This is a genomic window from Stenotrophomonas sp. STEN087, assembly GCF_056759115.1.
Window position 1 is genome coordinate 1 of sequence record NZ_JBRRCR010000004.1, and the last position, 57671, is coordinate 57671.

Annotated in this window: 47 protein-coding genes, 1 tRNA gene and 1 pseudogene (1 of these 49 running past the window's edge); 17 read left to right on the forward strand and 32 right to left on the reverse strand. The window is 68.1% G+C overall.

What is annotated here, in order from left to right; genetic code table 11:
• Window positions 1-298: 298 nt before the first annotated feature.
• Window positions 299-1198: a peptidylprolyl isomerase gene (locus ACVOK1_RS01855; protein ID WP_481560905.1), complete on the reverse strand. Its 900-nt coding sequence runs from the start codon at window positions 1196-1198 to the stop codon at window positions 299-301.
• Between the two features lie 120 nt (window positions 1199-1318).
• On the opposite strand from ACVOK1_RS01855, the gene ACVOK1_RS01860 reads away from it, so the two are divergent.
• The 3 genes from ACVOK1_RS01860 to ACVOK1_RS01870 all read left to right on the forward strand — a co-directional run bounded on the left by ACVOK1_RS01860 (window position 1319) and on the right by ACVOK1_RS01870 (window position 4234).
• Window positions 1319-2803: a HEAT repeat domain-containing protein gene (locus tag ACVOK1_RS01860; RefSeq protein ID WP_481560906.1), complete on the forward strand. Its 1485-nt coding sequence runs from the start codon at window positions 1319-1321 to the stop codon at window positions 2801-2803.
• A gap of 91 nt (window positions 2804-2894) precedes the next feature.
• Window positions 2895-3260: a PadR family transcriptional regulator gene (locus tag ACVOK1_RS01865; RefSeq protein ID WP_164271784.1), complete on the forward strand. Its 366-nt coding sequence runs from the start codon at window positions 2895-2897 to the stop codon at window positions 3258-3260.
• Entirely contained in the window at window positions 3257-4234 is a 978-nt protein-coding gene (locus ACVOK1_RS01870) for a sensor domain-containing protein (RefSeq protein ID WP_481560907.1), read from the forward strand. The genes ACVOK1_RS01865 and ACVOK1_RS01870 overlap by 4 nt, the downstream gene beginning before the upstream one ends.
• Window positions 4235-4359: 125 nt before the next feature.
• Here the strand turns inward: ACVOK1_RS01870 and ACVOK1_RS01875 are convergent, their stop codons facing one another.
• Window positions 4360-5667 (reverse strand): polyhydroxyalkanoate depolymerase, encoded by a 1308-nt coding sequence (locus ACVOK1_RS01875; protein ID WP_116864359.1) that lies wholly within the window; start codon window positions 5665-5667, stop codon window positions 4360-4362.
• Window positions 5668-5760: 93 nt separating this feature from the next.
• A complete protein-coding gene (locus tag ACVOK1_RS01880; RefSeq protein WP_200752161.1) occupies window positions 5761-6351 on the reverse strand; it encodes a class I SAM-dependent DNA methyltransferase in 591 nt (196 codons plus the stop codon).
• Between the two features lie 330 nt (window positions 6352-6681).
• On the opposite strand from ACVOK1_RS01880, the gene ACVOK1_RS01885 reads away from it, so the two are divergent.
• A complete protein-coding gene (locus ACVOK1_RS01885; protein WP_108764551.1) occupies window positions 6682-7137 on the forward strand; it encodes a CopD family protein in 456 nt (151 codons plus the stop codon).
• Window positions 7138-7243: 106 nt separating this feature from the next.
• Here ACVOK1_RS01885 and ACVOK1_RS01890 read toward each other — a convergent pair whose 3' ends face one another.
• The 24 genes from ACVOK1_RS01890 to ACVOK1_RS02005 all read right to left on the reverse strand — a co-directional run bounded on the left by ACVOK1_RS01890 (window position 7244) and on the right by ACVOK1_RS02005 (window position 34584).
• Entirely contained in the window at window positions 7244-8203 is a 960-nt protein-coding gene (locus ACVOK1_RS01890) for an acetyl-CoA carboxylase carboxyltransferase subunit alpha (protein ID WP_406232262.1), read from the reverse strand.
• A gap of 131 nt (window positions 8204-8334) precedes the next feature.
• Window positions 8335-11934: a DNA polymerase III subunit alpha gene (gene dnaE / locus ACVOK1_RS01895; RefSeq protein ID WP_481560908.1), complete on the reverse strand. Its 3600-nt coding sequence runs from the start codon at window positions 11932-11934 to the stop codon at window positions 8335-8337.
• Window positions 11935-12131: 197 nt separating this feature from the next.
• Window positions 12132-12803, reverse strand: coding sequence for a ribonuclease HII (locus tag ACVOK1_RS01900; RefSeq protein WP_481560909.1), 672 nt, complete (start codon window positions 12801-12803; stop codon window positions 12132-12134).
• Complete coding sequence (lpxB, locus tag ACVOK1_RS01905) at window positions 12800-14002, reverse strand: lipid-A-disaccharide synthase (protein ID WP_481560949.1); 1203 nt, start codon at window positions 14000-14002, stop codon at window positions 12800-12802. Before lpxB ends, ACVOK1_RS01900 begins: the two co-directional genes overlap by 4 nt.
• A gap of 53 nt (window positions 14003-14055) precedes the next feature.
• Window positions 14056-14847, reverse strand: coding sequence for an acyl-ACP--UDP-N-acetylglucosamine O-acyltransferase (gene lpxA / locus ACVOK1_RS01910; protein WP_108768298.1), 792 nt, complete (start codon window positions 14845-14847; stop codon window positions 14056-14058).
• 19 nt (window positions 14848-14866) lie between these two features.
• Window positions 14867-15322: a 3-hydroxyacyl-ACP dehydratase FabZ gene (fabZ, locus tag ACVOK1_RS01915; RefSeq protein ID WP_079221248.1), complete on the reverse strand. Its 456-nt coding sequence runs from the start codon at window positions 15320-15322 to the stop codon at window positions 14867-14869.
• Window positions 15319-16341: a UDP-3-O-(3-hydroxymyristoyl)glucosamine N-acyltransferase gene (gene lpxD, locus ACVOK1_RS01920; protein ID WP_108768299.1), complete on the reverse strand. Its 1023-nt coding sequence runs from the start codon at window positions 16339-16341 to the stop codon at window positions 15319-15321. Before lpxD ends, fabZ begins: the two co-directional genes overlap by 4 nt.
• Before the next feature lie 455 nt (window positions 16342-16796).
• Window positions 16797-19217 carry an outer membrane protein assembly factor BamA gene (gene bamA, locus ACVOK1_RS01925; RefSeq protein WP_406232255.1) on the reverse strand — a complete coding sequence of 807 codons (2421 nt, stop codon included), beginning with the start codon at window positions 19215-19217 and terminating at the stop codon, window positions 16797-16799.
• Between the two features lie 74 nt (window positions 19218-19291).
• Complete coding sequence (gene rseP / locus ACVOK1_RS01930; protein ID WP_481560910.1) at window positions 19292-20650, reverse strand: RIP metalloprotease RseP; 1359 nt, start codon at window positions 20648-20650, stop codon at window positions 19292-19294.
• Window positions 20651-20705: 55 nt separating this feature from the next.
• Window positions 20706-21896 (reverse strand): 1-deoxy-D-xylulose-5-phosphate reductoisomerase, encoded by a 1191-nt coding sequence (locus ACVOK1_RS01935; RefSeq protein WP_481560911.1) that lies wholly within the window; start codon window positions 21894-21896, stop codon window positions 20706-20708.
• A 2-nt stretch (window positions 21897-21898) separates the two neighbouring features.
• Window positions 21899-22735 carry a phosphatidate cytidylyltransferase gene (locus ACVOK1_RS01940; RefSeq protein WP_313053089.1) on the reverse strand — a complete coding sequence of 279 codons (837 nt, stop codon included), beginning with the start codon at window positions 22733-22735 and terminating at the stop codon, window positions 21899-21901.
• A complete protein-coding gene (gene uppS, locus ACVOK1_RS01945) occupies window positions 22732-23499 on the reverse strand; it encodes a polyprenyl diphosphate synthase (protein WP_481560912.1) in 768 nt (255 codons plus the stop codon). The genes ACVOK1_RS01940 and uppS overlap by 4 nt, the downstream gene beginning before the upstream one ends.
• Before the next feature lie 5 nt (window positions 23500-23504).
• Window positions 23505-24059 (reverse strand): ribosome recycling factor, encoded by a 555-nt coding sequence (frr, locus tag ACVOK1_RS01950; protein ID WP_108768305.1) that lies wholly within the window; start codon window positions 24057-24059, stop codon window positions 23505-23507.
• Window positions 24060-24156: 97 nt separating this feature from the next.
• A complete protein-coding gene (gene pyrH, locus ACVOK1_RS01955; RefSeq protein ID WP_481560913.1) occupies window positions 24157-24885 on the reverse strand; it encodes a UMP kinase in 729 nt (242 codons plus the stop codon).
• Window positions 24886-25004: 119 nt separating this feature from the next.
• The gene (locus ACVOK1_RS01960; protein ID WP_481560914.1) at window positions 25005-26543 is read right to left on the reverse strand and encodes a sensor domain-containing diguanylate cyclase; all 1539 of its coding nucleotides are present in this window, start codon (window positions 26541-26543) and stop codon (window positions 25005-25007) included.
• 290 nt (window positions 26544-26833) lie between these two features.
• Window positions 26834-27709 (reverse strand): translation elongation factor Ts, encoded by an 876-nt coding sequence (gene tsf / locus ACVOK1_RS01965; RefSeq protein ID WP_108768307.1) that lies wholly within the window; start codon window positions 27707-27709, stop codon window positions 26834-26836.
• Between the two features lie 126 nt (window positions 27710-27835).
• A complete protein-coding gene (rpsB, locus tag ACVOK1_RS01970; RefSeq protein WP_108768308.1) occupies window positions 27836-28642 on the reverse strand; it encodes a 30S ribosomal protein S2 in 807 nt (268 codons plus the stop codon).
• 219 nt (window positions 28643-28861) lie between these two features.
• Window positions 28862-29107 (reverse strand): hypothetical protein, encoded by a 246-nt coding sequence (locus tag ACVOK1_RS01975; protein WP_481560915.1) that lies wholly within the window; start codon window positions 29105-29107, stop codon window positions 28862-28864.
• Window positions 29073-29582 carry a fimbrial biogenesis chaperone gene (locus ACVOK1_RS01980; protein WP_481560916.1) on the reverse strand — a complete coding sequence of 170 codons (510 nt, stop codon included), beginning with the start codon at window positions 29580-29582 and terminating at the stop codon, window positions 29073-29075. Before ACVOK1_RS01980 ends, ACVOK1_RS01975 begins: the two co-directional genes overlap by 35 nt.
• Window positions 29582-29857 (reverse strand): hypothetical protein, encoded by a 276-nt coding sequence (locus ACVOK1_RS01985; RefSeq protein WP_481560917.1) that lies wholly within the window; start codon window positions 29855-29857, stop codon window positions 29582-29584. Before ACVOK1_RS01985 ends, ACVOK1_RS01980 begins: the two co-directional genes overlap by 1 nt.
• A 67-nt stretch (window positions 29858-29924) precedes the next feature.
• Entirely contained in the window at window positions 29925-30944 is a 1020-nt protein-coding gene (locus ACVOK1_RS01990) for a Csu type fimbrial protein (RefSeq protein ID WP_481560918.1), read from the reverse strand.
• Entirely contained in the window at window positions 30941-33283 is a 2343-nt protein-coding gene (locus tag ACVOK1_RS01995) for a fimbria/pilus outer membrane usher protein (protein WP_481560919.1), read from the reverse strand. The genes ACVOK1_RS01990 and ACVOK1_RS01995 overlap by 4 nt, the downstream gene beginning before the upstream one ends.
• 28 nt (window positions 33284-33311) lie before the next feature.
• Complete coding sequence (locus tag ACVOK1_RS02000) at window positions 33312-34046, reverse strand: fimbrial biogenesis chaperone (protein WP_481560920.1); 735 nt, start codon at window positions 34044-34046, stop codon at window positions 33312-33314.
• A gap of 10 nt (window positions 34047-34056) precedes the next feature.
• Window positions 34057-34584 carry a Csu type fimbrial protein gene (locus tag ACVOK1_RS02005; protein ID WP_313145963.1) on the reverse strand — a complete coding sequence of 176 codons (528 nt, stop codon included), beginning with the start codon at window positions 34582-34584 and terminating at the stop codon, window positions 34057-34059.
• 239 nt (window positions 34585-34823) lie between these two features.
• On the opposite strand from ACVOK1_RS02005, the gene map reads away from it, so the two are divergent.
• The 8 genes and pseudogenes from map to ACVOK1_RS02045 all read left to right on the forward strand — a co-directional run bounded on the left by map (window position 34824) and on the right by ACVOK1_RS02045 (window position 45480).
• Complete coding sequence (gene map / locus ACVOK1_RS02010) at window positions 34824-35600, forward strand: type I methionyl aminopeptidase (protein ID WP_108747792.1); 777 nt, start codon at window positions 34824-34826, stop codon at window positions 35598-35600.
• A 2-nt stretch (window positions 35601-35602) separates the two neighbouring features.
• Window positions 35603-38230 (forward strand): [protein-PII] uridylyltransferase, encoded by a 2628-nt coding sequence (locus ACVOK1_RS02015; protein WP_481560921.1) that lies wholly within the window; start codon window positions 35603-35605, stop codon window positions 38228-38230.
• Entirely contained in the window at window positions 38230-39306 is a 1077-nt protein-coding gene (gene dapD / locus ACVOK1_RS02020) for a 2,3,4,5-tetrahydropyridine-2,6-dicarboxylate N-succinyltransferase (protein WP_481560922.1), read from the forward strand. The genes ACVOK1_RS02015 and dapD overlap by 1 nt, the downstream gene beginning before the upstream one ends.
• A 2-nt stretch (window positions 39307-39308) precedes the next feature.
• Window positions 39309-40173: pseudogene (locus ACVOK1_RS02025) on the forward strand (hypothetical protein).
• A 31-nt stretch (window positions 40174-40204) separates the two neighbouring features.
• A complete protein-coding gene (locus ACVOK1_RS02030; protein ID WP_174213496.1) occupies window positions 40205-40576 on the forward strand; it encodes an arsenate reductase in 372 nt (123 codons plus the stop codon).
• On the forward strand, window positions 40573-41700 hold the full coding sequence (gene dapE, locus ACVOK1_RS02035; protein WP_481560923.1) for a succinyl-diaminopimelate desuccinylase: 1128 nt from the start codon (window positions 40573-40575) through the stop codon (window positions 41698-41700). Before ACVOK1_RS02030 ends, dapE begins: the two co-directional genes overlap by 4 nt.
• Before the next feature lie 446 nt (window positions 41701-42146).
• Window positions 42147-43838, forward strand: a complete 1692-nt coding sequence (asnB, locus tag ACVOK1_RS02040) for an asparagine synthase B (protein WP_108768318.1) — start codon at window positions 42147-42149, stop codon at window positions 43836-43838.
• Between the two features lie 253 nt (window positions 43839-44091).
• Window positions 44092-45480, forward strand: a complete 1389-nt coding sequence (locus ACVOK1_RS02045; RefSeq protein WP_481560924.1) for a cation:proton antiporter domain-containing protein — start codon at window positions 44092-44094, stop codon at window positions 45478-45480.
• A gap of 141 nt (window positions 45481-45621) precedes the next feature.
• Here ACVOK1_RS02045 and ACVOK1_RS02050 read toward each other — a convergent pair whose 3' ends face one another.
• The gene (locus ACVOK1_RS02050; RefSeq protein ID WP_481560925.1) at window positions 45622-47952 is read right to left on the reverse strand and encodes a penicillin acylase family protein; all 2331 of its coding nucleotides are present in this window, start codon (window positions 47950-47952) and stop codon (window positions 45622-45624) included.
• A gap of 124 nt (window positions 47953-48076) precedes the next feature.
• Between ACVOK1_RS02050 and bfr the strand changes: the two genes are divergently transcribed.
• A complete protein-coding gene (gene bfr / locus ACVOK1_RS02055) occupies window positions 48077-48565 on the forward strand; it encodes a bacterioferritin (protein WP_116863027.1) in 489 nt (162 codons plus the stop codon).
• Window positions 48566-48859: 294 nt separating this feature from the next.
• On the opposite strand, the gene parC is transcribed toward bfr, so the two are convergent.
• Window positions 48860-51103: a DNA topoisomerase IV subunit A gene (gene parC / locus ACVOK1_RS02060; RefSeq protein ID WP_481560926.1), complete on the reverse strand. Its 2244-nt coding sequence runs from the start codon at window positions 51101-51103 to the stop codon at window positions 48860-48862.
• Between the two features lie 59 nt (window positions 51104-51162).
• Window positions 51163-52071, reverse strand: a complete 909-nt coding sequence (locus tag ACVOK1_RS02065) for a helix-turn-helix domain-containing protein (protein WP_481560927.1) — start codon at window positions 52069-52071, stop codon at window positions 51163-51165.
• Between the two features lie 144 nt (window positions 52072-52215).
• Here ACVOK1_RS02065 and ACVOK1_RS02070 point away from each other — a divergent pair, with 144 nt between their 5' ends.
• From ACVOK1_RS02070 to emrB, 4 genes are read left to right on the forward strand one after another with little or no spacing between them, the layout of a single operon-like run.
• Window positions 52216-52659 (forward strand): MarR family winged helix-turn-helix transcriptional regulator, encoded by a 444-nt coding sequence (locus tag ACVOK1_RS02070; RefSeq protein WP_481560928.1) that lies wholly within the window; start codon window positions 52216-52218, stop codon window positions 52657-52659.
• Window positions 52656-54149 carry a multidrug efflux transporter outer membrane subunit EmrC gene (emrC, locus tag ACVOK1_RS02075; RefSeq protein WP_481560929.1) on the forward strand — a complete coding sequence of 498 codons (1494 nt, stop codon included), beginning with the start codon at window positions 52656-52658 and terminating at the stop codon, window positions 54147-54149. Before ACVOK1_RS02070 ends, emrC begins: the two co-directional genes overlap by 4 nt.
• An 11-nt stretch (window positions 54150-54160) precedes the next feature.
• Window positions 54161-55339: a multidrug efflux MFS transporter periplasmic adaptor subunit EmrA gene (gene emrA, locus ACVOK1_RS02080; RefSeq protein ID WP_108768325.1), complete on the forward strand. Its 1179-nt coding sequence runs from the start codon at window positions 54161-54163 to the stop codon at window positions 55337-55339.
• A gap of 7 nt (window positions 55340-55346) precedes the next feature.
• Window positions 55347-56933, forward strand: a complete 1587-nt coding sequence (gene emrB / locus ACVOK1_RS02085; protein ID WP_481560930.1) for a multidrug efflux MFS transporter permease subunit EmrB — start codon at window positions 55347-55349, stop codon at window positions 56931-56933.
• A gap of 246 nt (window positions 56934-57179) precedes the next feature.
• On the opposite strand, the gene ACVOK1_RS02090 is transcribed toward emrB, so the two are convergent.
• Together ACVOK1_RS02090 and ACVOK1_RS02095 are read right to left on the reverse strand one after the other, a co-directional pair.
• Window positions 57180-57266 (reverse strand) — tRNA-Leu (locus tag ACVOK1_RS02090).
• A 50-nt stretch (window positions 57267-57316) separates the two neighbouring features.
• Window positions 57317-57671, reverse strand: the final stretch of a protein-coding gene (locus tag ACVOK1_RS02095) for a LysR substrate-binding domain-containing protein (RefSeq protein ID WP_313054559.1). The gene runs 545 nt beyond the window's last position; 355 of the gene's 900 nt are visible here — the last part of the coding sequence; its start codon lies off the right edge, out of view — the gene reads right to left on this strand; the stop codon is at window positions 57317-57319.

A 57671-nucleotide genomic window follows, 5' to 3' on the forward strand; every position in this document is an offset into this window, starting at 1 on the left:
GGGGGCGGGGCCGGCCAGCCCTTTGCCGGGCCTGGGTTTTGGTTTCATTTTTTTTCCTCTTTAAAATAAATAAAAAAAATAAACCCGCCGCCGCCCGCGAGCCGGGGTGCGGCGCACGCCGGTCCCCTGCGCTCCTCGGTCCGTCGAGGGACGGCGCGGAACTCGCTGCGCTCAGACACCCGCGCCTCTTCGCCCTCGCCGGACCTGTGGTGCTCGGCTCGCTCCAAGGCGGACCCAAGATCAAGGGCCACAGCCGCGCGCCCTAGCATGGCGCGCACTCAGCGCAAAAGCCGAATCCTTACCGCACCGGCACCGGAATGTTGCACAGGTCGATATGCCCGGCCGGGCGCTTGTAGAAGTCATCCACGCGGTTGCGCCGCGCTTCCACCGTATCGGCGAAGGTCTTCGAATCGGTGCGCAGCACCTGGATCGGCGTGCGCTTTGCAGCCGGCACATCGCTGGCGCGGCGGATCGAGATGATCGGCGTGCGCAGTTTCGGGTCCTCGTAGAAGCCCATCGGCGCCGGCCCGCGCGGAATCGCGCTGAGCAGTTCCATGCCCTTGAGCACGCGGCCGACCACGGTGATGTTGCGGTCCAGCTGGCGCGGTGACTGCCCGGTCACCACGTACAGTTCGGCGCCGATGCTGCTGTCCTCCTCGTTGCTGCGGCCGGCACCAAGCATGCCGTAGCAGTGCGCCAGCCAGGCCTTCCCGGCCTGCGGGTCCTGGCCTACCGGGAAACCATCGACGAAGCCGGTCTGCGCGGCCCAGCCATCGCGGTCGGGCAGCACGTTCACCTTCAGGCCGGCGCTGGCGCGTTCGAACTCGGCCGGCAGCTTGCGCGCGGCGCTGCCGAACGGCCTGGCCTTGGCCGCGTCATCAGCGTCGGCATCGCCGAACTGCACCACGAAGTTGTCCTGCGAACGGTAGATGCTGGTGCCGTCCCAGAAGTGCTCATGGGCGAAGGTCTGGATGTTGGCGACATGGCGCGGGGCGAACTGCGGCGCCAGCTCGATGATCACCCGTCCGGCCGGCAGATCCATGTACAGCAGGCTGGCCGGGTCCGGGGTACGCCAGTCGCTGGCCGCCGACGCATCAAGGATCTGCTGCGGGCTGCGATAGGGCGTGGCCGCGCTGGCCAGGGCGGGCAGCAGGCAGGCGAGGGCAAGGGCGGTCAGGGCGAGACGACGGTGCGACATGGAATCCCCGGTTCGATGGTATTGGCCGATTCTGCGCCACCAGCGGTGGTCGCGCCATGGGGCATCTGGCCTTGCCGCTGCGCGTGCGGCACTCTGGCAGCTTCTGCAGGGAAGCATGCAATGGGCAAGGAACGTTCCGACACGCACGAGGCGACATTGCGCGCGATGATCGACCAGATCCTGAAGGGGGTCGTCGATGAGGGGGTGGATCGCCTTCATTGGTTGCAGACGCTGTCGCCACGAGGGTTGTTCGATCTTGATGAGCGTCGACGCAGCTGGTGGGCCCCCAACGACGATGGCCTGCTCGCCTGCCTGAAGGCCTGCGCCGCAGCGCCGGCTGATGTGCAGACGGCGGCACTGTTCCTTGCGGGCTCGGATGGCAATGGTCACACGCGCGAGGCCGCGTTGCAGCGGATGCGCTCGGTACCCAGCCATCTGACGTTGTCCTGCGCCTTGCTCCGCTGCAATGACTGGGTGGCCGAAGTGCGTGCGGTGGCGCAGGATGTCGTGATGTCCCTGCTCGGGCAGTGCGCGGTGCAGCACGTGCTCAAGGCTTGGCCGATCGCTGTCCGCTTGCGCGATGCGCAGCGCGTTGACCGGGCGTGGCTCGAGGGCACCCTGTTCGCAGGGTTGTCATCGCCCTCCAATCGCGCAGTGCTCGAAGGACTGCTGGGCCATCCCGACGCACGCACCCGGCGGGTGGCCCATGTCGTCGCCCTGCGCAGTCATCCGGACCGGGCAGCGTTGCGTGCGCACGCGATTCTGGACAGCGATCCACACGTCTCGCATCTGGCACTTGCCGATCTTCTGCAGCACGGTGAGCCCGCGGAGATCGAAACGCAGTGCGCGCTGGCATTGTCTGCGCCATCAAGCAGGGTGCGTAGCGCCGCGTTGCGTGCGCTGGCCGAGCGCGAGGTGGCCGACCTGGATGCATACATCGAAGCCGCGGCATTCGACCGTTCGCGTGGCGTGCGCCGGTTGGCGGCGTGGCTGCTCCAGCAGCGGCAGGCCACGCCGGCCATCGCATTGTGGCGCGACGAACTCACGCACCGGCGTCGCGGGCGATGGCGCGAAGCATTGGAAGCGCTGGCCGACCACGCCGAGGCGAAGGATGTGCCTGCACTGCGCACCCTGTTGCCGCAGGTGTCGCCGCGGCATCAGCGTTCCTGCCTGCGCGGTTGGGTGCGGGCCGAGGGCGGTGCCGGCCTGGCGTTGCTGCGCGAGGCGCTGGAGATGCGGGGACGGACGGTGAATGCGTTGCTGGCCAGCGCCACCGTGCTGTGGGCGGCGGAGCTCGACGCGCCGCGACTGCTCGCGTTCTGTCACGACGGTCCTTCGCCGGTGGCACAGGCGGGCCTGCTCGCGCAGCTGACGAAGCTGCCCTTGTGGCAGCACCTCGACCTGCTGCTGGATGCGGTGCCGCAGCGCGAGGATGAGCGTGCGTGGCACCTCCGGCTCGTGCAGGACTGGCTTCGGGTGAGCGGGCAGTACTCGCCACTGGGCGCCGCCCGGCGGCAGGCACTGGTCAGCCGGCTGGAGCAGCGCCGTCATGCCTTGCCCGAGGCGACCGCCACCCGGGTGCTGGCAGCCGTGCGGCAGGCCTGATCGCCCGCGCCGCAGGGCAGGGTGACTAACGACACATTCGCTATACCGGACTTCGCACTACTGTTGACTTCAACGTAGTGGAGGACCGGGCATGTCAGACGACGACGTCCACCTGAAGAAGTTCCAGAAGGAGCTCAGCGCCGGAACCGTGTCGCTGGCCCTGCTGGCGGTGCTGGCCCGGGCCGGGGAGCCGCTGTATGGCTACCTGATCGCCAAGGAGCTGGAGCGCGTGGGTGACGGCGTGCTGAGCGGCAAGCAGAGCGCGCTGTACCCGGTGCTGCGCAACCTGGAGGGCGCCGGCCTGCTGGAAAGCCACGTCGAGCCGTCCAGCAGTGGGCCGCCGCGGCGCTACTACCGCATCAATGAACGTGGCCACGAGGTGCTGGCGCAGTGGCGCCAGGCCTGGCAGGCCACCCGCGATTCCGTCGATTCCGTGTTGGAGGGGGTACCGCAATGAACGAGCAGAACCTGGCAGGCAGTGGCCTGCCCACCACGATCGCGCAGTACCTGGCGCAGCTGCGCGCGGCGCTGCAGGGTGCCGATCCGGCGATGGTGCAGGATGCCCTCTACGACGCCGAGGAGTACCTGCGCTCCGAACTGGCCGCGCAGCCGGGCCGCAGCGAGGCCGACGTCATCGCCGATGTGGCCGGCAGCTACGGCGCGCCGGAGGAAGTGGCCGAGATCTACCGCGAGACCGAGGTGACCGTGAACCGCGCGCTGCGTACGCCGCGTGCCGACACCAGCCCGGTGCTGCGCGCCGCCGCCGAGGCCAGTGGCGTGGCACCGGCCGCGCCGACCGCTGCGCCGGTGCAGCGGTCGCTGATGGCGCGCTTCTTCGGCGTGGTGCTGGACCCGCACACCTATGGCGCGCTGTTCTACATGCTGCTGTCGCTGGCCACGGGCACGTTCTTCTTCAGCTGGGTGGTGACCGGGCTGTCGCTGTCGCTGGGCCTGATGATCCTGATCATCGGCATACCGCTGACGGTGCTGTTCTTCGGCTCGGTGCGCGGGCTGGCGCTGCTGGAAGGGCGGCTGGTGGAAGCGCTGCTGGGCGAGCGCATGCCGCGTCGGCCGCAGTACACCGACCGCAGCCGCACCTGGCTGCAGCGCATCGGCGACATGTTCACCGATGGCCGCACCTGGCTGACGCTGCTGTACTTCCTGCTGATGCTGCCGCTGGGCATCGTCTACTTCACCATCGCGGTGACCCTGCTGGCGGTGTCGCTGGCCTTCATCTGGTCGCCGGTGGCGGCGCTGTTCGACTCGACCGCGCCGAGCATCTACATCGATGGCACCAACGTGCTGCCGCTGGCGTTCACGCCGGTGCTGGCGGTGGTGGGCGCGCTGCTGCTGCTGGTGACGATGCACCTGGCCCGTGGCATCGGCAAGCTGCATGGTCTGCTGGCCAAGAACCTGCTGGTGCGGTTGTAACCGCACAAGGGGCGGATCCCTGTTCGCAGAACAGGGCTCTGACCCCGGATCCCATCGCGCTGGGGTCTTCGCGCTGGGGTCAGAGCCCTTTCCGTTGGAAAGGGATCTGACCCCACGGCGGGGTCTTACCCCGCCTTGCGCCGCAACGGGGTGACGTTGCTCTTCTTCTTCGTGGCCTTGGCGGCCGGTGCCTCGGCATGGGCGGCGAAGAAATCGCGCACCTTCGGGTACACCACTTCGCGCCAGCGGCGGCCGCTGAAGATGCCGTAGTGGCCGGCGCCCTCGACGATGAAGTGCTCGCGGCGGTCGGCCGCGATGCCGGTGCACAGCGCCTGCGCCGCTTCGGTCTGGCCGAGGCCGGCGATGTCATCCAGCTCGCCTTCGATGCTCAGCAGGGCAGTATCGCGGATGGCCGACGGGTCGACCTTCTCGCCGTTGACCACCCACTCGCCACGCGGCAGCAGGAAGTCCTGGAACACCACCGAAATGGTATCCAGGTAGTACTTGGCCGGCATGTCGAGCACGGCGTTGTACTCGTCGTAGAAATTGCGGTGCGCGTCGGCGTCTTCCAGATCGCCCTTGACCAGGTCGGTGTAGAAATCCCAGTGCGAACTGAAGTGGCGGCTGGGGTTCATCGACAGGAAGCCGGCGTGCTGCAGGAAGCCCGGGTACACGCGACGGCCGGCGCCGGGGTAGCTGGCCGGCACGGTGTGGATGACGTTGTTCTCGAACCACGACAGCGGGTTCTGCGTGGCCAGGTTGTTCACTGCGGTGGGGCTGCAGCGCGCATCGATCGGGCCACCCATCATCACCAGCGTGCGCGGGGTCGGCTCGCCACGGCTGGCCATCAGCGAAACCGCAGCCAATACCGGCACGGTCGGCTGGCACACGCTCACCACGTGCAGGCGCTCGACGCCGAGGTGGCGGATGAACTCCTGGATGTAGGCGATGTAGTCGTCCAGGCCGAACTCACCTTCGCTGGCCGGCACCATGCGCGCGTCCACCCAGTCGGTGACGTACACGCGGTGGTCGCGCAGCAACGTGCGCACGGTATCGCGCAGCAGCGTGGCGTGGTGGCCCGACAGCGGCGCCACCACCAGCACGAACGGCTGGTTGAGCATGGTGTGCAGCTGGTCGGCTTCGTTGCTGTGGCGCTTGAAGCGCAGCAGCTTGCAGAACGGCTTGCTCACTTCCTCGTGCACGACGATCGGCACGCGCTCGCCTTCGACCTCGATTTCGTTGATGCCCCATTCGGGCTTCTCGTAATCCTTGCCGATGCGATGGAAGAGTTCATTGACCGCCGCCAGGCGATCAGCGCCCGGCATCTGCGACCACCAGTGGCCCTGGTTGGCGAAGAATCTGGCGTTGGCCTGGGCCTGGTGCACCCAGGGGGCGAGCAGGTTGCGGGTCAGTTCGTGTAGTTGATAGAGCATGACGACCGAATATGTATGGTCATATGTTGCCGCGCAGCATATCCCATCCGGGTGTCCCGGAGGTTAAGTCGGGTAAAAATAATGAATCCGGATTCACATCTTTTCCAGCGCGGCGGCCTCGTCGGCCAGGCCGGGGCCCAGCCACAGGTGTGAACCGATGGCCTGCAGGCCCTGGCGGCCCAGCTCGCGGCGGTACCAGCGCGCCGGCCGGGCCTGGAAGCCCTCGTGATCGCCGTCGAACTCATCTTCGGCGGCAAAGGTCTCCAGGAAGGCCACGCCGCCGGTCAGCTCGGCCACGCCGGCCAGGCCGGCCCGCAACTCGCGGTCGGGCACGTAGTGCATCACGTCCGAACACACCAGCAGGTCGACCGGGGCGCAGGGCCGCAGCCAGGCGAAATCGCCGAAGCTGGCCATGTGCAGGTTGCGGGTACGTCCGTAACGGCGCACAGCGTACTCGCTGCTGTCGAAGCCAAGGTATTGGACCTTCGGACGCAGCTTCAGCAGTGGCGCGCGCCAGGCGCCTTCGCCGCAGCCGATGTCGAGCACGCTGCGCACCGGTCGTTCCAGGTAGTACTCGGCGGTGGCCACGGCCAGGGCGACCTTGCGCGCCAGGCGGGCACTGCCGCCGATGTCGGCACGGCGGTACCAGCGTTGGAAATAGGCGGCGTCGTAGGTCTTGTCCATGGGGCAGGGCACGCTTGAGGGCGGAAACGGCGCCTATCGTAAGGCGTCGCGGCCACGGGTGCGTCGATTGGCCGCGGCATCCACCCATGGGGTGGCTCTACTGCGACCGGCGGGCGAACCGGCAGTAGAGCCACGCCATGCGTGGCTGCGATGGTGCGGTGGGCAGCCATCCATGGGATGGCTCTACTGCGACCGGCGGGCGAACCGGCAGTAGAGCCACGCCATGCGTGGCTGCGATGGTGCGTGCGTCGATTGGCCGCGGCATCCACCCATGGGGTGGCTCTACTGCGACAATGGGCGCCCATCCCCGCCAGCCGCTGGAGCGAGCGCATGCAGAGCTATTACTGGGTCAAGACCTTCCACATCGTGTTCGTGGTGGCCTGGATGGCAACGGTGTTCTACCTGCCGCGCATCCTGGTGAACCTGGCCGAAACCGCGGGCCAGCCGGCGGTGGGCGAGCGCCTGCAGCTGATGGGCCTGCGCCTGTACCGCTTCGGCCATTCGATGTTCGGCCTGGCCTTCGTGCTGGGCCTGGTGCTGTGGCTGGGCTACAAGGTCATCCCCGATTTCCCGACCATGGTCGCGCCCGGTGGCGCCGGCTGGCTGCACGCCAAGCTGGGCCTCGTGGTGCTGCTGCTGGTGTACTTCATCTGGACCGGGCGCCTGCTGAAGGGCGTGGCCAAGGGCCGCGCGCTGCCGTCCTCGCGCGCGCTGCGCTGGATCAACGAGATTCCGCTGCTGGCCTTCATCCCGATCGTCTGGCTGGTGCTGGCCAAGCCGTTCTGAGGCGTGGATGCCGTCAACGCGCAAAAGAAAAGACCCGGGCATCTGCCGGCTCTTTCGTTTGCGCGTTCACCTGCCTGTTGCCGGCCAGCGGCCGGCACTACCAGGCTTATGCGGCTTCGTAGGAGCCGTAGCTGCGCAGGCGGGTGTAGCGCTGTTCCAGCAGCTGTTCGGTGGACAGCTTGTCCAGCGCTTCCAGCTCGTTCAGCAGCACGGCCTTCAGGCGCTTGGCCATCTGGGTCGGGTTGCGGTGGGCACCACCGGTCGGCTCGCGCACGACCTTGTCGACCAGGCCCAGGCCCTTCAGGCGCGGGGCGGTCAGGCCCAGCTGTTCGGCGGCGTCCTTGGCCTTGCCGGCGTCCTTCCACAGGATCGAGGCGCAGCCTTCCGGGGTGATGGTCGAGTACACCGCGTATTCCAGCATCACGGTGCGGTCGCCCACGCCCAGCGCCAGCGCGCCACCGGAACCACCTTCACCGATGACGGTGCAGATGATCGGCACCTTCAGCTCGGCCATTTCCATCAGGTTGCGCGCGATCGCTTCGGACTGGCCGCGCGATTCGGCGTCGATGCCCGGCCAGGCGCCGGCGGTGTCGATCAGGGTCAGCACCGGCAGGCCGAAGCGTTCGGCCATCTTCATCAGGCGCAGGGCCTTGCGGTAGCCCTCCGGCTTGGGCATGCCGAAGTTGCGCTTGATCTTTTCCTTGGTGTCGCGGCCCTTCTGGTGGCCGATCACCATCACCGAGCGGCCGTTGATGCGGGCCAGGCCACCCATGATGGCCTTGTCGTCGGCGAAGGCGCGGTCACCGGCCAGTTCCTGGAATTCATCGAAGATGATGCGCAGGTAATCGGCGGTGTACGGACGCGACGGGTGACGGGCCAGCTGCAGCACCTGCCAGGAGGTCAGGTTGCGGAAGATCTGCGCGGTGCGCAGGCGCAGCTTGTCCTGCAGGGCGTGAACCTCGGCCTCGACATTGACCGCCGGTCCGGCACTGGCGTTGCGCAGTTCCTGGATCTTGGCTTCCAGGTCGGCGATGGGTTGCTCGAAGTCGAGGTAATTCGGATTCATCGGAAGCCGTCGTGTAAAGAAGAGGGGAATTCTAGCCGAATGCGCAGCAATGGCCCGTACGCCTTCGTCTGGAAGGCGACGGTACCCCAGCCGGGCAGGGGGCGCCAGTCAGCCTGGGGCGTGGGCCAGCCTCAGTTGGCCCACGGCGGGCTGTAGCGCACTTTCAGCGTGCGCACGGCCGGATCGGCGCGCAGCGCCTCCATCAGCTTGGAGTCGATGCGCACCGCGCTCTGCCCGGACACGTCGAGCATGCCGGCCACGCCGCCCTGCGGGCCCTTCAGCAGCAGGTCCAGGCGCAGCGGCGTACGCCCGGGGCGATGGCGGTCGAGCAGGGCATTGACGCGTTCCCAGACCGGGCGCTGCTGGCGCAGGTCCAGGCGCAGCGACAGGCGCGTGGCGTAGTTGGCGCAGACTTCATCGAAGTCCCAGCACTGGCGGATGCGCAGCGCGTAGCCGCCGTTGAACTCGTCCTCGCGCAGGCCGCCCTTGACCACCAGGATGCGGTCCTTGGTCATCAGGTGGCCGAACTCGGCCATGGCGTCGGAGAACGCGCTGCACTCGACGCGGCCGCGGCCGTCCTCGAGCTGGATGAAGATCTGGCTTTCGCCCTTGCGGCGCACGCCGACCACCTGGCCGGCCAGCACGGTCGGCACTTCCGGGCGCCAGCGCTTCTCGCCGCCGTTGCCACCGCCGCCACCGCTGTTGCTGGAACTCCAGATCTTTTCCACCGAGCCCAGGTCGTTGCCGACCAGGTCGCGCACATCGTCGCGCCAAGGGTCGAACGGATGGCCGCTGAGGTAGAAACCGAGCGTGTCGCGCTCGCCGTTCAGGCGCTGCAGCAGCGGCCATTCCTCGGCTTCGACCAGGTCCAGCTGGATGGTCACCGTGCTCGGATCGGGGCCGCCGAACAGCGAGTTCTGGCCCGAGGCACGCTCGCGCGCCATCTGGTCGGTGGCCTTGATCACTTCCGGCAGCTGCAGCATCAACGAGGCGCGGTTGTGGCCCAGTTCGTCCAGCGCGCCGCAGTTGATCATCGCTTCCAGCGTGCGCCGGTTGAGCTTGGCCGAACCGACGCGGGTGCAGAAGTCGAGCAGGTCCTTGTAGTCGCCGCCCTTCAGGCGCTCGTCTACCACGGCTTCGCAGGCACCCTGGCCGACGCCCTTGATCGCGCCCAGGCCGTACTGGATGGTGTCCGGCGTGACCGCTTCGAACATGAACGCAGAGTGGTTCACCTTCGGCGGCAGCACGGTCAGGCCGAGGTTGCGCACCTCGTCCAGGAAGCCGACCACCTTTTCGGTGTTGTCCAGGTCCGAGGACAGCGTGGCCGCCATGAACTCGGCCGGGTAATGGCGCTTGAGCCAGGCGGTCTGGTAGCTGACCAGCGCGTAGGCGGCGGCGTGCGACTTGTTGAAGCCGTAGCCGGCGAACTTCTCCATCAGGTCGAAGATCGCATCGGCCTTGGCTTCGTCGACGCCGTCCTTGGCCGCGCCCTCGCGGAAGATCTCGCGGTGCTTGGCCATTTCGGCCGGCACCTTCTTGCCCATCGCACGGCGCAGCAGGTCGGCGCCGCCCAGCGAGTAGCCGCCGACGATCTGCGCCATCTGCATCACCTGCTCCTGGTACACCATGATGCCGTAGGTGTCTTTCAGGATCGCTTCGGTGCGCGGATCGGGATAGATGATTTCTTCCTGGCCGTGCTTACGCGCGTTGAAGGAAGGAATCAGGTCCATCGGGCCGGGTCGGTACAGCGACACCAGCGCGATGAGGTCTTCGAAACGGTCGGGGCGCGCGTCCTTCAGCAGGCGGCGCATGCCCGAGGATTCGAACTGGAACACCGCGCCGGTGTTGCCGTTGGCGAAGATGTCCTTGTAGGTGGGCGCATCGTCCAGCGGGATCGCGGCGATATCCACCGGCGGGATGCCGGCGCGCTCGTGGCGCTTGTTGATCGCCTTCACCGCCCAGTCGATGATCGTCAGCGTGCGCAGGCCGAGGAAGTCGAACTTCACCAGGCCGACTTCTTCCACGTCGTTCTTGTCGAACTGGGTGACCGGGTTCTTGCCCAGGCCGTTCTCATCGTGTTCGGCGTACAGCGGGCAGAACTCGCTCAGCGGCTCGGGCCCGATCACCACGCCACCGGCGTGCTTGCCGGCGTTGCGGGTCAGGTCTTCCAGCTGCAGCGCCAGGTCGATCAGGTCGCGGACATCGTCCTCGCTCTCGTAGCGCTGGATCAGTTCGGCCGACGCCATTTCCGAGCTCGGGCCTTCCTTGCCCTTGCCCAGCGCATCCTTCAGGTGGATGCCGAGGATGTTCGGGATCAGCTTGGAAACGCCGTCCACCAGGCCGTACGGGAAGCCCAGTACGCGGCCGGAGTCGCGCACCACGGCCTTGGCCGCCATGGTGCCGTAGGTGATGATCTGGCTGACGCGTTCGCGGCCGTACTTGCGCGCGACGTAGTCGATCACCTCGTCGCGGCGGTCCATGCAGAAGTCGATGTCGAAGTCGGGCATCGACACGCGTTCCGGGTTCAGGAATCGCTCGAACAGCAGGTTGTACGGCAGCGGGTCCAGATCGGTGATCTTCAGCGCCCACGCCACCAGCGAACCGGCACCCGAACCACGGCCGGGGCCGATCGGGATGCCCTGGTTCTTGCCCCACTGGATGAAGTCGGCAACGATCAGGAAGTAACCCGGGAAGCCCATCTTGATGATGGTGTTGAGCTCGAACTCCAGGCGTTCGAAATACTCTTCGCGGGTCTTGCCCGGCGCCAGCGGATTCTTCTGCAGGCGCTCTTCCAGGCCGTCGCGCGACATCTTCTGGATCCAGGTGTCCAGGGTCTCGTCGTCGGGCACCGGGTAGTTGGGCAGGAAGTAGGTGCCCAGCCGCATCTCGATGTTGCAGCGCTCGGCCAGGGCCAGCGTGTTGTCGATCGCATCGGGGATGTCGGCGAACAGCTCGCACATCTCCTCGGCTGACTTCAGGTACTGCTGGTCGCTGTAGTCGCGCGGGCGCTTGGGGTCGTCCAGTACGCGGCCGGTGGAGATGCAGACGCGTGCTTCGTGGGCGCTGAAATCGGTCGGCGCCAGGAAGCGCACGTCGTTGCTGGCCACCACCGGCAGGCCGCGCTGGCCGGCGGCCATCAGCGCGAAGCGGTTGAAGGTTTCCTCGCCTTCGCGGCCGGTGCGGGTCAGTTCCAGGTGCAGGCCGTCGCCGAAGGCGCGCTGCCAGTCGGCCAGCTGCTGCTCGGCCAGATCGTGCTTGCCGTCCAGCGCCAGGCGGCCGGCCAGGCTGTCACGGCCGGCCAGGGCGAACAGGTTGGCATTGCCCGCCTTCAGCCAGTCCGGGTGGATGGCCACGCCGCCTTCGGGACGGTGGCCTTCCATCCAGGCGCGGGTCAGCAGCCGCGACAGGCTCAGGTAGCCCTCGCGGTCGCGGCACAGCAGGGTCATCCGCCACGGGTCCTGGCCGTCCTCGGTGATCATCACGTCGGCGCCGGCAATGGGCTTGATGCCCACGCCTTCGGCGGCCTTGTAGAACTTGACCAGGGCGAACAGGTTGTTCAGGTCGGTCACCGCCAGCGCGGGCATGCCGAGTTCGACCGAGCGCGACAGCAGGTTGGCCTGCTTGGCCTTTTTCGGGTCCGCCTGGTCCGGTTTGGCCGGCACGCGGATGGTCGAGTCCGCCAGCGAGAACTCGGTGTGGACGTGGAGATGTACGAAGCGGGAGTTGGACATGCCGGACCAGGTTGGAGCGCGCGGGCCCCGGGTGCTGACGGGGGAATCGTCGCCGGGGTCGGGAAGCGCTGGAGTGCCCGGTCAGGGTAGCGAGGGCAGGGGGTGGCGACAAGGCTTGACGGTACGGCGATTGCGCGATTGCCGCCGGTGCGTTCACGCGTTCACGGTAGCGCCGGGCCATGCCCGGCGGCCGTTGTTCAGGCAATCGCGATGTCGGCGGCCACAACCTGCGGCACGTCCAGGCATTCACGCACCGGGGTGAAGCTGCGGCGGTGCTCGTCACAGGGGCCATGCGCGCGCAGCGCGGCCAGGTGGGCCGGGGTGCCGTAGCCCTTGTGCTGGTCGAAGCCGTACTGCGGGTGCCGCACGTGCAGGTCCTGCATGTAGCGGTCGCGCGAGACCTTGGCCAGGATCGAGGCGGCCATGATCGCGCGGTCGATGCCATCGCCGCCGACCAGCGCCTGCGCCGGCAGCACCAGGCCCTTGGGCACGACGTTGCCATCGATGCGGGCGAAGCCGGCCACGTGGGCCACGGCCGCCACCACATCGCGCATGCCCTGCAGGGTGGCCTGGTAGATGTTCAGGCGGTCGATGGCGTTCACGTCCACCAGCACCACTTTCCAGGCCAGCGCCCGTTCGATGATGCGGTCGTGCAGCTGTTCGCGGCGCGCCGCGGTCAGCTGCTTGGAATCGTCCAGGCCGTTGATGCGCGGCCGCGCCGGGTCGAACACCACGGCGGCCACGGCCACCGGGCCGGCCAAGGGCCCGCGGCCGGCTTCGTCGACGCCGGCCACCAGGCGCTCCGGCTCGACCAGCGTCGCGCCATCGAACAGGGCCAGGCTGGCCGCAGCGGCAGCGCGACGGCTCATGCGGGTTCCTGGTTGCGCACCAGCAGCTCGCCCACCGCGTCGGCGGCACGGGCGGAAGCATTGCGGCGCAGGCGTTCGTGCAGGCGCTCGTAGGTGCCCTGCAGGTCGGCGGTGCGCTGCGGGTGGTCGAACCACTGCTGGATGGCCGCGGCCAGCTTGTCCGGCGTGCAGTCGTGCTGCATCAGTTCCGGGGCAAGATCCTGCGCGGCGAGGATGTTGGGCAGGGCGAAGCGGTCGACCTTGATCAGGCCCAACGCCTTCACCAGGCGATAGGTCAGTTCATTGACCCGGTAGCCGACCACCATCGGCCGCTTCACCAGCATCGCCTCCAGGGTGGCCGTGCCGGAAGCCAGCACCACCACGTCGGCGGCGATCATCGCCGTGCGGGCCTGGCCATCGAGCACATGCGAGTACGCCACCGGCAGCGCCGAGCGTGACAGCTGTTCCTCGATCAGGCGGCGGCAGGCGGCATTGGCCGCCGGCACCACCACGTGCAGGCCGGGGATGCGTTCGGAGACCTGCCAGGCCGCTTCGAAGAACGGTTCGCCCAGGCGCGAGATCTCGCCCAGGCGGCTGCCCGGCAGCACCGCCAGCACCTTGGCCGAAGCGGGCAGGCCGAGCGCGGCGCGGGCTGCGTCGCGGTCACCGTGCAGCGGAATGTCATCGGCCATCGGGTGGCCGACAAAACGCGCATCGATGCCGTGCTTTGCGTAGATGGGCGGTTCCATCGGGAACAGGCACAGCACCAGGTCGGCACTGCTGCCGATCTTCTCCGCGCGCTTCTCGCGCCAGGCCCAGACCGAGGGGCTGACGTAATGCACGGTGGGAATGCCGCGCTGCTTCAACCAGCGCTCGATGCCCAGGTTGAAATCCGGGGCGTCGATGCCGATGAACACATCCGGCTGCCACGCCAGCGCACGCTCGCGGAACGCCGAGCGCAGCTTGAGCAGGCGCGGCAGGTGGCGCAGCACTTCGGTCAGGCCCATCACCGCCAGCTCGCTGGCGTCGTGCCAGGTCTGGCAGCCGGCGGTGCGCATGGCATCGCCGCCGATGCCGGCGAATTCGGCATGCGGGAAGCGGGCCTTCAGCTCACGCACCAGGCCCGCACCGAGCAGGTCGCCGGATGCTTCGCCCGCCACCAGCGCGATCCGCAACGGGCGCTCGCTGAGCACCCGCTGCGCCGGCACGCTGCCGGCCATCGAGGCCAGCGGGATGACGGCAGCGCCGGCCGGCGCCTGGCCGGTCGTGCTGCTCATCGCAGCAGGTGCCTCTCGGTGTGCTCGATGAAGTCCAGCATGGAGCGGACGTCATCGCTGGCCTGTGCCTGCTCGGCCAGCTGCTGCTTGGCTTCGGCCAGCGGCAGGCCGGCCACGTACAGGGTGCGGTAGGCACGCTTGATGGCGGTGATGCGCTCGGCGTCGAAGCCGCGGCGCTTGAGGCCTTCGCTGTTGATGCCACGCGGGCGGCCCAGTGAATCGGTGCCGACCATGGTGAACGGCGGCACATCGCCGTTGGTCAGAGCGCCCATGCCGAGGAAGGCGTGGGCACCGATGCGGCAGAACTGGTGGGCACCGGCGAAGCCGCTGATGATCACGTAGTCGCCGACGGTGACATGCCCGGCCAGGGTGGTGTTGTTGGAGAACACGCAGAAGTTGCCGACGTGGCAGTCGTGGGCCACGTGCGTGTACGCCAGCATCCAGTTGTCGTCGCCGATGGTAGTGATGCCACCGCCGCCGCCGGTGCCGCGGTTGAGGGTGACGAACTCGCGGAACACGTTGCGGTCGCCGATCACCAGTTCGGTGCGTTCACCGGCGAACTTCTTGTCCTGCGGCTCGCCACCGACCGCGACGTGGCCGATGAAACGGTTGTCGCGGCCGATCCGGGTCGGGCCGTGGATGCTGCAGTGCGGACCGACCTCGGTGCCGGCGCCGATCTCGACGTCGGGACCGATGATCGTGAACGCGCCCACTCGGACGTCGTCGGCCAGTCGTGCTGACGGATCGATCACCGCGGTGGGATGGATCAGGGGAGCGCTATCGGTCATCTCGTTCCTCCGTACAGGGTCAATCGCGGGTGCCGGCGCACAGCACCTCGGCGCAGGCGACGACTTCACCGTCGACCTTGGCCACGCAGTCATACACGGCCATGTTGCGGATCACGCGCTTGATCTCGACGTGCATTTCCAGCACGTCGCCCGGCACCACCTGCTTGGTGAAGCGGGCCTTGTCGACCTTGACCATGTAGAACAGCTTGGACTGCGAATCGCGGCCCAGGGTGAGCTGGGTCAGCACGCCGCCGGCCTGGGCCATGGCTTCGATGATCAGCACGCCCGGCATGATCGGCTGGTTGGGGAAGTGGCCCTGGAAGAACGGCTCGTTGATGCTGACGTTCTTGGTGGCGACGATCTTGCGGGCTTCGTAGTCGATCGACAGCACTTTGTCGACCAGCAGGAACGGGTAGCGGTGCGGCAGCAGCGTCTGGATCTGTGCCATGTCCGGCAGGGTCTGGGGCTGGCTCATTCTTTCTCCTTGCTCACAGACAGGATGCGACGGGCCAGTGCATCAAGCTGCTTGAAGCGCGCGGCGTTCTTGCGCCACGTGCGGTTGTCGGTCAGGGGCGTTCCGGACGAGTATTCGCCCGGCTCGGTGATGGAGTTGCGGACCACCGACTTACCGGTGATCACGACCTTGTCGCAGATTTCCAGGTGGCCGACGACGCCCACGGCGCCGCCGAGCAGGCAGTAACGGCCGATCTTGGCGCTGCCGGCGATGCCGGTGCAGCCGGCGATGGCCGAGTGGGCGCCGATCTGCACGTTGTGCGCGATCTGCACCAGGTTGTCCAGGCGCACGTCTTCGGCCAGCACGGTGTCTTCCAGCGCACCGCGGTCGACGCAGGTATTGGCGCCGATCTCGCAGTCGTCGCCGATGCGCACGCCACCCAGCTGAGGCACCTTGATCCACTTGCCGGCGTCCATCGCCAGGCCGAAGCCATCGGCGCCGAGCACGGCACCGGGATGGATGCGCACGCGCTTGCCGAGCTTCACGCGGGTGACCAGGGTGACGCGGGCGATCAGTTCGCAGCCACTGTCGAGGGTGCAGTCTTCGCCGATGATGCTGCCGGCGCCGATGATGCAGTTCTCGCCGACCACGCTGCGCGCACCGATGGTGACGAACGGGCCGATGTGGGCGCTGGCGGCCACCTGGGCCTGCGGGTCGATGACCGCGCTGGGATGGATGCCCGGCTCACGGACCGGCGCGACGTCGAACAGCGCGGCGATCTTGGCGAAGGTGGTGTAGGGATCCTTGGCGACGAGCGCGGCGCCGGGGGCGGCCTCGGCGTCTTCGGCACGCAGGACCACCAGCGAGGCCTGGCTGTCGGCCAGCTGCGCGCGGTAGCGCGGGTTGGCAAGGAAGGTCAGCTGGCCGGCACCGGCATGGGCGAGGGTGGCCACGCCACGGATGGCGGTGGCGGGGTCGCCATGGACCTGCAGGCCGAACTGATCGGCGAGTTGCTGGGCGGTGTAGGTAGGAGTATTCACGGCGGGAGTTTAACGTGTGGAGCCAGTCCGGTCATGCGGGGGCTGAAGCGGCGCCTGCCTGATATCCCGGGGCGATGGCGCAGGGAGCTGCCCAGGACACGCCGTAAACCCATCCCTGGGGGCTCGATGGCGCCATCCATGGCGCCAACGGTCCTGGTCAGCCCCCTGCGCCATCACCAGATGGTTTCACGCGGCCGCGGGAAGAGGCGGCCAACATCCCTCCTGCAAAACGAAAACGCCGGGCAGAGCCCGGCGCTTCGTATCCCGTCTGGTGGAGAGCCCCCCTTCTGTTAAGGGGGGCGCGCCCCTGGGAATCGCAGGAGCGATTCCCAACGTTGCTATGCAACGGCCCGAAGGGCGCATGCCATGGATGGCATGCGTAACGGCGCGGGGGATAGGGAGCAGGATAGGCCCCGCGGTTTGCATCGCAAACCGTGGGAACGTTTGGGGGCCAGTTAGAACTGGCCACCAAACGTAAATTGCAGGCGTTCGATTTCGTCGCCGTCCTTCTTCTTCAGCGGGAACGCGTAGCTGATCGAGATCGGGCCGACCGGGGCGCGCCACAGCAGGGCCACACCGGTGGACACGCGCAGTTCGTTGGCCTTGAAGTTCTTGGTGCCGTTGTAGACGTTACCGAAGTCCAGGAAGGCCGACACGCGTGCCGACGGGCTGTCGAACAGGCGCGGGAAGTACGCTTCGACCGAACCGACGGTCTTCACCGAGCCACCGAGCGGCTGGCCGTTCGGGTAACCCGAGGTCACCTCGCGCGGGCCGAGGGTGTTGTCTTCGAAGCCGCGCACCGAATTGGTGCCGCCGGCGTAGAAGTTCTCGTAGAACGGCAGGCCGGTGCCGGTCACCGTCTTGATGTAATCCGAGGAGGCCGGGGTGCAGTCCACGGTCTGGGTCGGGTTCGGATTGTCGGTGGTCGGCGGGGTGTAGCAGATGTTGCGGGTGTAATCCTTGCCGTAGCTGTCGCCGTAGCCGATTTCCGCACGGGTGTTGATCACCAGCGATGGCATGATCGGCCAGTACTTGCTGATCTGATAGTTCAGCTTGAAGTACTCGACGGTCGAACCCGGCAGGGTGGTTTCCAGGCCGATGCGCTGGTAGGTACCGCGGGTCGGCATGAAGTAATCGTTGCGCGAATCGCGTGCCCAGCCCAGTTCGGTGCGCCAGGCGTGGAACGTGCGCGTGCCGATGGCATTGATGTAGTCGATGATCGACTGGGGGGTAGCGTTGGCGTACGTCGAAATCTGGTTGCTGTCGATGCCGAACATCAGCGAAACGCTGTCGGTCTCGGTCAGCGGCACGCCGAACACCACCTGCGCCGAACCATTGGTGCTGTTGTACTGCGCGGTGTTGAAGTCGGAGTAATCCAGTTCGCGCCAGGACAGGTTGTAGCCCAGCGACACGCCGTCATCGGTGAAGTACGGGTTGGTGTAGCTGAAGCCGTAGCGCTGCAGGTAGCTGCTGCGCGAGGCTTCCACCGACACGCGGTTGCCGCCGCCGAGGAAGTTGTTCTGCGACAGCTGCACCGAGGTGGTCATGCCGTAGGACTGCGAGTAGCCCAGGCCGAACACGAAGCTGCCCGAGGTGGTTTCCTTGACGTTGTAGACCACGTCGACCTGGTCGTTGCTGCCACTGACCGGCGGGGTTTCAACGTCCACCGACTCGAAGTAGCCCAAGCGCTGCAGGCGGATCTTGGAACGGTCGATCGCGGCCTGCGAGTACCAGCTGTTCTCGAACTGGCGCATTTCGCGACGCATCACTTCGTCGGAGGTGCGGGTGTTGCCCTTGAAGATGATCCGGCGCACCGACACGCGCGGGCCGGGGACGACCTGCATGTTCACCGCGACGGTCTGCTCGGCACGGTTGGTGGTCGGGATCGGGTTCACCTTGGCGAACGCGTAGCCGATGTTGGACAGCGAATTGGTGATCGCGTCGGAGCTGAACTCCAGCAGCGCACGCGAGAACGTGTCGCCGGCGCGCTGCACGACCATGCGCTCGACATCTTCCTGCGGCAGGACGGTGTCGCCGCTGACCTTGATCTCGGAGATCTTGTACTGGTTGCCTTCGGTCACGCCGGCCGTCACGAACATGTCGCGCTTGTCCGGGCTGATCGAGACCTGGGTCGAGTCGATGCTGAAGTCGACGTAGCCGCGGTCCAGGTACCAGGAGTTCAGCTTTTCCAGGTCACCGGACAGCTTCTCCTTGGAGTACTGGTCATCGCGGCGGTACCACGACGCCCAGTTGTGCTCCTTGGATTCCCAGGTTTCCAGGATGTCCTCGCTGGCGTACTTCTCGGTACCGACCAGGTTGACGTGCTGGATCTTGGCGGCCTTGCCTTCCTTGATCGCGATGGCGATGTCCACGCGGTTGCGGTCCAGCGGGCTCACCGTCGGGGTGATCTCGACGTTGTACTTGCCACGGTCGTTGTACTGGCGGCGCAGTTCCTGCGTCACGCGGTCCAGGCTCAGGCGGTCGAAGGTGCCGCCCTCGGTCAGGCCGATGTCGGACAGGCCCTTGAGCAGCTGGTCGGACTTGATGTCCTTGTTGCCGGTCACGGTCAGCTTGTTGATCGCCGGGCGTTCCTTGACGGTCACGACCAGGATGTTGCCCTGGCGATCCAGCTGCACGTCTTCGAAGAAGCCGGTCTTGTAGAGGGCGCGGATGGTCTCGCCGACCTTGCTGTCGGTGACCGTCTCGCCACGTTCCACCGGCAGGTAGGTGAACACCGTACCCGAACTGATGCGCTGCAGGCCGTCGACGCGGATGTCGCTGACAGTGAAGGGCTCGGCTGCCTGGGCCAGGGCGGGAGCGCCGGTGACGGCGGCGAGGGCGAGGGCCAGCAGGCGGCGATTGGGGAGTCGCGTCATGTCACGTCCGGTAGGAAGGTCGATTTCATTGGTACGGGATGCCGGCGCTGTAGACGCCAAAAACGTGGAAAAGTTCATCGCGGGACCAGGCCGAGGATGTCGTTGTAGAACGCCAGCCCCATCAGCCCGGCCAGCAACGCAAGGCCGATGTACTGACCTGCGGCGATGGCACGCTCGCTCAGCGGGCTGCCCTTGACCAACTCGATAAGGTAATACAGCAGGTGCCCGCCGTCCAAGATGGGAATCGGCAGCAGGTTGATGATGCACAGACTCAGCGACAGCAGCGCAAGGAACTGCAGGAACCAATCGAGGCCGCGTTTGGCCGAAACATTGGCCACGCGGGCGATGGTGACCGGGCCGGAAACGTTCTGCAGCGAGGCTTTGCCGGTGACGATGCGGGCCATCATGCCCAGCGAATCGGAGGCCAGTCGGCCGGTTTCGCGCACGGCCACGGTCACCGCATCGAGCGGCCCGTAGCGCATCAGGGTGTCGTAGGCGGGGCTGAACGCGCCGGAGAAGCCCACGCCGATCTGCCAGACCGGCTTGCCCTGGCCGTCCTTGCCCGCGCGCGGGGTCACTTCCAGCGCCAGGCGCTCGCCACCGCGCAGCACTTCGATCATGCCCGGGCCACCACGGCGGCCCAGTTCCTGGATCTGCGCGCTGACCTGGTCGGCGCCTTCGATGCGCTGGCCATCGATGGCCACGATCAGGTCACCCGGCTGCAGCAGGCCGGCCACGGCCGAATCGGCGGTCAGGCTGTCCACCTGCGCCGGCTGCAGCGATGCCTGCCACTGCAGGCCGGCCAGGCTCGGCACGCGGCGTTCATCGAAGCCGGCCGGCAGCTGCGACAGCGGCAGCGTGCGGTTGCGCACCTGGTCGCTGCTGTCCAGCACCTCCAGGGTCACGTCACGCCGGTCCATCGCCGCCGCGGTCAGGGCCATGCTGGCATCGCCCAGGGTGACCACGTCGCGGTCGTCCACGCGCAGCACGCGGTCGCCGCTGGCCAGGCCGGCGCTGGCGGCGATGCCGGTGGTGCGGCCGATGGTGGCCGAATAATCCTGCTTGCCGATCACGAACATCGCCCACAGCAGCAGGATGCACAGCAGCAGGTTGGCGATGGGGCCGGCGGCAACGATCGCGATGCGCTGCCAGACGGTCTTGTGGTTGAAGGCCTGCCCGCGCTCATGCGGGTGCACCTCGACCTCGCGCTCGTCGAGGAACTTCACATACCCGCCCAGCGGCAGGGCGGCGATGGCGAACTCGGTGCCGTGCTTGTCGCGGCGCGACCACAGCGGGCGGCCGAAGCCGACCGAGAAGCGCAGCACCTTCACCCCACAGAGGCGGCCCACCGCGTAGTGCCCGAATTCGTGGAAGGTGACCAGCAGTCCGAGGCTGACGATCATCCACCAGACCGATCCGATGAAGTCAGTCATGCAGGCTCACGGTGGCGGGCAATGGCAGCGGCGTCATGCGGTATGGGCGTGGCGTTCAGGCGGCGTCGATGGCGTTCAGGGTCAACTGGCGGGCCCGCTGGTCGGCGGACAACAGGCCGTCCAGTGTATCGGCTGCTTCGGTCGGCAGTGTTGAAAGAGCGTTAGCAACCAGCGCGGGAATGCTCAGGAAACCGATCCGGCCCTGAAGAAACGCTGAAACGGCCTCTTCATTGGCCGCGTTCAGCACCGCCGGAGCGGTGCCGCCGGCCTGCATCGCCTGCCAGGCCAGGGCCAGACAGGGGAAGGCCTCGGTATCGGGGGCTTCAAAATCGAGCCGGCCCTGGGCCAGCAGGTCCAGCCCGGACACGCCCGATTCGATGCGCTGCGGCCAGCCCAGGCCCACGGCCAGGGTGGTGCGCATGTCCGGCAGGCCCAGCTGGGCCAGGGTCGAGCCGTCGACGAACTCGACCAGCGAATGGACCAGGCTCTGCGGGTGGACCAGCACCTCGATGCGCTCGCCGGGCACCTTGAACAGGTGGTGCGCCTCGATCACTTCCAGGCCTTTGTTCATCAACGTCGCCGAATCGACCGAGATCTTCGGGCCCATGGACCACTTCGGGTGGGCAACAGCCTGGGCCGGAGTCACCTGTTCCAGTTCGGCGCGGCTGCGGCCACGGAACGGGCCGCCCGAGGCGGTCAGCAGGATCCGGCGCACGCCGGCCCCGTCCAGGCTGGCATCGCGCGAGCGCAGGCACTGGAAAATCGCGCTGTGCTCGCTGTCGATCGGGATGATCTCGGCGCCGGCACGCTCGGCGGTGCGGGTCAGCAGTTCGCCGGCCAGCACCAGCGATTCCTTGTTGGCCAGCAGGATGCGCTTGCCGGCGGCGGCAGCGGCCAGGGTCGAGGACAGGCCGGCGGCGCCGACGATGGCGGCCACCACGGTGTCGCAGGCATCGCTGGCGGCCAGCTGGTCCAGGGCGGCAGCGCCGGCGTGGGCCTCGGTGGCCAGACCCGCGTCGCGCAGGCCGTCGCGCAGCTCGGTGTACAGGCTGTCATCGGCGATGACCGCGTGCGCGGGCCGGTGCTGGCGGCACAGCGCCAGCAGCGCCTGCACCTGGCGGCCGGCGGCGAGCACGGTGGCCTGGTAGCGCTGCGGGTGGCGGGCGATCACGTCCAGCGTGGAGGCGCCAATCGAGCCGGTGGCGCCGAACACGGCGACCCGGCGCAGGTCTGCAACAGCATCCATGGTCAGAATCCGAAGATTTCCTTGCCCAGCGCGAACACCGGCAGGGCAGCCAGCACACCGTCGACGCGGTCCAGCACGCCGCCGTGGCCAGGAATGAGGTGGCCCGAATCCTTGGCGCCGGCATGGCGCTTGATCAGGCTTTCGTACAGGTCGCCCAGCACCGAGGCGAACACGGCCACCACCGAGGTGACCAGCAGGCCCGGCAGGTGCGCGACGTCCACGCCGGCCAGCCAGCCCAGGCCGACGGCCACGGCGACACCGGCCAGCAGGCCGCCGAACAGGCCTTCCCAGGTCTTGTTGGGGCTGATGCGCGGGGCCAGCTTGTGCCTGCCGAAGTGGCGGCCGGCGAAATAGGCACCCGAATCGGCGGCCCACACCAGCGCCAGCGCGGCCAGCAGCCACAGGTGGCCGTTGTGGCCCGGCGGATCGCCGCCGGCATGGATCAGCACCAGCGAGGCCCACGCCGGGACGATGGCGAGGGTGCCGGCCAGCAGCTTGAAGATGCGGGCGGGACTGCCCGGCTGCGCGCCGAAGGTGAAGAAGCGCAGCCAGACCAGGGCGGCCAGCCACCAGGCCACGCCAACCAGGGTCGCCAGCTGGAACAGCACCAGCGAACTGCCATCGGCCCAGACCATCAGCACCATCAGTAGCAGGTTCAGCACCAGCAGCACGGTACGGGCGAGGGTATCTTCGATGCCGGCCAGCTTCAGCCATTCCCACAGGCCGATCAGGAACACGGCGGCGGCGGCGGCAGCCAGCCACTGGGTAGGCAGCAGCAGGATCGCGGCAATGGCCACCGGCGCCATGATCAGCGCGGCGAGAACTCGGGTCTTGGTCATGGGCTGGGCGTCTCGGTGGCCAGGGCGGCGATCTGGGCGCTGGTCAGGCCGAAGCGGCGTTCACGGCCGGCGTAGGCGTCCAGCGCCTGCTGCAGCTGCTCGGAATCAAAGTCCGGCCACAGCGCCTCGGTGAACCACAGCTCGGTATACGCCAGCTGCCACAGCAGGAAGTTGCTGATGCGGGTATCGCCACCGGTGCGGATGAACAGGTCCGGCGGCGGCAGGTCGGCCAGGGCGACCTGGCGGCCCAGCAGCGATTCGTCGATCTGCTCGGGCAGCAGCCGGCCGGCAGCCACTTCCGCGGCCAGCGCACGGGCGGCGCGGGCGATGTCCTGGCGGCCACCGTAGCTGGCGGCGATCGACAGGGTCAGCGTGGTGTTGTCGGCGGTGCGCTGTTCGGCCAGCTGCATGCGACTGACCAGCCCGGCGCCGAAGCGCTCGCGTTCGCCGATGAAGCGCACGCGTACGCCACGGCGATGCAGCTCGTCCACTTCACGGTCGAGGGCGCCGAGGAACAGCTTCATCAGGGCATCGACTTCTTCCTGCGGGCGGCCCCAGTTCTCGCTGGAGAACGCGAACAGGGTCAGCGCCGGAATGCCCAGTTCAAGGCAACGGTCGATGGTGCGGTTGACCGCGCGCGCCCCGGCACGGTGGCCGATCACGCGCGGGCGGCGGCGCTGCTGTGCCCAGCGCCCGTTGCCATCCATGATGATGGCGACGTGGCGGGGCAGGGCGGCCGGCAACGGAGGCGGGACTGAAGGCATCGACTTCAGACCGACAACAGTTCCTTTTCCTTGTCGGCGACGACCTTGTCGACGTCCTTGATGCTGCTGTCAGTCAGCTTCTGGATGTCGTCTTCGCCGCGCTTCTTCTCGTCCTCGCTGATCGCCTTGTCCTTGACCAGCTTGGCCACTTCCTTGTTGGCGTCCTGACGGATGTTGCGGATGGCGATCTTGGCGCCTTCGCCCTCCTTCTGCACCTGCTTGGCCAGCTCCTTGCGGCGCTCTTCGGTCGGCGGCGGCATGTTGATGCGGATGGCCGCGCCCAGCGTGTTCGGGGTGAACTCGTGGTTGTACAGGCCCTTCTCGATTTCCTTGATCATGCTCTTGTCGAAGGGCGTGACCAGCAGCGAGTGGGCATCGGCGTTGGAGATCGACGCGACCTGGTTCAGCGGGGTGCTGGCGTTGCCGTAGGCATTGACCGTGACGCGGTCCAGCAGGGCGGGAGTGGCACGCCCGGTGCGGATCGAGGTGAGGGTGTGCTTCAGAGCGTCGATGCTCTTGGCCATGCGCGTCTGCGCGTTGTTCTTGATGTCGTTGAGCATCGCCCGGGTCCTGGATGTAACTGGAATCGGGCGATTATAGGCGAATACGGGACGCTGACGGGCCTGGATCGGCCCGCAGCACGCCTGCCGCTCAGGCTCAGGCCGGATCGCGGCCCTGGACCAGGGTGCCGATGTTGGCGCCGCCGAGGATCTTCAGCAGCTCGCCCGGCTGGCCCATGTCAAACACGCGCATCGGCAGGTCGCTGTCACGGGCCAGGGCGAAGGCCGCGGTATCCATGACTTCCAGGCCGCGGCGGATCACTTCGTCGTAGCTCAGGCTGTCGAAGCGGATCGCATCGTTGTGCTTGTTCGGGTCCTTGTCGTACACGCCATCGACCTTGGTGGCCTTCAGCAGCAGGTCCGCGCCGATCTCGATCGCGCGCAGGGCAGCGCCCGAGTCGGTGGTGAAGAACGGGCTGCCGACGCCGGCGGCGAAGATCACCAGGCGGCCCTTTTCCAGGTGGCGGATGGCGCGGCGGCGGATGTAGTCCTCGCACACGTCGTTGATCTTGATGGCGCTCATCACGCGGGCCTTGGCGCCGAGCTTCTCCAGCGCGTCCTGCATGGCCAGGGCGTTGATGACCGTGGCCAGCATGCCCATCTGGTCGCCGGTGACGCGGTCCATGCCGCCTGCGGCCAGGCCGGCGCCGCGGAAGATGTTGCCGCCGCCGATCACCAGCGCCACTTCGGCGCCCGCCTGCTGGGCCTCGATCACTTCACGGGCCAGGCGGTTGATGATCTTCGGGTCGATGCCGTAGTCCTCATCTCCCATCAGCGCCTCCCCGGACAGTTTCAGAAGGATGCGGCGATAGGCGAGCTTGGACATATGGACCTCGTGAGCGTGGAAATCGCGGGGGATTCTACGCGCATGCGGCGCGCGGCCAAAGCATTTTGTGCACTGCGGCGCAGAAGGCCGCACTGCCCCGTTCAGCCGGGGCAGCGGGTTCAGCCCAGTTCGGCGCCTGCGGTGGCAGACAGCTCATCATGCCCCAGTTCGCCGGGCGAGCGCGCGATGACGCGGTTACGGCCCAGGTTCTTGGAACGGTACAGCACGTCATCGGCCGCCCGCAGCAGGTCCTGCACGCCGGCAAAGCGCTCGTAACCGCCCTGGGTGGCCACGCCGGCGGAGAAGGTCACGAACAGCGGCCCGCCCTCCAGCTCGACCATCGGGGTGGAGACGATGCTGGCCAGCACGCGGCGGATGACGTCCAGGGCCGTCGCTTCGCTGGTGTTCGGCAGCAGCGCCACGAATTCCTCGCCGCCGAAGCGGGCCACGGTGTCGCTGTTGCGCAGCTGGCCCTGCAGCTTGCTGGCGAACACGCGCAGCACCTCGTCACCGGTCAGGTGGCCGTGGGCATCGTTGATCTTCTTGAAATCGTCCAGGTCGATGAAGGCCACCGACAGCGGCCAGCCATGCCGGCCGGCGCGCTGGAACTCCTGGTCGAGCACGGTTTCCAGCTGGCGGCGGTTGAGCACGCCGGTGAGGGCGTCACGGTGGGCCTGGTCGGCCAGGCGCTTGGCCCGCGCCTCGAATTCGTCGGCGCGGCGGCGCGCCTGCTCGGCATCCTGCATTTCGCGCAGGTTGCGCAGGGTGGTCAGTTCCTGCGCGTGGTCGATCAGCTCGCGCACGCGGGAGGGCGAGCTGAGGCCGGTCTCGAACAGGCTGGCGATGTCCGGCAGCGCGTCGCTGATGCGCGCCAGCACCTGGTCGAAGCCCGCGCTGTCCAGCTGCAGGCGCTCGTGGACCTCGTGCAGGGCGCGTTCGCGCGCGCCGTCGGCATCCTCGTCCAGCCAGATGTCGGCGACCGCGCCTGAGAGCTGTACGCAGGCCTGGAACGCATTATCGGTGGTGGGCTCGGACTCGCTCAGGCGGATGCTGTCCACCAGGTATCGCGGCAGGCCCCACTGTTCGGCCACCCAGGCGCCGACGTCGGCGTGGGTGCAGCCCAGTTCCTCGCGTTCGCGGGCGAGCAGGTCCAGGTTGCCGCCGGCTTCGCGCAGCAGGGGCAGGTAGCGCTCGGATTCGGCCTGGGCCAGGCACAGCACGCCCATGTCCTGCAGCAGTCCGGCCAGCATCAGCTCTTCCAGCCGGCGCAGGCCGCGGGCCTGGCCCAGCTGGCTGGCGGCCAGGGCGCTGAGGATGCTGCGCTTCCAGGCGCGCTGGCGCAGGTCGTGGTCTGCGCCGCTGCCACCGGTCAGGCCCTGGGTGACGGTGAAGCCCAGCGCCAGGCTGATGGTGGCGTTGAGGCCGAGCATGGTCAGTGCCTGGCCGAGGTTCTCGATGCGGCGCCGGCTGGCATACAGCGGCGAGTTGGCGATGCGCAGCATGCGAGCGCTCAGCGCCATGTCGATGGCGATGATGTCGGCGGCGGTGGCGATGTCCGCTTCCGGGTCCTGGGCCAGTTCGATGATGCGCAGGGCAATACCGGGAGGCGAGGGCAGGTTGCGGCACAGCGCCAGGGCAGCAGTCAGCTCAGGAGGCATGTCGGATCGTTCAATTCCATTAGGACAAGAATACCTAGGGATACATCACAGTCTGCGACTTCTGTTCCTGTTATGCGATTGCGTATTCCCCTGTGTCGAGTATCGGCTTGAATGGCGGATAACGCAAAGATCCTTGTTCTGGATGTGCGCACCCGCGATGCCCACCCACAGCGGGCTGGGGTGGGCCCACCAGCGGTGCGCACCCACAGGTCTACAGGCCCACGGGCATAAAAAAAGAGCCGCGGTTTCCCGCGGCTCCTTCTGGTCGTTTCGCAGCCGGTGGGCTGGAATCAGACCTGCATCGCCTTGGCAACTTCGGCGGCGTAGTCTTCCACCACCTTCTCGATGCCTTCACCGACGACCAGCAGCTGGAAGCCAGCCACGTCGGCGCCGGCGGCCTTGACCACCTGCTCGACGGTGGTGTCGCCCAGCACGTAGGTCTGGCCGTACAGGGTCACTTCGCTGACGATCTTGTTGATCTTGCCGGCGATGATCTTTTCCAGGATGTCGGCCGGCTTGGACTTGTCCTTCTCGGACATCTTGGCCAGTTCGATTTCCTTTTCCTTTTCCACGAACTCGGCCGGCACATCGGCAGCCTTGTTGTGCGGCGGCTTCAGCGCAGCCACGTGCATGGCCAGGCCGCGGGCCAGCTCGACGTCGCCGCCGATCAGGTCAACCAGCACGCCGACCTTGCCGTTGGTGTGGACGTAGGCACCGACGTTGCCGGTGGTGTCGACCTTGACCAGGCGACGGATCTGGATGTTTTCACCCAGCTTCTGGATCGCGGTGGCGCGGGCTTCTTCGACGGTTTCGCCGGAGGCCAGCTTGGCGGTCTTCAGGGCTTCGGCGTCAACGGCGCCCGATGCCAGGGCGGCAGCGGCGACGGAATCGACGAAGTTCTTGAAGTTGACGTCGTTGGCAACGAAGTCGGTTTCCGAGTTGATCTCGACCAGCACGGCCTTGCCGCCGTCCTGGGCCAGGCCCAGACGGCCTTCAGCGGCCACGCGGTCAGCCTTCTTGTCGGCCTTGGCGGCGCCCGACTTGCGCAGGGCTTCAGCAGCGGCGTTGATGTCGCCGCCGGCTTCGGTCAGCGCCTTCTTGCATTCCATCATGCCGGCGCCGGTGCGCTCGCGCAGTTCCTTGACCAGGGAAGCAGTGATTTCCACGGGATTACCTCACGAAAGAAAGGGGTTGGGCCGGCATGGTGGCCGGCCCGTGTGACAGTGTCCGGTCGCCGCGCCAGTGGCAGCGGTCAGGACAGGTGGGCGCAGGGCGCCCACCGGGGGCCTGGATCAGGCCTGGGCTTCGCCCTTGTCAGCAGCAGCCTTCTTGGCCGGTGCGCGACGGGCCGGCTTGCCTTCTTCGGCAGCAGCGGCGTCGGCGAACTCTTCTTCACGCACCGAAGCAGCGTGCGGAGCAGCAGCCTTGCCTTCCAGCACGGCGTCGGCAGCGGCGCGGGCGTACAGCTGCACAGCGCGGATGGCGTCGTCGTTGCCCGGGATCGCGTAGTCGACCAGTTCCGGGTTGTAGTTGGTGTCGACCACGGCGATGACCGGGATGCCCAGCTTCTTGGCTTCCTTGATCGCGATGTCTTCGTGGCCGATGTCGATCACGAAGATGGCGTCCGGCAGACGGTTCATGTCCTTGATGCCGCCCAGCGAGGCTTCCAGCTTGTCGCGCTCGCGACGCAGGCCCAGCACTTCGTGCTTGACCAGCTTCTCGAAGGTGCCGTCGGATTCACCGGCTTCCAGTTCCTTCAGGCGGGCAACCGACTGCTTGACGGTACGGAAGTTGGTCAGGGTGCCGCCCAGCCAACGCTGGTTCATGAACGGCATGCCGCAACGCTCGGCTTCTTCACGGATGGTTTCGCGGGCGCTGCGCTTGGTGCCCAGGAACAGGACGGTGCCGCGCTTCTGGGCAACCGACGAGATGAAGTTCATCGCGTCGTTGAACAGCGGGACGGTCTTTTCCAGGTTGATGATGTGGATCTTGCCGCGGGCGCCGAAGATGTACGGAGCCATCTTGGGGTTCCAGTAGCGGGTCTGGTGGCCGAAGTGGACGCCGGCTTCCAGCATCTGACGCATGGTGACCTGGGGCATTGCAATACTCCTGATGGGGAACCGGCGATTCCGCCCGCGGGATAGGTATGCGGGACGCGTGGAAGCGCTGATGGTTCCGGGGTTGGGCTTCCCTGTTGCCTCCGTGGCCGAACTCCTTGCGGAGCACCCCGGCACGGATGGGGGCAACAAGTGTGGATTCGCCGATGACGTACGGCGTGGACGGTGTTCCGCGCACAGGGCGGCAGGACATCCGGCGGATTATAGTCCGGACAGGGCCGCTGGCGCAATGGCAGGGGTGGGCGCGAGGACGGCCTCGCTGCCATCGGCCAGCCGGGCGCGGAACCGGCCGCCGGCATAGCCGCCGTCCCGCGGGGGCAGCAGCCAGCTGCTTCCGCTGCCGGCCAGCACATAGCCGGCCAGCCCGGGCAGCAGGAGATGGTCGTGCCCCTGCGCATCGATGAAGCTCAGGTCAGCCAGCCAGCCGTGCGTGCAGGTTGCCGCCATTGTAGAGCCTCAGCCGCGCGGGCTGCCCCGGCCGGGCCTGCAGGGTGGCCTGCAGCGCCAGCGGCCGGGCCGGGGCCTCCGGCTGCAGGAAAACGGGCAGGGAATGGCGCTCGGCGCGGCCAGGCGGTGCCCCGGCCTGCGGCGCGATCAGCAGCCGGTAGGCGCGCTCGTCCCGGTCCGGTGCCGGGCCCAGCCGCACGATCCGCAGGCGTTGCCGTTGGCCCGGGGCGATGCGCAGCTGCGCCGGGCTCACCGCGAGATCGTCGGCCGGCTGCAGGGTGTCGCCCTGGCCCGGCTGGTCCCAGCGGTAGACCGTGGCATGCCCGGTCCATTCGGTGGTCTCGTCGTTGATCAGCCACAGCGCGTCGTTGCTGTCTCCGGCCGGGAGTTCAACGCCATGCCGGGACAGCTGCAGCGCCTGGGCCGGGGCGGCCAGCAGCACGCACAGCAGCATCAGCAGCGTGACCCGTCCCATCAGTAGGTGATCGTCACAACGCCGGGCACCGCGTCACCTTCCTGCGGTGGTGGACTGAGCGCCTGGATCTGCTCCGCCCGCCCGCCGGCGGAATCGCTGCGCTGGAGCGGCGGCTGTGCCGTGCCCGGTGCATGGATGCGAAGGGTTACCGCCACGCCCGCCTGCGCAGGGACCGGATCGACGCCGGCGGCGTCGGACAGGGCAGCGTCGCTGGCTGCGGCGGCAAACGCGGTCAGGGCGGCACAGGCCAGGGAGATCAGGCGCGGAAGGGACATGGGCGGCACCGGGGCAATGCAGTCGGTATCGGCGCCGCCGCCCAGGTCTGAAGCCCGTCGTGCCGCCTCAATAGGTAATGGTGACGGTGATGGTGTCCGAATAGGCGCCAGGCGGTGTCGACGTGCCCGCCGCAGGGGGCACGCGGCCATAGATGGTCAGGTTCTGCGCTGCGCCGGTGCCCGTGCCGCTGGCCGTGGTGCTGTTCAGCACGTTGCCCCAGCGCTGGGTGCGTGCCGCGTCGCGGTAAAGCTCGTAGGGCAGCAGGGCGCCGCTGCTGCCGACCCGCATTCGCCGGTTGCCGGATCCATCGGCATGGGTGCCGTTGTCCAGCCCGATCTGGAACGGGCTGCGGTTGACGCAGGTCAGGCTGAAGACGGCGGTGCGGTCGATGTTCGCGACAACCGTGCCGGTGTTCACGCCGAAATTCATTGGCGCGGTCACATAGGCGCCGCAAGCCGGGTTGACCGTCGCCGTGGCGGTCAGGGTCATGGCCGCCGCCTGCAGGTTCGAATTGCCGGTCACCGCAGGGGGTATCTGCAGGCAGGAGGTAGGGAAGGGCGGGGTGCCCAGCAGCGGCTCGTTGTAGGCGTACTGGAAGGTGGCGGCCAGGGCGCTGCTGAACGCGCCTGCCGACAGCACCTGGTTGGCGGGGTAGCGCCCGTACAAGGTGAATGAGGCGGTGCCGGAGCCGCCCAGCAAGGGCACCGGATACTGCATCTGGTAACTCACCCAGGTCGGGCTGGTCGCTGCGCTGCTGCCGATCACCGCGGTCCGCGCTGCATCGCTGTAGATCTGGTAATTCAGCCGGTCGCCGAAGCTGTTGGCCATCGTGCGCCACGGAGAAATGGCGGTACCACCGCTCCCCGCCGGCAGCCCCAGGCAGAAGGTCACGCGCGCATTGGCGAGCAGTGCGACCGCGCCGGTGGTGCAGGTCACGCTGAAGGTGGTGCTGGTATCGACCAGCCCATTGGACACCGGGCCGAAAGCCAGGGTCGGGCTGGACAGCGTGCAGGTGGTGGCCCCGCGCGCCGGGAACGCCAGCGTGGCCAGGCCGCACAACAGCAACAGCAGCAGCACGCGGCTCACGGCGCAGGCTCCGGCAGGCAGCGCAGCGGCGGCGAGCGGCGCGAGGTGTTGGCCGGCATCTGCACATGGCAGCGTCCGCGTTCGCTTTCGACCAGCAGCCGCGGCGGCTCGCCGGTGAACTCAACCCAAGCCTGGCCATCGTGGCCCACCACGGTCGGGGTGGCGCCCGCGCCGCTGATCCGCGCGCCCAGTGGCAGCGGCTGGCCGTGTTCGTCGAGCAGGGTCAGCATCGCGCCGCGGCTGTGCACCAGCTTGAAATCCACCCGCATGCCGGCGCCCTGGCGCGGGGTGGCAAAGGTCTCCACCCGTTCGGCACGCATGTCCGCCGGAAGGTCGAGGGTGTCGATGCCCAACCGGTCGCGTTGCCAGGACAGCAGCGGCGTCACCAGCAACAGCCCGTTGCGGTTGGTCACCCCGACCGGCCGGTTTTCCAGCGTGACCGGGATGCCCGGCCGACCGGTGGACACCACCGCGAATGCGTCGGGGACCTCGCGGGCCGCAAACACGCTGCCCGCCATCCACACCAGGCTGCCACTGGCGTTGCCATAGGCGAAGGTCTGGCCGGCATCGCGGGACAGCCCGGCAGAGTAGCGGCCGTGGCTGCCCAGCGCGCCGATTTCCGCCAGCCCGCCGTCGTCGCGCGCCTGCAGGCGCCAGCCCGGCCCGCTGCGGCTGCCATCGCCGGCTACGGGTCGCATCACTTCGGCACTGGCGCGGTCGACGTCGCCATTGCGCTGCACCGCCAGCGTGGCCTGGCGGTCCTCGCCCAGGCGGGTGCCCAGTGACAGGTAGATGCTGCGGTTCTGCCGCTGGTCGATGTCCTGGGTGGCGGACAGGTACGCATTCCAGCGGCCGAAGCTGCGCGACCAGAACAGGCTGAGGTAGCGCGTGCGGGTGTAGGGCAGGCCGGGATCGGGTGCCGGTTGCGGTGCAGCCAGCACCGGCAACGCCTGGTCCAGTCTCAGGTAGCTCAGGCTGACCGTGCCCAGCCGCTGCAGATCCACGCCGAAGCTGGCCTGCTCGCTGACGCGCGGTGGCAGGCTGTCCTGCAGGCTGCCCAGGTCGCGGTAGTCGCCGGAGGTGCGGCGGCTGGCCAGGTTCACGTTGAACCGGCGGTTGTTCCAGTTGTAGCCCATTCCGTACTGCCGGCCCCGGCGCTGGCCATCCTGGCTTTCGCTCCAGTTGGCACTGAGCACGCCCCTGCCCAGCAGCCACGCCCCGCCCAGGCCCGCATTGAGGACGCCGCCACCGCCTTCGGCATGGGCTTCGAGGGTGAACTGGTTGTTGATGCCGCGCCGCAGGGTGGCGCTGGCGACCGTGTCGCTGTCGTAGCGGAACGAATGGATGCCGAAGTCGCGGCGCAGGCGGCCGATGCCGGCGGACCAGTCGGACAGCCCGGCGGCCAGCAGCTGCTGGGTGCCATAGAACGAAAAGTCCAGCGTCTGCATGCGGCCGAACGCATCGGTGACCACCACCTGCGCCGTGCCGGTGCCGCTGATGCCCGGCTGCGTCGCAAGCTGGAAGGGGCCGACGGGAACCTGCCCGCCGTACTGGCGCAGGCCATCGACGTACAGCTCGACGTTGGAGGGAACCACCGCTTCACCCAGGAACGAGGGGGTAGGGGTGAGGACACGGTAGGGCTGCAGCCCGTAATTGCGCCCGATCTGGATGCCGGCCATGCGGGCCGGGCGCGACCACTCGAGGAATCCGCTGTAGAAGTCGCCCACGGTCAGGCTGAGGGCCTGGTCCGGAAGATCCAGGCGCCAGTTCGTGTCCAGCCTGACGGATTCGTGCTGCCAGCCTTCACCGGGCAGCTGGTAGGTGCGCATCAGGCCGGTGCTGCGCAGGCTGCCGCGGCCGACGCCGAAGAGGCGCACGTCGGTATTGAGGCTGAGATTGCCCAGTCCGTCGCTGTGGCTGGCATAGACGTCGTAGTTCAACGCCATGCCGGGAGACGACTGCGCGGCCGGAGTACCCTGTTCGCTGCGCCCCAGCCGGGCGGTGGGCAGCTGCAGCAGGTTCAGCGGAACCTGCAGGTCCAGGATCTGCAGGCCGGCGTCGTAGTGCACGACAACGCCGGCGATCTGGTCCAGGTAGACCGGGCTCTCGCCCTGCACGGGGAAGCCGAGCTGGCGCAGGGTCGCCGCCGGTGCCTGCAACCGTCCGCCCAGCTCATCGAAACGCAGCAGCCCGCGCGGCGCCTGGTTCAGGGTGGTTTCCAGGTAAAGCGCCTGGCTGGCGGTCAGCGGCGTGGGGGGCGGCAACAGCGCATCGGCAGCAACGTCCATGGCCTCGGCGCCCGCATCACGGGCCAGCGCCTGCCCTGAAAGCGACACCATGCCGCTGCAGCAGGCCAGCACGCAGGCCTCAGCGAGCCGGCGGCGTGGCGGGCAATGGCGTCGGCTCCGAGCCACCGTTGATCCTCGCGCTGAAGGTGCCGCCCTGCAGCTGCGCAGGCGGCGGCTGCAAGGGCCAGCGCATGGTCTGGCCTGGCAGCACGTATCCCACCAGCCCATCCATCACCGGCGTGCGGCGGCCGGCCACGACCAGGCCGAGATCGGCGATCTGGGCCTGGCCCTGGCCGCTGTTGCTGACCTCCAGCTGCGCCTGCGCCGTGCCGTCCTGCACCAGCCGTGCGGACAGCAGGGGCGCGGGCGGCTTGCCGGCAGGCTGCACCACGACGGGAATCGAATAGCGCAGGACGAACTGCATGCCCTGCCGCGTGGGGTCGTAGGCGGGGATTTCATCGACGATCACGCGGTACGCCTGCTGCGTGGCGGGTGCGGTTTCGTCTGCCCGCACCAGTCGGATCAGCTGGCGCTGGCCGGCGGCCAGCGCCTGCATCGGTGGGCTGGCAAGCAGCGCCTCGGTCGGCGTCAACTGGTCACGGCCGTCTGCCTGCTGCCACTGGAAGACGCGCACCTGCACCTGCACCGTTTCGGTGCCGCTGTTGCTGATCCACAGCGCCTCGGCGTTCTGCTGCGGCCGCAGTTCGAACTGGGTGGGAGACACCTGCAGGCTGGCGGCCAGGCAGGTGCTCGCGGGCAGGGCCAAAGCAGCCCACGCCAGCATCCGCAGCCAGCGGTCGGTACGCAGCACCATCAGCGCCACCTCAATAGGTGATCGTGGCGGTGATGGTGTCCTGGTAGGCGCCCGGAGCGGCGTTGTTGACGCTCGGGTTGGCCACCTGGCCGTAGACCTGGTAGACCTGGTTGGCGCCCGTGCCGGTCGCTGCCTGGGTGTTGGTTCCGGTGGTGGAGCCCCAGACGACGCTGTGGCCGGCGTCCTGGTACAGCTGGTAGCCGACGAAGTTGTTGGCGGTCACCCCGGTATCGGTGTTGCGCATGCGTCGCGTGGTCACATCGGCTGCGGTACCGGCATTGAGGCCGGCGTTGAGCGCGATCGTGTAGGGGGTGGTCACGCTGCACTGGGCGGTCAGCGTGCCCTGGGCATTGAGCGGGGTGGTGGAGCTGGCATCTGCGGCGCCGAAGTTGACGTTGGTCGCGGCCGCTGCGGTGATCGTGCAGGCCTTGTTGATCGTCAGCAGGACGTTGAAGGTCGTGGTGTCGGCAGCCGTTGCGGGGCCGGCCAGGAGCAGGGCCACAGCCCAGGTGAGCGGGGAACGGACTGCAGATCGCATGGACAACCTCCCTGACCCGAGGGTCTGTTGAACAGGAAGGTGGGGCACGTTCTGAGCCGCGTTGACGACGGCCCCGTTCAGCCTAGGCCGGGTAAGTGTCTGTATTCAGTGATATTTGCGTCTGACAAAGCGCGGGGTGGGTCACGTTTTCACGGTCCTTGCCGGATCCGTGCATCGTCAGTACGCCCAGTTGGGTGGCGTTCGTTCAGATTGCGGCCGGATCGGCGATAATGGGTGCCATGAGCGTGAATCTGAAAACCCCGCAGGAAATCGAGGCGATGCGCATCGCCGGCCGCCTGGCCAGCGAAGTGCTCGACATCGTCACCCCCCACGTCAAGCCCGGTGTCACCACCGAGGAGCTGGACCGCATCTGCCACGACCACATCGTGAACGTGCAGGGCGCCACGCCGGCCAACGTCGGCTACCGCGGCTTCCCCAAGAGCGTGTGCACCTCGGTCAACAATGTCATCTGCCACGGCATCCCCAGCGAAGGGAAGGTGCTCAAGGACGGCGACATCATCAACATCGACGTCACCGTCATCAAGGACGGCTGGCACGGCGATACCAGCCGCATGTACTTCGTCGGCACGCCGTCGGTGATGGCCCGCCGCCTGGTCGAAGCCACCTACGAAGCGATGTGGCGCGGCATCCGCGCGGTGCGTCCGGGCGCGACCCTGGGCGACATCGGCCATGCCATCCAGAGCTATGCCGAAGGCGAGCGTTTCAGCGTGGTGCGCGAGTACTGCGGCCACGGCATCGGCAAGGTCTACCACGATGAGCCGCAGGTGGTGCATTACGGCCGCCCGGGCCAGGGCCTGGTGCTGCAGCCGGGCATGACCTTCACCATCGAGCCGATGATCAACGAGGGCACCCGCTACAACAAGGTGCTGCCGGACGGCTGGACCGTGGTGACCAAGGACCGCAAGCTGTCGGCGCAGTGGGAGCACATGATCGCGGTCACCGAGACCGGCGTGGACGTGCTGACCCTGTCGCCGGGCGAATCGCAGGTCTCCTGACGATGCTGCCGGCGGGTTCACTGCTGGACGCGCCGGCCGATTCGCTCGAGGATCCCGAATGGGCGTCTGCCGCACGGCAGGCGCTGCAGCAGGCCGATGCGCGCCTGTACCGACGCTTCGACCAGGGCGACAACATCGAGCGCCTGATCGCGCTGCGCGCGCGCGCAGCCGACCATCTGATCCGCCTGGCCTGGCAGCGCTGCGTGCCGGCCGGCAGCGGGTTGTCGGTGTTCGCGGTGGGTGGCTACGGCCGCGGTGAACTGTTCCCGCGCTCGGACATCGACCTGCTGGTGTTCGGTGATGCGCCTGCGCAGCTGGCCCATGAGGCCGGACTGTCGCGCCTGTTCGCACTCCTGTGGGACTGCGGCCTGGCGGTCAGCCATGCCGTGCGTTCGGCGGCGCAGTGCCGCGAGGCTGCCGCCGACCAGACCGTGCTGACCGCACTGATCGAAGCCCGCCCGATCGTGGCCGACGATGCGGCCCGGCGCGCGCTGCGCGGGGCCATCGACGACCGCGAACTGTGGCCGGCACGCACCTTCTTCCTGGCCAAGCTGGAAGAGCTGCGCAACCGCCACCAGCGCTTCGGCGATACCGCCGACAACCTGGAGCCGGACCTGAAGGACGGCCCCGGCGGCCTGCGCGACCTCAACACGCTGGGCTGGATGGCGCTGCGCGCCTTCGGCGTGCGTGACCTGGAAGCGCTGGTCGGACTGGGCCACCTGGGCGCCGATGAAGCGGCCGCACTGAAGCGCGAGCGCGCGGTGCTGGCACGCCTGCGTTTCGGCCTGCACCTGGTGGCGCGCCGCCCGGAAGAGCGCCTGCGCTTTGATTACCAGAAGACCCTGGCCGCGCGCCTGGGCTTCGAAGACGACGCTGAGAACCTGGGCGTCGAGAAGATGATGCAGGGCTTCTACCGCGCCGCCCTGGTGGTGCGCCGGATCAGCGACCGCCTGCTGCAGCGCTTCGAGGAACAGTTCGATGGCGAGGCGCAGCCTGAACCCCTCACCGTGGGCTTTTCGCTGCGCCGCGGCTATCTGGCCGCCAACGATACCGAGTGGCCGTGCGGTGACGTCGGCCAGGTATTCGCCCTGTTCGCCAGCTGGGCCAACAACCCGCAGATTCGCGGCCTGCATTCGCTGACCGCACGCGCGCTGGCCGAGGCGCTGCCGCTGCTGCCGGCCTACGACCGCGCCGATGCCAATGCCCGCGAACAGTTCATGGCCCTGCTGCGCGGCCAGCGTCCGGTCGACACGCTGTCACGCATGGCGCGGCTGGGCGTACTCGGGCAGTGGATTCCCGCCTTCGCCCAGGTCAGCGGGCGCATGCAGTTCGACCTGTTCCATGTGTACACGGTCGACCAGCACACGCTGATGGTCCTGCGCAACATCGGCCTGTTCGCCAGCAGCCGTGCCGACGAACGCTTCTCGATCGCCCACGAAGTCTGGCCGCGCCTGCGCAAGCCCGAACTTCTGCTGCTGGCCGGCCTGTTCCATGACATCGCCAAGGGCCGCGGCGGCGACCATTCCGAACTGGGGGCGGTGGACGCGCGTGCGTTCTGCCACGCCCATGCGCTGAGCGGCAGCGATACCGAACTGGTAGCCTGGCTGGTGGAGCAGCACCTGCGCATGTCGGTGACCGCGCAGAAGCAGGACATCGCCGATCCGGTGGTGATCCATCGCTTCGCTACCCTGGTCGGCAGCCGCGACCGCCTGGACTACCTGTACCTGCTGACCTGCGCCGACATCGCCGGCACCAGCCCCAAGCTGTGGAACGCGTGGAAGGACCGGCTGCTGGCCGATCTGTACTTCGCCACCCGGCGCGCGCTGCGCGATGGATTGGAGCACCCGATGCCGGCCGCCGAACGCGTGGCCGAGGCGCGCGACAGCGTGCGCGCGCTGGTGCGCGAGCAGGGCTACGACGATGCCACCATCGACCGACAGTTCGCGGTGATGCCCGACGAGGGCTTCATGCGCCTGCGCCCGGAACAGCTGGCCTGGCAGGCCTCGGCGCTGGTACCGATCAAGCAGGGCCACACCCTGGTGAAGGTGCGCCGGATCAGCGTGGACGACCCTGCGCTGGAAGTGTTCGTGCACTCGCCCGACCGCGATGGCCTGTTCGCTGCGATCGTGATGACCCTGGACCGCAAGGGCTACGGCATCCATCGCGCACGCGTGCTGGATGGCCCGTCGGACACCATCTTCGATACCTTCGAAGTGAGCCCGGCCGACACCTTCGCCGATGGCAGCAGCGCCAACCTGGAGGCCGCGCTGCGCGAAGCGCTGGGTGGTGACCTGACCCTGCTGCGCCCGTCGCGGCGTGTGGTGCCCCGCCAGCTGCGCCACTTCCGTTTCGCCCCGCGCATCGAGTTCCGCGATGAACCCGGCGCGACCCGATTCGCCCTGGTCGCACCCGACCGCCCCGGCCTGCTGGCCGACGTGGCGTTCGTGCTGCGCAACCAGGGCCTGCGCGTGCATGACGCGCGCATTGCCACGTTCGGCGAACGCGCCGAAGACACCTTCGTGATCAGTGACGAACACGACCTCCCCCTGACCGAACCCGCCCGGCAGCAGCTGCATGACGCAATGCTGGCCTGCCTGGACCCTGATCGAAACGCCGGAGACCCCACCTGATGGCCACCAAGCCTGTAAAGAAAGTTCCACAACAGCCGAAGGCTGGTCAGACTGCTGCGACCGCCAAGAGCGCAGCGGCGAAGAAGACTGCCGCACCGAAGAAGGCCGCCCCGGCCAAGGCACCGGTGAAGAAGGCCGCTGTTGCGAAGAAGCCGGTCGCGAAGAAGGCCCCGGCCAAGAGCGCTGAAGCCGCACGCGCCGAAACCATCGCCCGCAAGTCGCTGCGCAAGCCGCCGGTGCCGGGCGTGGAAGAACTGAAGTTCGGCATCGAAAGCGCCTTCGAGCGCCGCGCCACGCTGACCCTGCACGAGCTGGAAGGGTCCACCCGTCCGCTGGTCAACCGCGTGATCGATGGCCTGGAAACCGGCGAATTCCGCGTCGCCGAGCCGGACGGCCACGGTGGCTGGAAGGTCAACGAGTGGCTGAAGAAGGCCGTGCTGCTGTACTTCCGTGTCAACGACATGGCCGTGGTCGACGCGCGCCCGGCGCCGTTCTGGGACAAGGTCGAATCGCGCTTTGCCGGCTATGACGAAGCGAAGTTCCGTCGCGGCGGCGTGCGCGTGGTGCCGGGTGCGATCGCCCGTCGCGGCACCTACTTCGGCAAGGACGTGGTGCTGATGCCGAGCTTCACCAACATCGGCGCCTACGTCGGCGAAGGCACCATGGTCGATACCTGGGCCACCGTCGGTTCCTGCGCGCAGATCGGCCAGCACTGCCACCTGTCCGGCGGCGCCGGCATCGGCGGCGTGCTTGAGCCGCTGCAGGCCAGCCCGACCATCATCGAAGACCACTGCTTCATCGGTGCGCGTTCGGAAGTGGTGGAAGGCGTGGTCGTCGGCCACCACAGCGTGATCGGCATGGGCGTGTTCCTCAGCCAGAGCACCCGCATCTACAACCGCGCCACCGGCGAGATCACCTACGGCTACATCCCGCCGTACAGCGTGGTGGTGTCCGGCTCGCTGCCGAGCAAGGACGGCACCCACTCGCTGTACTGCGCGGTGATCGTCAAGCAGGTCGATGCCAAGACCCGCAGCAAGACCAGCGTGAACGACCTGCTGCGCGGCCTGGCCGACTGAAGGTGACTGCGCCGGAGGACCTGGCGCCGTCGGCGATCTACCGGCATCCGTCCGACAGCCTGTTCGGACGGGTGCTGCCGCGCCTGTTGCATGCCCCAGGGTGGACCCGGCTGCGCCGCGCGCTGTCGCGGCGCTGGCCGATGCCCATGCTGGCCAGTGACGTGCGCGATGTGGTCTACGTGAGCTGGTGGGTGGATGTGCGGCACGCGCCGCCGCCGCCCCCCGGCCATCATTACGTCGTGCATGAAGGGCGCACGCCCTACACGATCCTCAGCTACCGCCACGGCCACTTCGGCCCGCGTGCGGCCGGACCGCTGCGTGCGCTGATGCCCTCGCCACGGCAGAGCAACTGGCGCTGGTACCTGCGTCGCGACGACGCTGCGCAGGGAGCGCCGGTGGTGCTGTTCGACCGCAACGTGATGGACCAGCTGGCCTTCGTGGCCGGCGCGCGCGCGTTCAGCGATGCCATGCAGCCGCATCTGTCCACGCGCTTCGAGCATGTGGTGCGCGCCGATGGCGGTGGACACACCCTGATCGAAGGCGGGCAGGGCAGTGCCCCGGGCCTGCACCTGCAGTAGCGCGCGGCCGAAGGTCCTGCGGCTGATGCATGGACCGCCGCTTTCGGCGGGCATCCGGACCTGCTGCGTTTCCTGACCTGCCAGGACGAGGCCATTGCCCGCACCTGCGACCAGCGCTGGGCCAGCACCCGCATCGATCTGCCGGTGGACATCACCCAGCTGCACGCTGCAGCTGCAGGGCGAGCCAAATTGCCCGCGCCTGCAGGCGATGGGCGTGGACCTGGCCGAGGGGCTGGCCCTGCGCCTGCCAGCGGTGCCGTTCCGGGTCGTGTCCGAGCGCCTGTTGTGAGATTCTGGCCCTCTGTTTTCCTGCATCACAGATGGCCATGAGCACCACTGTCTACGGTTTGAAGAACTGCGATACCTGCAAGAAGGCGACCAAGTGGCTGGACCGCTTCGGCGTGCCGTACACCTTCGTCGACTACCGCGACAACAAACCCAGCCCGGAAACCCTGCTGGAGTGGGCCGCGCAGCTGGGCGGCCTGGCCGCGATGGTCAACAAGTCGTCCACCACCTGGCGGCAGCTGCCGGACAACCGCAAGGCGGCTGATTCGGATGCCGAGTGGAAACTGCTGCTGCGCGAATACCCGCAGCTGATCAAGCGCCCTGTCGTGGTGACCGCCGACGGCACGGTCAGCCAGGGCTTCAGTGACAACGGCTTCAAGGCACGCTTCGGCGTGGGTGGCGCGTGAGCGCCGTCCTCGGCCTGACCTGCGACCTGATCGCGCGGCCGTCGGTGACGCCGGATGATGCGGGCTGCCAGGCGCTGCTGTCCGTGCGCCTGCAGCAGGCTGGTTTCCAGTGCGAACATCTGCGCCTGGGCGAGGTCGACAACCTGTGGGCGACCCACGGCAGCGGCGCACCGGTGCTGGTGCTGCTGGGCCACACCGACGTGGTGCCGCCGGGCCCGCGCGAGGCGTGGCAGAGCGATCCGTTCACCCCGGAGATCCGCGACGGCGTGCTGTACGGCCGTGGCACCGCCGACATGAAGGGCAGCGTGGCGGCCTTCGTCATCGCCGCCGAGCAGTTCGTGGCCGCGCATCCTGACCATGCCGGCACGCTGGCCGTGCTGCTCACCAGCGACGAGGAAGGCGATGCCATCGACGGCGTGCGCCATGTCGCGCGCCTGTTCTCCGAGCGTGGCCAGCGCATCGACTGGTGCATCACCGGCGAGCCTTCGTCGACGGTGACGCTGGGCGACCTGCTGCGCGTCGGCCGCCGCGGCAGCCTGTCGGCCAAGCTGCGCGTGCAGGGCGTGCAGGGCCACGTGGCCTACCCGGACAAGGCGCGCAATCCGATCCACCAGGCGGCGCCGGCGCTGGCCGAACTGAGTGCGCGGCGCTGGGACGAGGGCTATGAGAGCTTCCCGCCGACCAGCCTGCAGATCTCCAACATCCATGCCGGCACCGGCGCCAACAACGTGATTCCCGGCGAGCTGGAGTTGGATTTCAACATCCGTTACAACCCGCACTGGGATGCGCCGAAGCTGGAAGCGGAGATCAGCGCGCTGCTGGACCGGCACGGCCTGCAGTACACGCTGAAGTGGCACCGCAGCGGGGAGCCGTTCTACACCCCGGAAGGCCCGCTGCGTGCGGCCGCGCGTGCGGTGCTGGCCGAACACATCGGCCGTGCCCCGGAAGAAAGCACCGGCGGTGGCACCTCCGATGCGCGCTTCATCGCACCGCTGGGTGCACAGTGCATCGAAGTGGGGCCGGTCAACGCCAGCATCCACCAGGTGGACGAGAACGTGCGCGTGGACGAGCTGGAGGCCCTGCCGGGCCTGTACCAGCGGCTGGTGGAGCGCCTGCTGGTGTAACCCCGCAATCCCGCCCGGGTGGGTGCCGACCGTTGGTCGGCACAGTGGCGACCCCGCAGTTGGTGGGTGCCGACCGTTGGTCGGCACAGTGGCGACCCCGCAGTTGGTGGGTGCCGACCGTTGGTCGGCACGGCTCCTGTGGTTGCCAACGCAACTGTTGCACGGCCCCAGAAACCGCGATACGGTCAGTGCCATGTCGATCCACCTGGCCACCGCCGTCAACAATTCCAACCGCAATAATCTGCGCGGGAATAACCGTGCGCGCAATCGTGCGCGGCCGATGCGGGACTGCGCCCTGGGTAGATAGAAGCAACATACGCCCGGACACCAGAAAACCCGCATCGGCCGATGCGGGTTTTTTTGTGCCCGGGCGCAGCCCTCCCGGGCCTGGTTGGCCGGTCGAACACCTTCCCCCCGTGTAATCCCCCACAACAGGAGCGCCACCCATGTGTTCGATCTTCGGAATCTTCGGCCTGCAGGCCGGTGACGATCTTCCCGCCCTGCGCCGCCACGCGCTGGAACTGTCGCAGCGCCAGCGCCACCGCGGCCCGGACTGGAGCGGCGTGTACCTGGACGAAGGCGCGCTGCTGGTCCACGAGCGCCTGGCCATCGTCGACCCGGCCGGCGGCTCGCAGCCGCTGCTGTCGGCCGACGGCCAGCTCGCCCTGGCGGTGAACGGCGAAATCTACAACCACCAGGCCCTGAAGGCCGCGCTGACCACCGCGTATGACTTCCAGACCGGTTCGGACTGCGAGGTGATCAACGCGCTGTACCGCCAGGGCGGCTCGCCGGCGCAGTGGCTGGAACAGCTCAACGGCATCTTCGCCTTCGCCCTGTGGGACCGGGATGCCGGCCGAGTGCTGGTCGCCCGCGATCCGGTCGGCGTGGTGCCGCTGTACTGGGGCCACGATGCGCAGGGGCGCCTGCGCGTGGCCTCGGAAATGAAGGCGCTGGTGGATTCCTGCGCCGACGTCGCGCAGTTCCCGCCGGGCCACTACTACGACAGCGCCAGCGGTGAGCTGGTGCGCTACTACCGGCAGCCGTGGCGCGAATACGCCGACGTGGAAGGCCGCCAGGCCGACCTGGCCGAACTGCGCCAGGCCTTCGAACAGGCGGTCGAGCGCCAGCTGATGAGCGACGTGCCGTACGGCGTGCTGCTGTCCGGTGGCCTGGATTCATCGCTGGTGGCCGCCGTGGCCGCGCGTTACGCACGCCGCCGCATCGAGGATGGCGGCCAGAGCGAAGCCTGGTGGCCGCGCCTGCACTCGTTCGCGATCGGGCTGAAGGGCTCTCCCGATCTGGCCGCTGCCGCCATCGCTGCCGAAGCGCTGGGCACCGTCCACCACGGTTTCGAATACAGCTTCGAGGAAGGCCTGGACGTGCTGCCGGAAGTGATCCGCCACATCGAAACCTACGACGTCACCACCATCCGTGCCTCCACGCCGATGTTCCTGCTGGCGCGCCGGATCAAGGCGATGGGCGTGAAGATGGTCCTGTCCGGCGAGGGCAGCGACGAGATCTTCGGTGGCTACCTGTACTTCCACAAGGCGCCGGATGCGCGCGAATTCCACCAGGAACTGGTGCGCAAGCTCGATGCCCTGCACAACTACGACTGCCTGCGTGCCAACAAGTCGATGATGGCCTGGGGCGTGGAGCCGCGCGTGCCGTTCCTCGACCGCGAGTTCCTCGACGTGGCGATGCGTTTCGATGCCGCGCACAAGATGGTCGGCGCCGGTTTCGGTGGCCGCCGCATCGAAAAGGCGGTGCTGCGCGAGGCCTTCGATGGCTACCTGCCCGACAGCATCCTGTGGCGGCAGAAGGAGCAGTTCAGCGATGGCGTCGGCTACGGCTGGATCGATGGCCTGAAGGCGCACGCCGAAGCGCAGGTGAGTGACCGCGTGCTGGCAGCGGCCGACAAGCGCTTCCCGCACAACCCGCCGCAGACCAAGGAGGCGTACTACTACCGCCACCTGTTCGAGCAGTTCTTCCCGAGCCGTGCCGCGGCCGAAACCGTGCCGGGTGGCAAGTCGATCGCCTGTTCCTCGCCGGCCGCGATCGCCTGGGATGCCAGCTTCGCCGCCGCCGCCGACCCGTCCGGCCGCGCCATCGCCGGCGTCCACGAGCAGGCCCTGGCCTGATCTTTCCGCCCGGGCCCGGCCCGCGCGACCCCGGGCCGGTTTGGGGGGGGGGGAGGCCACGCTGCGCCCCCGCCGCCGCCCGGTCCGGCGGCGCAACCCCGGGCGCCCAGGACCCGCCCGGGGCCTGTGCTGCCGCCGGGGCCGGCCCCGGCGATACCGGGGACGGGCCGCGCCGGGCCATGCCCGGCGACCCAGAACGACTTAATCCCCTCCGTCCCCTATTTTGTATCATCGGGCCCCTGCACATTGGGGAATGTTCATGGACGTACAGACCGGAGGCAGCGTGCCGCCGATGAAATGGGGTTGGCGTTACCTGGCGTGGGCGGCGGTTCCGCTGGCCGTCGGCCTGGCGCTGGCGCGCTATGCCGGGCCGGGCGTGCCGTCAGTGGCGGCCAAGGCCGAGGCCGTGGTCGGCAGTGACTGGGCCCACCACCTGGCATCGCCGCTGGGCCTGTTCCTGCTGCAGCTGCTGGTGCTGCTGCTGGTGGCCAAGGGCGCGGGTGCGCTGCTGAAGCATTTCGGCCAGCCGGCGGTGATCGGCGAGATGGCCGCTGGCCTGATGATGGGCCCCCTGGTGCTGGGCAGCCTGCTGCCGCAGCTGCACGAGGCCCTTTTCCCGGCCGCGTCGCTGGGGCCGCTGGGCATGCTCAGCCAGCTGGGCGTGCTGATGTTCCTGCTGGTGGCCGGTGCCGAGCTCGACCTGGGCGCGCTGCGTGGCCGCCGCAAATTCGCTTTCACCGTCAGCCATGCCGGCATCGCCGTGCCCTTCGTGCTGGGTGTGGGGCTGGCCATCTGGCTGTTTCCCGAGCACGGCCCGCAGGGTGTGGGCTTCACTGCCTTCGCGCTGTTCGTCGGCATTTCGATGAGCATCACCGCCTTCCCGGTGCTGCTGCGCATCCTTGCCGACCGTGGCATCACCCAGACCCCGCTGGGGCAGACCTCCATCGCCTGTGCGGCGCTGGGCGACGCCACGGCGTGGTGCATGCTGGCGCTGATCGTGGCCGCTGCGCAGGCGACCGGCTGGCTGTCGGCGAGCGTCAACCTGGTCTGCGTGGTGCTGTTCATCGCGCTGATGCTGGGGGCGGTGAAGCCGTGGCTCGCCCGCCAGCAGATCGCCCCCGGGCGCGAAGGGCGCTGGCTGCTCGGCATCCTGCTGCTGTCGCTGGCCAGCGCGCTGGTGACCGAAGTGCTGGGCATCCATACGCTGTTCGGCGCGTTCGCGGCCGGCGTGGCGGTGTCATCCAACGCGCAGCTGCGCGAGCTGCTGGTGGCCAAGGTCGAACCGTTCGCGGCGACCCTGCTGCTGCCGCTGTTCTTCGCGATGACCGGCCTGCGCATGCGCGCCGATGCATTGCAGACCAGCGACATCCTGCTGTGCGTGGTGGTCATCGTGGTGGCCACGGCCGGCAAGCTGCTGGGCACCTGGAGTGCGGCGCGCAGCACCGGCATGGAGAATCGTGAAGCCTGGCGCCTCGGCGTGCTGATGAACACCCGTGGCCTGATGGAGCTGATCGTGCTCAACCTGGGCTACGAGCTGGGCCTGCTGGGTGACCGCCTGTTCGCGGTGCTGGTGATCATGGCGCTGGTGACCACGGCGATGACCGGGCCGCTGTTGAACCTGATCGAACGCCGCAAGGCCTGATCCGGTAGCGGGGGGGGGGGGGGGGGGGGGGGGGGGGGGGCGCGCGGGGGGGGGGGTGGGGGGGCGGGGGGGGGGCCCCGCGCCGCTACCCTCTGAGCCTACGCTCGGCTTCGCGCCAGGGTTGCCGGCCAGCGGCCGGCACTACCTTGCTGGGACGAGCTTCAGCACATGCTCCGCCTTGCCCGGCAGGAACGGGGTCGGGCGCCCATGCACCCAGTCTTCGTGGCCGGCGCCCCAGTACGGCGACAGCGGGTGGCCACTCTGCCCACCCGGCATGTGCACGATGCCGTCGGCTTCATGGCCCGGCGAAACCACCATGCGCTGCGAGGCACCGAAGCTCGGGCCCTGCACGCGCGGCATGTCGCGGTCGCCAGGCAGCTGATCGGCCGGCATGCACAGCCAGCGGCGGGTGAAGGCGGGCAGGGCACGCGAGACCGGGTGGCAGATGTCGGCCACGTTGCGCTCGCCCCAGGTGCGCTGCTGCAGCGGCCCCTGCTTGTCCAGGTCGGCTTCCAGCGTATGCGCGGCCTTGGCCAGCAGTGCATCCCAGCTGTCCACGCCGGGCGGCAGCAGGTTGGCCGGGCGCTGCTGCAGCATCGGCCAGACCACGCCTTCCAGCTGCGCAAGCCGCGGCGGCAGGTAGTCTTCACCCAGGCGCGCCTTGGCCGGTGCCAGCAGCGCGCTTTCGATGGCATCGAGCACCTCGCCGCGGAAACCGCGCACGATGCGGTAGCTGGTTGAATTGGCCGAGGCACGCACGTCCCAGTGTTCGCTGGCGGCGGCCAGGCGCTTCAATGACGGGTCATCGCTGTGCTCGGCGGTTTCGTGCAGCAGCACCCACCAGCGCTGCAGGAACACCGCGCGGTCGTCGAGCTGGATCGCCAGCAGGTCGTGCTCGTCGAAGCGGTCCTGGGTGGCCAGCAGGTTGCGGATCTGCTGGCCGCGTGCGCCCAGGTCGTAGCCGGCGTTGCCGACCACGCCCAGCGTCGCGTCGTCGACGACGCGGCTGTTGGCAGTCCACAGGCGCTGCCCTGGCGGATCGATCAGCGCCGGCGCGGCATCGCTGCGGATCGGCCACGGCGCGCAGTCTGCGCTGTCCTGCAGGGTGTTGAAGCCCTGCGGGACGCAGCCGGGGCCGCGGTCCGGGCGCGCACCGACCAGGCGCCAGGCAATGCGCCCGCCGCGATCACCGATCACCAGGTTCTGTGCGGGAATGCCGGCATGGTCGGCGGTCTTCAGGGCCTGGCCGAGGTCACCGGCGCGTGCCATGTCGGCGAAGTCCATGCGCACCGCGCCGGGCAGGTGGGCGAGCCAGCGCAGGGCATCGCCGCTGCCATCGGCATGGGTGTGCAGGATCGGCCCCCACGCGGTTTCGCGCACCGGGAACAGCACATCGGGCCCGCCGGCCACGGCGATGCGCTCCTCGTGCACGGTCACCGGCGCATTCGCTGGTTCGCGGCGGAAATCGGCGGTGTCGATGTAGCTGTTGGTGAAGCCCCAGGCCACGTGCCCGTTGCTGCCGACGATGACCGCCGGCACGCCCGGCAGCGAGAAGCCGCTGACATCGACCTGGCCACCCGGTGCCTGCGGATCCGGATAGCGCAGGCGCACGCGGAACCACAGGCTGGGCGCACGCAGGGCCAGGTGCATGTCGTCGGCGATGATGGCGCGACCATCGGCGGTCAGCGCACCGGCCACGGCGAAGTTGTTGCTGCCGACCGCATCGGCTTCGGCGGCAGGCGCGGTGGGCGCGGCGGCCAGCGTGCGCAGGTCCAGCTGGGTGGCATCGGGCAGCACCGCATCGCCGCGCGGTTCGCCCTGCAGGGGCGCGTCCCAGCTGCTGCCGTCGTGGGCCAGCAGCGCATGCAGGGCCGGCGGCACCACGTCGCGGATGCGGCGCAGCGCCAGCTCGTTCTGGTTGCCCGGGTCCTGCAGGTCGGCATACATGGCCAGCCCGGCCAGCACGCTGTCGCTGGCCTGCCAGGGTGAAGGCGACTGCCGCAGCAGCAGGTAGGCCCAGGGCCGTACCGACAGATCGGCCAGGCCCGCGTTGACCCCGTCGACGTAGGCGCGCACGGCTTGCGGGTTGTCGCCCAGGGCCGTGTCCAGGTGCGCTTCGGTGCGCGCGCGCAGCCGGTGCACGCGCATGCGCTTGTCGGCGTCGATGGCCACCGGCCCGAACAGCGCCGACAGTTCGCCTGCGGCACTGCGGCGCATCAGGTCCATCTCGAAATAGCGCTCCTGCGCATGCACATGGCCGAGGGCACGCATGGCATCGGCCTGGCTGCCGGCGGTGATGGTGACCACCCCCAGCGCGTCGCGCTCGATGCTGACCGGCGCGGCCAGCCCGGGCAGGGCCTGTTCGCCCTCCAGTTCAGCCAGGCTGCCGCGCAGCAGCAGCCACAGGACCAGTGCGGTGACCAGCACGATGGCGATGAGTACAGCCAGTATCCAACGCCAGGCACGTCGCATTGCAGGTCCTTCCGGCACTCGTGGGGGGATTGTAGCCGCAGGCGCAACTGCGACTGATTCCGATTAGATCACCGTATTTTGAAATGCGGCACCCTATGCCGCATCGATCCACAGGAGCACCCCCATGAAAGGCAACCCGGACGTCATCGCCTGCCTGAAGGAACTGCTGCGCGGCGAGCTTGCTGCCCGCGACCAGTACTTCATCCATTCCCGCCGCTACGAGGACCAGGGCCTGTTCGCGCTGTACGAACGCCTGAACCACGAGATGGAAGAGGAGACCCAGCACGCCGACGCGCTGCTGCGCCGCATCCTGTTCCTTGGCGGCGACCCGGATATGCGCCCGCATGCCACCGAGCCGGGCAGGACCGTGGAGGAGATGCTGCAGAAGGATCTCGATACTGAATACGCGGTCCGTAACAATCTCGCCGCCGGCATGAAGCTGTGCGAGGAGAAGGGCGACTACGTGAGCCGCGACATGCTGCTGGCGCAGTTGAAGGACACCGAGGAAGACCACGCCTGGTGGCTGGAGCAGCAGCTCGGCCTGATCAAGCGCATCGGCCTGGAGCTGTACCAGCTGAGCAAGATCGACGGCAACGGCGCCCCGGCGCACTGAGCCGGCACCTCGAGCCGATCTGGTAGGGCCGACTGTTAGTCGGCCGCTTTTCGCAGAGCAGCCGACTGACAGTCGGCTCTACCAAGGGCCCGGAGCAGCCGACCAGCGGTCGGCTCTACCAGGCGCACCAAGCAACGTCGCCCGCCAGCACCGGAGCATCGCGAGCCAGCCTTCGCCAGCCAGCCGCTCCACCGCCCGCCAGCCGACAAACGAAAAAGCCGGGGAATCCCCGGCTTTTTCGTGTCCGGGGTCAGATCCGTTTTCAACGAAAACGGCTCTGACCCCCGTTCCCCGTCATTCCACCGACAACCCTTCCACCTTCTGCCAGCCGCGCGGCAGCAGGTGGCCGCGGGTGGCGCGGGCGCCGAGGTAGGCGTCGAGCTCGTTGAACTTCAGGCCCATGGTGCGCTGGCCGCTGCGCACCTGCAGGGTCTGCCCCGGGCTGATCGCTACGATCGCCACGACCCGCTCGGTGGCCAGCTTGGCCTTGGGGATCTCGATGATCTTGTTGCCCTTGCCCTTGTCCAGTTCCGGCAGGTCATTGGCGGCGATCGCCAGCAGGTTGCCCGAGCTGGTCACCGCCACGATGCGGTCGGTGGCCACGTTGGCCACGGCCGACGGGGTCAGCACCGAGGAACCGGACGACAGGTTCAGCATCGCCTTGCCGGCCTTGTTGCGGCCGATCAGGTTCTCGAAGCGGGTGACGAAGCCATAGCCGTGGGTCGAGGCCAGCACGAAGCGGGCGTCCGGTTCGGCGCTGGCCAGGGTCACGAAGCTGGTGCCCGGTGCCGGCGAGAAGCGGCCGGTCAGCGGTTCACCGTTGCCACGCGCCGAGGGCAGGGTATGCACCGGCGTCGAGTAGGCGCGGCCTTCGCTGTCCAGGAAGGCGACCTGCTGGGTGCTGCGCGCACGCACCGAACCCTGCAGGGCATCACCATCGCGGTAGGAGAGGGTGGCGGCATCGATGTCGTGGCCCTTGGCCGCGCGGATCCAGCCCTTCTCCGACAGCACGACGGTCATCGGCTCGCTCGGCACCAGCTCGGTCTCGTCGATGGCCTGCGCGGCCTGGCGCTGCACCAGCGGCGAACGGCGGGCGTCGCCGAACTTCTTGGCGTCGGCGGTCAGTTCGTCGCGGATCAGCTTCTTCAGCTTGGCCTTGCTGTCGAGGATGCCGAGGATCTTCTCGCGCTCCTTGGCCAGCTCGTCCTGCTCGCCGCGGATCTTCATCTCTTCCAGGCGGGCCAGCTGCTTCAGCTTGGTTTCCAGGATGTAGTCAGCCTGGTCTTCGGACAGGCCGAAGCGCGCGATCAGCGCTGCCTTCGGTTCGTCCTCGGTACGGATGATGTGGATCACCTCGTCCAGGTTGAGGAAGGCCACCAGCAGGCCTTCCAACAGGTGCAGGCGGCGCTCGACCTTCTGCAGGCGGTGCTGCAGGCGGCGGGTGACGGTGGTGCCGCGGAACGCCAGCCATTCGCTGAGCAGCATCTTCAGGTTCTTTACCTGCGGACGGCCGTCCAGCCCGATCACGTTGAGGTTGACGCGGTAGCTGCGCTCCATGTCCGTGGTCGCGAACAGGTGGCCCATCAGCTGGTCGGCGTCGACGCGGTTGGAGCGCGGCACCAGCACCACGCGCACCGGGTTGGCGTGGTCGGATTCATCGCGCACGTCTTCCAGCCACGGCAGCTTCTTGGCGCGCATCTGCGCGGCAATCTGCTCGATCACCTTCGACGGCGACACCTGGAACGGCAGCGCGGTGACCACCACGTTGTTCGCTTCCTTGGTGAAGGTCGCACGCGCACGCACGCTGCCGTTGCCGGTCTCGTACATCGTGCGCAGGTCGTTGGCCGGGGTGATGATCTCGGCGGTCGACGGATAGTCCGGGCCCTTCACGTGCTCGCACAGGTCGCGCACGCTGGCATCGGGATCGTCCAGCAGGTGCAACAGGGCGCTGACGATCTCGTTGAGGTTGTGCGGCGGCACGTCGGTGGCCATGCCCACGGCGATGCCGGTGGTGCCGTTCAGCAGCAGGTGCGGCAGGCGCGCCGGCATCCAGGTCGGTTCCCGCAGGGTGCCGTCGAAGTTCGGCGCCCAGTCGGTGGTGCCCTGGCCCAGCTCGCCCAGCAGCACTTCGGCGATCGGGGTCAGCTTGGATTCGGTGTAGCGCATCGCCGCGAACGACTTCGGGTCGTCGCTGGAGCCGAAGTTGCCCTGGCCCTCGATCAGCGGGTAGCGGTAGGAGAACGGCTGTGCCATCAGCACCAGCGCCTCGTAGCACGCGCTGTCGCCATGCGGGTGGTATTTACCGATCACGTCACCGACGGTGCGCGCGGACTTCTTCGGCTTGGACGCGGCATTCAGGCCAAGCTCGCTCATCGAATAGATGATGCGGCGCTGCACCGGCTTCAGGCCGTCGCCGATGAACGGCAGGGCACGGTCGAGCACCACGTACATCGAATAGTCGAGGTAGGCGCGTTCGGCGTACTCGCGCAGCGGCAGTTGTTCGAAACCGTGGAAAACGGGGCGGGCAGGTTCGGTCATGCGGCGTTGTTACCTATGTCGGGAGGCGAAGACGGCGGTCGGCGCTCTCAATGCACTGATTATCCGGATGCGGCGGGGGATGCCAAGCCACGTGCGGGATCCAGCCCCGGTTCCAGGCCGTGGCCGACCCGCGCCAGATAGCGCCCGGGCGGCAGGCCGAAGTGGCGGCGGAACACGGTAACGAAGGCGCTGGCGCTGCTGAAGCCCAGTGCGTGGGCGATATCGGCGACGCTGCGACCCTCGCTGAGCTGGCGCAGGGCCTCGGCCAGGCGGGCCTGCTGCCGCCACTGGGCAAAGCTGAGGGTGGTCTCGTCGCGGAAGTGGCGGGTCAGGCTGCGCGGCGACAGGCCGGCCCAGTGCGCCCATTCGGCCAGGCTGCGCTCGTCGGAGGGCTCGGCCAGCAGCTGCGAGGCGATCTTCAGCAGGCGGCGGTCGCGCGGCATCGGCAGGTGCATGCGCTGGCGCGGCGCGGTGCGGATCTCGTCGCGCATGACGCTGAGGATGTGCTCGCGGTCGTCGCTGAGGATGTAGTCCAGCGGCCATTCGCAGATGCGCTCGGCCACCGCCTGGGCCAGCTTGGACAGCCCCAGCACGCAGGGGTCGGAGGGCAGCCCGGCGCAGGCCGGCGCAGCCAGGGCCATGCCCCAGCCACGCATCGGGCCGTCCAGGCTGACCGTATGCGGTTCCAGCGGCGGCATCCAGCCGGCCGAGCCCGGTGCCAGCGACCAGGTGCCGTGCGAGGTGCGGGTAGTCAGCAGGCCGCGTTCGACGTAGATCAGCTGGGCGCGGGCGTGATGGTGCCAGTCCACTTCACGGGCCAGGCCCTGCGGGCTGTCGAAGCGGAAACCGATGACCGGCGGGCCATCGTTGCGCTCGAACCAGTCCATGGCCACCTCGCGGAGCAGGGTGGGCGGGCCGGGTTCACCTGCCGTCATGACCAGCGGGGGTGGCTGGAATGTGACATTCATTGGCTGGATTGTACTACCGGGCCAGTTCCGGGGGCCATTAAGGTAGCGCCTTCACTGATCGAGCCCGTTGCTGCAACACAGCATTCGATGCCAGATCGAATATTTCCATTGAGAAATATTTTTTTTGGAAGAAAATGCTCCCCCATGATCTGTCCGTCCTCCAACCCCCCCAGCTTCGGCCTGCTGCTGCGCCAGGTGCGCGACGGCCTGGTGCGCCAGCTCGATGCGTCCATGGCCGAAGAAGACCTCGGCATCGGCTTCACCCATTACATCGGCCTGAAGCTGCTGGCCCGCATGGCCCCGTGCACCGCCAACGAACTGGCCCAGGCCGTCGACCAGGTGCCCAGCGCGGTGACCCGCCTGCTGGACAAGCTGGAAGCCCTGGGCTGCGTGCGCCGCGAGCCGCACAGCCAGGACCGGCGGGCCCTGCAGATCGTTCTGACCGATGAAGGCCGTGCCCTCTGGGCGCGGCTGCAGAAGCGCGGCGACGCGGTGATGGACTTCGCCCTGCGGGACCTGTCCGCCGACGAACGCACGCTGTTGCTGTCCCTCCTGACCCGAATCCGCGATTCCCTGACGACCCCATGAACCCGATCCCGCATCCCACTCTCCGCCGGTCCGGGCGCGCGCTGCTGGTTTCAGCGCTGGCCCTGGCCCTGGCCGCCTGCGCCAGCAGCCGTGGCCTGAACCCGCAGGGCCACGTGCTCGACGTGGACAGCCTGCACAGCGAGCGCACGCTGGCCGACAGCGACCTGAGCGCCACTGGCTTCCCGGCCCAGGACTGGTGGAAGGCGCTGGGCGATCCCCAGCTCGACGCCCTCATCAGTGAAGGCCTGGCCGGCCACCCCAGCCTGGACGCGGCCGATGCGCGCCTGCGCCAGGCCCAGTCGCAGGTCGGCACCAGCCGTGCCGAGCGCCTGCCCAGCCTGTCGGTGTCCGGTGGCTACACCGGCCTGCGCCTGCCCGAATCCATGCTCGGCGACGAGCTGGGCGGCCGCTACGGCGGCAGCAGCCAGGTCGCCTTCAACTTCAGCTACGGCGTTGACCTGTGGGGCGGCAAGCGCGCTGCCTGGGAAGCCGCCGTTGACGGCGCCCACGCGGCCACCGTGGATGCGCAGGCCGCACGCCTGAACCTGTCCGCCGGCATTGCCCAGGCCTACACCGAACTGGCCTATGCCTGGCAGCTCAACGACGTGGCCGAGCAGGAGCTGACGCGCTCGCAGAAGTCGCTGGAGCTGACCCGCCAGCGCCGCAGCGCCGGCATCGACAGCGACCTGCAGGTGCGCCAGTCCGAAGCCCGCGTGCCGGCCGCGCAGCAGCAGCTGCTGGCCGCGCAGCAGCGCATCGACGCCGCCCGCACCGCACTGGCCGCGCTGGTCGGCAAGGGCCCGGACCGTGGCCTGTCGATCGAACGCCCGCAGGCGCTGAACCCGCTGGCCCTGCAGCTGCCGGGCGTGCTGCCCAGCGAACTGCTCGGCCGTCGTCCGGACATCGTCGCCGCGCGCTGGCGCGTGGAAGCGGCCGAAAAGCAGATCAAGGTCGCCAAGACCAAGTTCTACCCGAGCTTCAACCTGACCGCGCTGGCCGGCGTGGTCGCCCCGAACGTGGGCGACCTGCTGAAGAGCAGCTCCACCTTTGCCTACATCGGCCCGGCGCTGAGCCTGCCGATCTTCGAAGGCGGCAAGCTGCGCGCCAACCTGGACAACACCGACGCGCAGTACGACCTGGCGGTGGCCAACTACAACCAGTCTGTGCTGGACGCGCTGCGCGACGTGGCCGACCAGGTCAACGCGGTGCGTTCGCTGGCCCAGCAGGCGCAGGCACAGCAGCAGGCGGTGGACACCGCCCACGCGGCCTTCGACCTGGCCCAGCAGCGCTACCGCGCCGGCATCGGCAGCTACCTGGACGTGCTCAGCGCGCAGTCCATCCTGCTGCAGTCGCAGCAGCAGCTGGCCGGCCTGCAGTCGCAGCAGGTGCAGACCTCGGTGCGCCTGAGCAAGGCATTGGGTGGTGGTTTCCAGCCCAGTGACACCGACGCCGCACCGATCGCCTCCCATTCCGATTCCTCGCATTCCTGAAGACCCACGCCATGAGCCAGACCCAAGACACCGCGGCCCCGGCCGCTCCCAACCGCCGCGGCAAGCTGCTGCGCGGCCTGTTCGTCATCGTCGTGCTGCTGCTTGCCGCACTGGCGCTGTGGTACTTCATGTTCGGCCGTTGGTTCGAAGAAACCGACGATGCCTACGTGCAGGGCAACCAGGTGCAGATCACCCCGCTGGTGGCCGGCACCGTGGTCGCCATCAACGTCGATGACGGCATGCGCGTCGAGCGTGGCCAGCTGCTGGTGCAGCTGGACCCGGCCGACACCTCCGTCGCCCTGCAGCAGGCCGAAGCCAACCTGGCCAAGACCGTGCGCCAGACCCGCGGCCTGTACCGCAGCGTGGAGGGCGCGCAGGCTGACCTGAACGCCCGCCAGGTGAGCCTGAAGCGCGTGCGCGAAGACTTCGCCCGCCGCAAGGACCTGGCCGCCACCGGCGCCATCTCCAACGAAGAACTGGCCCACGCCCGCGACGAGCTGGCCGCAGCCGAAGCCGCCGTGGCCGGTTCGCGCGAGACCGTCGAGCGCAACCGCGCGCTGGTCGATGACACCGTCATCGCCACCCAGCCGGACGTGCTGGCCGCCGCCGCACAGCTGCGCCAGGCCTTCCTCAACAATGCCCGCGCCGGCATCGTCGCGCCGGTCACCGGCTATGTCGCCCGTCGTTCGGTGCAGGTTGGCCAGCGCGTGCAGCCGGGCAATGCCCTGATGGCCGTGGTGCCGACCGAACAGATGTGGGTGGAAGCCAACTTCAAGGAAACCCAGCTGCGCCACATGCGCCTGGGCCAGGAAGTGGAGCTGAAGTCGGACCTGTACGCCGGTGACGTGAAGTACAAGGGCCGCATCCAGAGCCTGGGCCTGGGCACCGGTTCGGCGTTCTCGCTTCTGCCGGCGCAGAACGCCAGCGGCAACTGGATCAAGATCGTGCAGCGCGTTCCGGTGCGCATCGCCATCGATGCCAAGCAGCTGGCCGAACATCCGCTGCGCATCGGCCTGTCGATGAAGGCCGAAGTGAGCCTGCGCGACCAGAAGGGTGAAGTGCTGCCGACCGCCGCCGCCAAGGGCACGGTGTTCGACACCGATGTGTATGCCAAGCAGCTGCATGATGCCGACGAGGTGATCCACACGATCATCGAAGGCAACCTGCCGCAGCAGGCCAACGCGGGCTGAGGTCGACATGTCCGCACAAGCTCCAGCGGCGCCCGGCACTCCGGGCGCACCGGCGGCGCCGGGTGCGGCCTCCGGGTTCCTGCCGCCCAGCGTGGCCCTGTGCACCGTCGGCCTGGCGATGGCCTCGTTCATGCAGGTGCTCGATACCACCATCGCCAACGTCTCGCTGCCGACCATCGCCGGTAACCTCGGCGCCAGTTCGCAGCAGGCGACCTGGGTCATCACCTCGTTCGCGGTCAGCACGGCCATCGCGCTGCCGCTGACCGGCTGGCTCAGCCGTCGCTTCGGCGAACGCAAGCTGTTCATCTGGGCCACCCTGGCCTTCGTCATCACCTCGCTGCTGTGCGGCCTTGCGCAGAGCATGGGCATGCTGGTGGTGTCGCGTGCGCTGCAGGGCTTCGTGGCCGGTCCGATGTACCCGATCACCCAATCGCTGCTGGTGTCGATCTACCCACGCGAGAAGCGAGGGCAGGCGCTGGCGCTGCTGGCGATGATCACCGTGGTGGCGCCGATCTGCGGGCCCATCCTCGGTGGCTGGATCACCGACAACTACAGCTGGGAATGGATCTTCCTGATCAACGTGCCGCTGGGCATCTTCGCCGCGCTGGTGGTGGGCAACCAGTTGAAGGGGCGCCCGGAGCAGATCGAGAAGCCTAAGATGGATTACGTCGGCCTGATCACCCTGGTGATCGGCGTGGGCGCGCTGCAGCTGGTGCTCGACCTGGGCAACGACGAAGACTGGTTCTCCTCGACCAAGATCGTAGTGCTGGCCTGCGTGGCCGTGGTGGCGCTGGCGGTGTTCCTGATCTGGGAACTGACCGACAAGGATCCGATCGTCGACCTGAAGCTGTTCCGCCACCGCAACTTCCGCGCCGGTACGCTGGCGATGGTGGTGGCCTATGCGGCGTTCTTCAGCGTGTCGCTGCTGATCCCCCAGTGGCTGCAGCGTGACATGGGCTACACCGCCATCTGGGCGGGCCTGGCGACGGCGCCGATCGGCATCCTGCCGGTGATCATGACGCCGTTCGTGGGCAAGTACGCCTCGCGCTTCGACATGCGCATGATCGCCTCGTTCGCCTTCGTGTTCCTGTCGTTCACCAGCTTCATGCGCTCGGACTTCAACCTGCAGGTGGACTACGCGCACGTGGCCGGCGTGCAGCTGATCATGGGTATTGGCGTGGCGCTGTTCTTCATGCCGGTGCTGCAGATCCTGCTGTCGGACCTGGACGGTCGCGAGATCGCCGCAGGTTCGGGCCTGGCCACGTTCCTGCGTACGCTGGGTGGCAGCTTCGCTGCATCGCTGACCACGTGGCTGTGGGCACGTCGCACCCAGGTGCACCATGCCGACCTGACCGAACACATCTCGGCCTACCAGCCGGGCATGCAGGACCAGGTGGCGGCGATGGGGCAGGGCAACCTGCAGAACGGTGCAGCGGTGCTCAACGACATGATCAACCACCAGGCATCGCAGATGGCGTTCAACGACATCTTCTACCTGCTGGGCTGGACGTTCCTGGCGATCATCGCGTTCCTGTGGCTGGCCAAGCCGCCGTTCGGTGCCGGTGCCGGTGCGGCGTCTGCCGGCGGGCATTGATCGATCGTTGTGGATGAAAAAACAAAACCCCGCCGGAAGGCGGGGTTTTTGTTTGTGGCGCCATCGCGGTACATGCACGCGTTGCGTGGACATGCCCGAACGCCGGACATGAAAAAACCCGCTTTCGCGGGTTTGATCATCCAGTAGATCCACGCCATGCGTGGATGGAGCCCTCGCATTCGCGCAGTTCTCGAACGCCGGACATGAAAAAACCCGCTTTCGCGGGTTTGATCATTTGCTGAGTCATGGTGCCCAGGAGAGGACTCGAACCTCCACGAAGTTGCCCCCGCTAGCACCTGAAGCTAGTGCGTCTACCAATTCCGCCACCTGGGCGACTCAGGAGACGAATTATGGGGAACGACTGAGGATGTGTCAACAACATTTCACGCTTTTTTCTGCGGCGGCACGCCGAGGTGCTGCAGCAGGCTGCGCATCGCCGGTGACAACCGCATCCAGTCGGCGAAGCACGCGCACAGGCGACGCTGCGCCCAGGCATCGGCAAGTGGTACCGCGACGGTGTGCGTGCTGCGCCGATGCTGCCGCGCGATCGTCTTCGGCACGATGCCCACGCCGATGCCATGGCCGACCATCGTGCACAGCCCTTCGAAGGTTTTCATGCGGATGCGCACATCGAGCCGGCGTCCTGCCTCGCCTGCGAGTTCCTCCACGTAGGTCTGCAGTGCATTGCCATCGGCCAGGGCGACGAAGGTCTCGCCCAGCACGTCAACGAAGTCGAGC

Coding starts and splice junctions, on each gene's coding strand:
- emrC (WP_481560929.1), top strand. CDS start 52,656: ATGAACCCGATCCCGCATCCCACTCTCCGCCGGTCCGGGCGCGCGCTG.
- parC (WP_481560926.1), bottom strand. CDS start 51,103: ATGACCGAACCTGCCCGCCCCGTTTTCCACGGTTTCGAACAACTGCCG.
- ACVOK1_RS02005 (WP_313145963.1), bottom strand. CDS start 34,584: ATGCGATCTGCAGTCCGTTCCCCGCTCACCTGGGCTGTGGCCCTGCTC.
- ACVOK1_RS01890 (WP_406232262.1), bottom strand. CDS start 8,203: ATGAATCCGAATTACCTCGACTTCGAGCAACCCATCGCCGACCTGGAA.
- ACVOK1_RS01940 (WP_313053089.1), bottom strand. CDS start 22,735: ATGACCAAGACCCGAGTTCTCGCCGCGCTGATCATGGCGCCGGTGGCC.
- ACVOK1_RS02070 (WP_481560928.1), top strand. CDS start 52,216: ATGATCTGTCCGTCCTCCAACCCCCCCAGCTTCGGCCTGCTGCTGCGC.
- bfr (WP_116863027.1), top strand. CDS start 48,077: ATGAAAGGCAACCCGGACGTCATCGCCTGCCTGAAGGAACTGCTGCGC.
- ACVOK1_RS02050 (WP_481560925.1), bottom strand. CDS start 47,952: ATGCGACGTGCCTGGCGTTGGATACTGGCTGTACTCATCGCCATCGTG.
- ACVOK1_RS02000 (WP_481560920.1), bottom strand. CDS start 34,046: ATGGTGCTGCGTACCGACCGCTGGCTGCGGATGCTGGCGTGGGCTGCT.
- map (WP_108747792.1), top strand. CDS start 34,824: ATGAGCGTGAATCTGAAAACCCCGCAGGAAATCGAGGCGATGCGCATC.
- ACVOK1_RS01935 (WP_481560911.1), bottom strand. CDS start 21,896: ATGGATGCTGTTGCAGACCTGCGCCGGGTCGCCGTGTTCGGCGCCACC.
- frr (WP_108768305.1), bottom strand. CDS start 24,059: ATGCTCAACGACATCAAGAACAACGCGCAGACGCGCATGGCCAAGAGC.
- fabZ (WP_079221248.1), bottom strand. CDS start 15,322: ATGAGCCAGCCCCAGACCCTGCCGGACATGGCACAGATCCAGACGCTG.
- ACVOK1_RS02065 (WP_481560927.1), bottom strand. CDS start 52,071: ATGAATGTCACATTCCAGCCACCCCCGCTGGTCATGACGGCAGGTGAA.
- ACVOK1_RS01875 (WP_116864359.1), bottom strand. CDS start 5,667: ATGCTCTATCAACTACACGAACTGACCCGCAACCTGCTCGCCCCCTGG.
- rseP (WP_481560910.1), bottom strand. CDS start 20,650: ATGACTGACTTCATCGGATCGGTCTGGTGGATGATCGTCAGCCTCGGA.
- uppS (WP_481560912.1), bottom strand. CDS start 23,499: ATGCCTTCAGTCCCGCCTCCGTTGCCGGCCGCCCTGCCCCGCCACGTC.
- ACVOK1_RS01880 (WP_200752161.1), bottom strand. CDS start 6,351: ATGGACAAGACCTACGACGCCGCCTATTTCCAACGCTGGTACCGCCGT.
- ACVOK1_RS01870 (WP_481560907.1), top strand. CDS start 3,257: ATGAACGAGCAGAACCTGGCAGGCAGTGGCCTGCCCACCACGATCGCG.
- ACVOK1_RS01865 (WP_164271784.1), top strand. CDS start 2,895: ATGTCAGACGACGACGTCCACCTGAAGAAGTTCCAGAAGGAGCTCAGC.
- ACVOK1_RS02045 (WP_481560924.1), top strand. CDS start 44,092: ATGTTCATGGACGTACAGACCGGAGGCAGCGTGCCGCCGATGAAATGG.
- rpsB (WP_108768308.1), bottom strand. CDS start 28,642: ATGCCCCAGGTCACCATGCGTCAGATGCTGGAAGCCGGCGTCCACTTC.
- ACVOK1_RS01900 (WP_481560909.1), bottom strand. CDS start 12,803: ATGAGCCGTCGCGCTGCCGCTGCGGCCAGCCTGGCCCTGTTCGATGGC.
- emrA (WP_108768325.1), top strand. CDS start 54,161: ATGAGCCAGACCCAAGACACCGCGGCCCCGGCCGCTCCCAACCGCCGC.
- pyrH (WP_481560913.1), bottom strand. CDS start 24,885: ATGTCCAAGCTCGCCTATCGCCGCATCCTTCTGAAACTGTCCGGGGAG.
- ACVOK1_RS01980 (WP_481560916.1), bottom strand. CDS start 29,582: ATGGGACGGGTCACGCTGCTGATGCTGCTGTGCGTGCTGCTGGCCGCC.
- ACVOK1_RS01960 (WP_481560914.1), bottom strand. CDS start 26,543: ATGCCTCCTGAGCTGACTGCTGCCCTGGCGCTGTGCCGCAACCTGCCC.
- bamA (WP_406232255.1), bottom strand. CDS start 19,217: ATGACGCGACTCCCCAATCGCCGCCTGCTGGCCCTCGCCCTCGCCGCC.
- ACVOK1_RS01995 (WP_481560919.1), bottom strand. CDS start 33,283: ATGGTGTCGCTTTCAGGGCAGGCGCTGGCCCGTGATGCGGGCGCCGAG.
- ACVOK1_RS01975 (WP_481560915.1), bottom strand. CDS start 29,107: ATGGCGGCAACCTGCACGCACGGCTGGCTGGCTGACCTGAGCTTCATC.
- ACVOK1_RS01860 (WP_481560906.1), top strand. CDS start 1,319: ATGGGCAAGGAACGTTCCGACACGCACGAGGCGACATTGCGCGCGATG.
- ACVOK1_RS01855 (WP_481560905.1), bottom strand. CDS start 1,198: ATGTCGCACCGTCGTCTCGCCCTGACCGCCCTTGCCCTCGCCTGCCTG.
- ACVOK1_RS02015 (WP_481560921.1), top strand. CDS start 35,603: ATGCTGCCGGCGGGTTCACTGCTGGACGCGCCGGCCGATTCGCTCGAG.
- asnB (WP_108768318.1), top strand. CDS start 42,147: ATGTGTTCGATCTTCGGAATCTTCGGCCTGCAGGCCGGTGACGATCTT.
- emrB (WP_481560930.1), top strand. CDS start 55,347: ATGTCCGCACAAGCTCCAGCGGCGCCCGGCACTCCGGGCGCACCGGCG.
- dapD (WP_481560922.1), top strand. CDS start 38,230: ATGGCCACCAAGCCTGTAAAGAAAGTTCCACAACAGCCGAAGGCTGGT.
- lpxA (WP_108768298.1), bottom strand. CDS start 14,847: ATGACCGATAGCGCTCCCCTGATCCATCCCACCGCGGTGATCGATCCG.
- ACVOK1_RS01985 (WP_481560917.1), bottom strand. CDS start 29,857: ATGTCCCTTCCGCGCCTGATCTCCCTGGCCTGTGCCGCCCTGACCGCG.
- ACVOK1_RS01885 (WP_108764551.1), top strand. CDS start 6,682: ATGCAGAGCTATTACTGGGTCAAGACCTTCCACATCGTGTTCGTGGTG.
- lpxB (WP_481560949.1), bottom strand. CDS start 14,002: ATGGCCGGCAGCGTGCCGGCGCAGCGGGTGCTCAGCGAGCGCCCGTTG.
- ACVOK1_RS02030 (WP_174213496.1), top strand. CDS start 40,205: ATGGCCATGAGCACCACTGTCTACGGTTTGAAGAACTGCGATACCTGC.
- dnaE (WP_481560908.1), bottom strand. CDS start 11,934: ATGTCCAACTCCCGCTTCGTACATCTCCACGTCCACACCGAGTTCTCG.